The organism is Streptomyces thermoalcalitolerans (assembly GCF_039525155.1).
Classification (GTDB): Bacteria; Actinomycetota; Actinomycetes; order Streptomycetales; family Streptomycetaceae; genus Streptomyces; species Streptomyces thermovulgaris.
The window spans coordinates 113,893-159,398 of record NZ_BAAAHG010000009.1 but is presented as its reverse complement, the minus strand read 5'-3'; the positions used below and the strand labels follow the sequence as shown (position 1 = coordinate 159,398).

36 protein-coding genes are annotated in these 45,506 nt (G+C 71.3%); 25 read left to right on the top strand and 11 right to left on the bottom strand.

What is annotated here, in order from left to right; all coding sequences use genetic code 11:
* The 3 genes from ABD224_RS08485 to ABD224_RS08475 form a co-directional block, all read left to right on the top strand.
* A partial coding sequence (locus ABD224_RS08485; protein WP_344048581.1) for an SWIM zinc finger family protein occupies positions 1-1,595 on the top strand: 1,595 nt, incomplete at its 5' end.
* Between the two features lie 49 nt (positions 1,596-1,644).
* Entirely contained in the window at positions 1,645-2,082 is a 438-nt protein-coding gene (locus ABD224_RS08480; RefSeq protein WP_344048579.1) for a PqqD family peptide modification chaperone, read from the top strand.
* A gap of 334 nt (positions 2,083-2,416) precedes the next feature.
* Positions 2,417-4,276 (top strand): ABC transporter ATP-binding protein, encoded by a 1,860-nt coding sequence (locus ABD224_RS08475; RefSeq protein ID WP_344048577.1) that lies wholly within the window; start codon positions 2,417-2,419, stop codon positions 4,274-4,276.
* A 66-nt stretch (positions 4,277-4,342) separates the two neighbouring features.
* Here ABD224_RS08475 and ABD224_RS08470 read toward each other — a convergent pair whose 3' ends face one another.
* The 3 genes from ABD224_RS08470 to ABD224_RS08460 are packed head-to-tail and all read right to left on the bottom strand — an operon-like array spanning position 4,343 to position 7,972.
* Entirely contained in the window at positions 4,343-5,080 is a 738-nt protein-coding gene (locus tag ABD224_RS08470; protein ID WP_344048575.1) for a helix-turn-helix transcriptional regulator, read from the bottom strand.
* A gap of 37 nt (positions 5,081-5,117) precedes the next feature.
* The gene (locus ABD224_RS08465) at positions 5,118-5,528 is read right to left on the bottom strand and encodes a hypothetical protein (protein ID WP_344048573.1); all 411 of its coding nucleotides are present in this window, start codon (positions 5,526-5,528) and stop codon (positions 5,118-5,120) included.
* On the bottom strand, positions 5,525-7,972 hold the full coding sequence (locus ABD224_RS08460) for a nitric-oxide reductase large subunit (protein ID WP_344048571.1): 2,448 nt from the start codon (positions 7,970-7,972) through the stop codon (positions 5,525-5,527). Before ABD224_RS08460 ends, ABD224_RS08465 begins: the two co-directional genes overlap by 4 nt.
* Before the next feature lie 375 nt (positions 7,973-8,347).
* Here ABD224_RS08460 and ABD224_RS08455 point away from each other — a divergent pair, with 375 nt between their 5' ends.
* On the top strand, positions 8,348-8,818 hold the full coding sequence (locus ABD224_RS08455; protein WP_344048569.1) for a hemerythrin domain-containing protein: 471 nt from the start codon (positions 8,348-8,350) through the stop codon (positions 8,816-8,818).
* Positions 8,819-8,965: 147 nt separating this feature from the next.
* On the opposite strand, the gene ABD224_RS08450 is transcribed toward ABD224_RS08455, so the two are convergent.
* Positions 8,966-10,987, bottom strand: coding sequence for an FAD/NAD(P)-binding protein (locus ABD224_RS08450; RefSeq protein WP_344048567.1), 2,022 nt, complete (start codon positions 10,985-10,987; stop codon positions 8,966-8,968).
* On the bottom strand, positions 10,984-11,994 hold the full coding sequence (locus ABD224_RS08445) for an amino acid ABC transporter permease (protein WP_344048565.1): 1,011 nt from the start codon (positions 11,992-11,994) through the stop codon (positions 10,984-10,986). The genes ABD224_RS08450 and ABD224_RS08445 overlap by 4 nt, the downstream gene beginning before the upstream one ends.
* 812 nt (positions 11,995-12,806) lie before the next feature.
* Between ABD224_RS08445 and ABD224_RS08440 the strand changes: the two genes are divergently transcribed.
* The 14 genes from ABD224_RS08440 to ABD224_RS08375 all read left to right on the top strand — a co-directional run bounded on the left by ABD224_RS08440 (position 12,807) and on the right by ABD224_RS08375 (position 28,771).
* Positions 12,807-13,322 carry a GNAT family N-acetyltransferase gene (locus tag ABD224_RS08440; protein ID WP_344048563.1) on the top strand — a complete coding sequence of 172 codons (516 nt, stop codon included), beginning with the start codon at positions 12,807-12,809 and terminating at the stop codon, positions 13,320-13,322.
* A 14-nt stretch (positions 13,323-13,336) separates the two neighbouring features.
* Entirely contained in the window at positions 13,337-14,290 is a 954-nt protein-coding gene (locus ABD224_RS08435; protein ID WP_344048561.1) for an ABC transporter substrate-binding protein, read from the top strand.
* Positions 14,291-14,337: 47 nt separating this feature from the next.
* On the top strand, positions 14,338-15,360 hold the full coding sequence (locus ABD224_RS08430) for an amino acid ABC transporter permease (RefSeq protein ID WP_344048559.1): 1,023 nt from the start codon (positions 14,338-14,340) through the stop codon (positions 15,358-15,360).
* Positions 15,357-16,163, top strand: coding sequence for an amino acid ABC transporter ATP-binding protein (locus ABD224_RS08425; protein ID WP_344048557.1), 807 nt, complete (start codon positions 15,357-15,359; stop codon positions 16,161-16,163). The genes ABD224_RS08430 and ABD224_RS08425 overlap by 4 nt, the downstream gene beginning before the upstream one ends.
* Before the next feature lie 54 nt (positions 16,164-16,217).
* Entirely contained in the window at positions 16,218-17,201 is a 984-nt protein-coding gene (locus ABD224_RS08420) for an ABC transporter substrate-binding protein (protein ID WP_344048555.1), read from the top strand.
* 172 nt (positions 17,202-17,373) lie between these two features.
* Positions 17,374-18,639 (top strand): LLM class flavin-dependent oxidoreductase, encoded by a 1,266-nt coding sequence (locus tag ABD224_RS08415; RefSeq protein ID WP_344048553.1) that lies wholly within the window; start codon positions 17,374-17,376, stop codon positions 18,637-18,639.
* A 21-nt stretch (positions 18,640-18,660) separates the two neighbouring features.
* A complete protein-coding gene (locus ABD224_RS08410; protein WP_344048551.1) occupies positions 18,661-20,034 on the top strand; it encodes an NtaA/DmoA family FMN-dependent monooxygenase in 1,374 nt (457 codons plus the stop codon).
* Between the two features lie 326 nt (positions 20,035-20,360).
* A complete protein-coding gene (locus ABD224_RS08405; protein WP_344048549.1) occupies positions 20,361-21,278 on the top strand; it encodes a TIGR03564 family F420-dependent LLM class oxidoreductase in 918 nt (305 codons plus the stop codon).
* Positions 21,279-21,934: 656 nt separating this feature from the next.
* Entirely contained in the window at positions 21,935-23,395 is a 1,461-nt protein-coding gene (locus ABD224_RS08400; RefSeq protein WP_344048547.1) for an aminotransferase class I/II-fold pyridoxal phosphate-dependent enzyme, read from the top strand.
* 130 nt (positions 23,396-23,525) lie between these two features.
* On the top strand, positions 23,526-24,347 hold the full coding sequence (locus tag ABD224_RS08395) for a formate/nitrite transporter family protein (RefSeq protein ID WP_344048544.1): 822 nt from the start codon (positions 23,526-23,528) through the stop codon (positions 24,345-24,347).
* Between the two features lie 930 nt (positions 24,348-25,277).
* Complete coding sequence (pcaDC, locus tag ABD224_RS08390) at positions 25,278-26,585, top strand: bifunctional 3-oxoadipate enol-lactonase/4-carboxymuconolactone decarboxylase PcaDC (RefSeq protein ID WP_344048542.1); 1,308 nt, start codon at positions 25,278-25,280, stop codon at positions 26,583-26,585.
* A gap of 148 nt (positions 26,586-26,733) precedes the next feature.
* Positions 26,734-27,369, top strand: a complete 636-nt coding sequence (locus ABD224_RS08385; RefSeq protein WP_344048540.1) for an MBL fold metallo-hydrolase — start codon at positions 26,734-26,736, stop codon at positions 27,367-27,369.
* Between the two features lie 89 nt (positions 27,370-27,458).
* Positions 27,459-28,238, top strand: a complete 780-nt coding sequence (locus tag ABD224_RS08380) for an exodeoxyribonuclease III (RefSeq protein ID WP_344048538.1) — start codon at positions 27,459-27,461, stop codon at positions 28,236-28,238.
* A 92-nt stretch (positions 28,239-28,330) separates the two neighbouring features.
* Complete coding sequence (locus ABD224_RS08375; protein WP_344048536.1) at positions 28,331-28,771, top strand: DUF6278 family protein; 441 nt, start codon at positions 28,331-28,333, stop codon at positions 28,769-28,771.
* Between the two features lie 228 nt (positions 28,772-28,999).
* Here ABD224_RS08375 and ABD224_RS08370 read toward each other — a convergent pair whose 3' ends face one another.
* Both ABD224_RS08370 and ABD224_RS08365 read right to left on the bottom strand, forming a co-directional pair.
* A complete protein-coding gene (locus tag ABD224_RS08370) occupies positions 29,000-30,568 on the bottom strand; it encodes a CocE/NonD family hydrolase (protein WP_344048534.1) in 1,569 nt (522 codons plus the stop codon).
* Between the two features lie 77 nt (positions 30,569-30,645).
* On the bottom strand, positions 30,646-31,410 hold the full coding sequence (locus tag ABD224_RS08365; protein WP_344048532.1) for a hypothetical protein: 765 nt from the start codon (positions 31,408-31,410) through the stop codon (positions 30,646-30,648).
* Between the two features lie 136 nt (positions 31,411-31,546).
* Between ABD224_RS08365 and ggt the strand changes: the two genes are divergently transcribed.
* Positions 31,547-33,358, top strand: coding sequence for a gamma-glutamyltransferase (gene ggt / locus ABD224_RS08360; protein ID WP_344048530.1), 1,812 nt, complete (start codon positions 31,547-31,549; stop codon positions 33,356-33,358).
* Between the two features lie 169 nt (positions 33,359-33,527).
* On the opposite strand, the gene ABD224_RS08355 is transcribed toward ggt, so the two are convergent.
* Together ABD224_RS08355 and map are read right to left on the bottom strand one after the other, a co-directional pair.
* Entirely contained in the window at positions 33,528-36,074 is a 2,547-nt protein-coding gene (locus ABD224_RS08355; RefSeq protein ID WP_344048528.1) for an ATP-dependent Clp protease ATP-binding subunit, read from the bottom strand.
* Between the two features lie 234 nt (positions 36,075-36,308).
* Entirely contained in the window at positions 36,309-37,076 is a 768-nt protein-coding gene (gene map, locus ABD224_RS08350; protein WP_344048526.1) for a type I methionyl aminopeptidase, read from the bottom strand.
* A 52-nt stretch (positions 37,077-37,128) separates the two neighbouring features.
* On the opposite strand from map, the gene ABD224_RS08345 reads away from it, so the two are divergent.
* From ABD224_RS08345 to ABD224_RS08325, 5 genes are all read left to right on the top strand, one after another.
* Complete coding sequence (locus tag ABD224_RS08345; protein WP_344048524.1) at positions 37,129-37,380, top strand: helix-turn-helix domain-containing protein; 252 nt, start codon at positions 37,129-37,131, stop codon at positions 37,378-37,380.
* Between the two features lie 161 nt (positions 37,381-37,541).
* Positions 37,542-38,384, top strand: a complete 843-nt coding sequence (locus ABD224_RS08340) for a nitrilase-related carbon-nitrogen hydrolase (RefSeq protein ID WP_344048522.1) — start codon at positions 37,542-37,544, stop codon at positions 38,382-38,384.
* Positions 38,381-39,664, top strand: a complete 1,284-nt coding sequence (locus tag ABD224_RS08335) for an aspartate aminotransferase family protein (protein ID WP_344048520.1) — start codon at positions 38,381-38,383, stop codon at positions 39,662-39,664. The genes ABD224_RS08340 and ABD224_RS08335 overlap by 4 nt, the downstream gene beginning before the upstream one ends.
* 265 nt (positions 39,665-39,929) lie before the next feature.
* A complete protein-coding gene (gene hydA, locus ABD224_RS08330; protein ID WP_344048518.1) occupies positions 39,930-41,330 on the top strand; it encodes a dihydropyrimidinase in 1,401 nt (466 codons plus the stop codon).
* 13 nt (positions 41,331-41,343) lie between these two features.
* Entirely contained in the window at positions 41,344-42,366 is a 1,023-nt protein-coding gene (locus ABD224_RS08325; protein ID WP_344048516.1) for a TIGR03842 family LLM class F420-dependent oxidoreductase, read from the top strand.
* A 28-nt stretch (positions 42,367-42,394) separates the two neighbouring features.
* Here ABD224_RS08325 and ABD224_RS08320 read toward each other — a convergent pair whose 3' ends face one another.
* On the bottom strand, positions 42,395-43,093 hold the full coding sequence (locus ABD224_RS08320) for a hypothetical protein (RefSeq protein ID WP_344048514.1): 699 nt from the start codon (positions 43,091-43,093) through the stop codon (positions 42,395-42,397).
* Positions 43,094-43,352: 259 nt separating this feature from the next.
* Here ABD224_RS08320 and ABD224_RS08315 point away from each other — a divergent pair, with 259 nt between their 5' ends.
* The gene (locus ABD224_RS08315) at positions 43,353-44,066 is read left to right on the top strand and encodes a 4'-phosphopantetheinyl transferase family protein (protein ID WP_344048512.1); all 714 of its coding nucleotides are present in this window, start codon (positions 43,353-43,355) and stop codon (positions 44,064-44,066) included.
* A 167-nt stretch (positions 44,067-44,233) separates the two neighbouring features.
* On the opposite strand, the gene sbnA is transcribed toward ABD224_RS08315, so the two are convergent.
* Entirely contained in the window at positions 44,234-45,226 is a 993-nt protein-coding gene (sbnA, locus tag ABD224_RS08310) for a 2,3-diaminopropionate biosynthesis protein SbnA (RefSeq protein ID WP_344048510.1), read from the bottom strand.
* Between the last annotated feature and the right edge of the window lie 280 nt (positions 45,227-45,506).

Genomic DNA, 45,506 nt, shown 5'->3' with positions numbered 1-45,506 from the left:
CGGCACGCCCCGCCGACGCCGCACGCGAGGCACTGCGCGCGGCCCTGGCCCGCCGCGAGGAACGAACGGCCCCGCCCCGGAGGAACACCGCGACGCGGCACGGAAGCCGGGACGCACCGGCTGCCCTGCCGGGCCACCGCGCCCTGCCGGACCACAGCCGTCACAACACCCCGCCCGAGGGCCCCGCGCCCGACGACCATGCGCCCGACGACCGGGCACCCGGGAGCCGGCACCCGGAGACCGCCGCCCTCTCGCAGCCGCCGGCCGGCCCCGCCACCCCGGCCGCGCCCCGCGTCCCTCCCACCATGGCCTCCCCCCACCGGGACGGTGAACTCCGGCGCACCTTCCCGGCGTTCGAGGCCCGGACGGGCGGGGACTCGCGGTTCGCGGAGACATGGTGGGGCAACGCGTGGATCACCGCCCTGGAGGAGAGCGCGCTGGACGCGGCACGGCTCGCCCGCGGGCGGGCGTACGCGGAGGCGGGGCATGTGGACGCCATCACCGTGACACCGGGACTGGCCCTGGCGTACGTACGGGGCAGCCGCCCGCGCCCCTACCGGGTGCAGGTACGGCTGCGGACCCTGGACGACGCCGACTGGGACCGGTTCCTGGACGCCGTCGCCGAGCGCCCGGGGCACATCGCCGCGCTCCTCGACAAGGAGATGCCCCGGTCCCTCGCCGACTGCAAAGTCCCCCTGTTGCCCGGCCCCGGCGACCTGGCCCCCCACTGCAGCTGCCCCGACCGCGGCCACCCCTGCAAGCACGCCGCCGCCCTCTGCTACCAGACCGCACGCCTGCTGGATGCCGACCCCTTCGTCCTGCTGCTGCTCCGCGGACGCGGGGAGCGCCGGCTGCTCGACGCCCTGTCCCGGCTGAACGCCGCCCGAGCGGCCCGCGCCGCGCGGGAGAAGGAGCCGGAGCCCCTGCCGGGGGTCCGCGCGAGCGACGTACTGAACCGGCAGGCCCAGGGACACCTCCCGCCGCTGCCCGCCCCCTTGCCGCCGCCTCCGCACCCCGGACAGCCCCCGGCGTACCCGGCGACGCCCGGCGGCCCCGACCCCTTCGCGCTCGACCGGCTGGCCACCGACGCCGCCGCCCGCGCCCACGCCCTGCTCACCACCGGCCGCGACCCGGTCGGCGGGCTCACCCTGTGGCAGGACGCCGTACGCCTCGCCGCCGCCCGCCCCGGCTCCGGACTGACCGCCGCCACTCGCTCCCTGTACGCCGCCCTCGCCTCCGCCACCGGACGCACCCCGGCCGACCTGGCACGCGCGGTCGCGGCCTGGCGGCAGGGCGGTCCGGAAGGACTCTCCGTCCTGGAGGAGCCCTGGGATCCGCCGGCCGGCCGGTTCGACCGGGCCCGCCCGCTGCTCCTCGCCGCCGGTCTGCCCGCCTTCCGCCCCTGGCTCAACCGGCTCACCCACCCCTGCGGCCACCTTCAGCTCCGTCTGGGCCGCGACGGCCTGTGGTACGCGTACGAGTCCGAGCCCGGCCGCGACGACTGGTGGCCCCGCGGCACCCCCGACCCCGACCCGGTCGGCGCCCTGACCGGCCTCGGCCTGCCGGGCGACCTGTGCGACCTGGACGACCTGTGACGCCCCACCTGCGGCCGAAATCCGCTGACGGATCGTCACATGTCGTCCGGTGGTCACCGCGAGCGGCACCGCTTGTCCGCTCGGACATACCGCCGCGGCTGCCGGACTGACCGACGCCGAACGCCTCGTGGACATCACCCTCCAGCCCCGTCGCCCGAACTGCGGCACGGCTGCCTCAACACCACGTTCACCGGCGAGATCTGACTCCACATCAGCGGCAAGAAAAAAACCTCCGTGCGACTGTGCGAGGACGTGTACCCTGACCGGCGCGGACCACGGGAAGGTCCTGCTGAACGGCAGTGCGGGCACGTACCGGGAGCTCAACCCGGTCGGCGGTCTGGTTGTGGCAGCCCTGCTCGGGGGCGGCCCGGTCGAGGAGATCGCCGGCACCCTGTGCGCCGAGTCCGGGAGGGACGAGGACCAGCCGATGGCCGATGTGACCGCGCTGCTGTCCGCCCCGCGCGGCGCCCGCCTGCTGCGTTCATGAGCTTCCACCCGCTTTTCGAGGACCGCACCGGAACGTCGTGCGCACCGCGCGCCGGGGCCCAAGTTGACGTGGCGGCAGCGCAGTTGCGGCTGCTTTCGCCGCCGGCCCGGCTCGGTCGGCTTCTCGGCCGGGTGCCTGCCCCGCTCGGTCGTCACCGCCCTGCTGTGCCGGGCCAGGGGAGAGCCCCACCTGGTGCGTCAGGTCCGTGCCGCGCCGCCCCGCGCGCCCACGCCCGGATCGAGGCGGAGGACAGCCCGGTGAGCGAGGAACTACCCGAGGACCACGTCCGGGTGCTGGTCGGCGTCGGCGCCCGGAACAAGGAGAGGAACCTTTCATGACCGACCGCACCGGACCGCCCGCAGCCGCCGTCACCGCACCGGCCGAGGCCGGGGCGACGCCGGCCCGGGCCGCCGGTTCCGGCGCCCCGCGCATCGTTGATCTGCTGCGCCTGCTGCGCGGCAGCGGCCGTACCGTGGGCGCGGCGTTCGCGCTGATCGTCACGGGCACCGTCCTCGGCCTGATCCAGCCGCTGCTGACGATGCGTCTGATCGACCGGGTCTCAGCCGGCGAGGCCATTGCCTCGCTCGTCGTGATGCTGGCCGTCCTCTTCCTCGCCCAGGCGATGCTGGAGGCCGGCGGCCAGTACCTGCTGGACGTGACCGGTGAGAACGTGGTCCGGCGGCTGCGGCGGCGGCTTGTCGAGCGGCTGCTGTTCGTCCGGGTCCAGGAGCTCGACAGCCGGCGGATCGGCGATCTGCTGTCGCGTGTCGGCACCGACACCACCGTGCTGCGCGACATGGTGGCCGGCAGCTTCGTACAGCTCGTCACCGTCTGCCTCACCGGCGTCGGCGCCGCCGGGCTGATGCTCTGGATCGACCCGGTGATGTTCCTTGTGGTCGCCATGACGCTCGTGGTCGCCGCCGTCGCGGTCACCGGAGTGATGGTCGGCATTCGCAGCAGCACCGAGCAGGCCCTCGCCAGTGTCGGGACGATGACCGCCGACCTCGAGCGCGTCCTCGGCGGCATCAGAACGGTCCGGGCCGGCCGCGCCGAGCTCCGCGAGGCCGAGCGCATCGGAGCGGACGTCGATGCCGCTTACACCGCCGGGGTGCGCTCCGCACGGCTGGGCTCCGTCGTGGGACCGGCCATAGAGGTCGCGGTCAACGGTTCGTTCCTTTTCGTCCTGCTGATCGGCGCGGTCCGTGTGTCGAACGGCTCGATGGCCGTCAGCGAACTGGTGGCGTTCCTCCTGCTCGCCACCTACCTCGTCATGCCGCTCGCAGGACTTTTCAGCGCGTTCAGCCTCATCCAGCGCGGCCTCGCCTCGCTCGGCCGTGTCGAGGACGTCCTGCGGCTGCCCGTGGAAGAGACCGCGAACGCACCGGCGAACGCAACGGCGCTGCCACCCGTGACCGGCGCGCCCGTGCTGCTCGACCTGCAGGACGTGTCGTTCTCGTACGGCGAGCGGCCCGTGCTGCGCGGCGTCTCCTTCAGCGTCCCGCGGACCGGTCTCATCGCCCTCGTGGGACGGTCCGGCGCCGGCAAGACCACCATCGTGTCGCTCGTGGAGAAGTTCTACGAGCCCGACGGCGGACGCATCCTCTTCGACGGCACCGACATCCGCGGAATCGATCCGCGCGCACACCGCGCCCGTATGGGTCTCGTCGAGCAGCACGCGCCGCTGCTGCACGGAACGCTGCGTGACAACCTGGTGTACGCGGCCCCGGACGCGGGCGAGGAGAGAATCCGCGAAGCGCTGCGGATGGTCAATCTCGAGGAACTTGTCGAGCGCCTTCCGGACGGTCTTCGAACGGAGGTCGCCGACCGTGGTTTCAGCCTTTCCGGTGGCGAGCGCCAGCGCGTCGCCATCGCCCGTGCGCTGCTCGCCCGGCCGGAACTTCTGCTGCTGGACGAACCCACGTCGCAGCTCGACCCCATCAACGAACGGGAACTCACCGACGCGCTGCGGGAGATCTCCCGGGAACGCGCTCTGCTCGTGGTGGCGCACCGCATGTCGACGGTGCGTGCGGCCGATCGGATCGTCGTCCTGGACGACGGCCGGGTCAGCTCCGTGGGCACGCACGAACAGCTCCTCGAGAAGGACCCGTTCTACCGGCGGCTGACCACCGACCACCTCACCCGGTCCGCCACGGACAGGAGCGCCGCCGCGGACAGGAGCATCACGGCACCGTGAGCGGCACCGGCCCACTTCCTTGCCCGGGTCGCCGGCCGGCCGGGCGTACGTCCGCGGCGGCAGCGGCTACTCGGGCGTCGAGGGTGTGGCGGCCGTGGCCTGTGCGGCAGGAGGTGCCGGGGCGAGATGGGCCAGGCACAGGGAGGGCTCGACGAAGGGGTCCAGCCGCTCGGCACTGAGCGGGGCGCGCACTTCCGCGAGCACACCGCGCATCAGGCCCAGATGCAGTGAGCACACCACCTGACGGTGATGTTCGGCGATCTCCCGGAACGGACAGTGCCGGATGCGGATCGGTTCCGGTGACGCGTCGTCCGCGTCGGTGTCCGCCGGGGGCGCGGGATCGAATCCGATGTCCTTCAGCACCTTCAGCAGCCGGCGGACGGCCTCGGCGGCGTCGATCCGCTCCAGCGGGGCCGGCCGGTCGGCCAGATAGCGGCCCCAGGCCTCGCCGGCCGTGATCGCCGCCTGTTCCGGGTGCGGCACCGCGCTGATGACGAGGCCGGTCAGCATCTCGGACAGCAGGCGGTAGCTGCGCAGTCCGTCGGCCACGTCCGTGGCGGCGGCGCGGTAGACCACGCGCGGCCGGCCGGGCTGGTCGCGTTCCTCGGTGGCCCGGGTGGCCAACCGGGCCTCGACCAGCCCGTCGAGATGGAAGCGGGCGGTGTTGGGGTGCAGGTCGGCGCGCGCGGCGACGTCCCGCACCCCGAGAGGCCCTCTCGCGGCGCGCAGGATTTCCAGTACCCGGGTACGGCTCTCCCGCAAGGGCTGGGAAGGGGTCGGGTCTGTCAGTACCTGCTCGCTCATGGACACATTTTATTTGAATGTCCTCGTAAAAATGCCGTCAGTGGGTTCCCCCTTCGTCGCCGGGGCTGTGATCCGTGTCGTCCGGAGGGGTGGCCTCGCGACGCAGACGTCGCTGGAGCCGGTGGACGACCACGGCATGCGGGGCGCCGACGGCCACGAGGGCCAGCGCCTCCAGCGGCCGGTGGTGGCGCACCAGCTCCGCCGAGACCAGCAACACGGCGATCACCGCGACGAACAGGGACAGCGCTCGGTGGAAGCGGCCCACCTCCGAGTGCGGCCATTCGTCGGGGCCGGCCGGCTGGGGCGCGTCGGGCACGGCCCGCCGGTAGCCCGCGAACACCTGCGAGGCCCATGCGCTCGTCGGCTGGCGGGCGTAGAACTCCAGGAGGCCGACCACGCCGAGCAGGGCGACGGAGTACAGCACCACGAAGGTCACTTCACCGCTCACGGCTGCTCCTTGACCGTCGGCGGCTCGATGGCGGCCACGGCCCCGTCCTTCACCGTCGCGGCCCCGTTCTTCACCGCCGTGGTCCCGTCCTTCTCCGTGTCGTCGGGGACGATCTCGGTGAAGAGCAGGTCCTGCGTCGGGGCGTCGGGGCTCCGCGACCCCTTGACCCGGTGGCGGATGCCCAGCCAGGTCATCCACAGCAGCGGGAGCACACCGCCGACGAGGAACACCACGTCACCGGGCAGCCGCAGCCACTCCAGGATGACGTTGGCGCGGCCCTGCAGATAGCCGAGGCTGCGGGCGTCGGCGTAGCCGGCGTCGAGCACCTTGTAGAGCTGCAGTGCCCCACCGGGCAGCAGGGTGGCGAAACTCATCCACGCCAGGCCCAGGTTGAGCGACCAGAACGACAGCCGGGGCCACCGGTCGGACCAGCGGTCCTCGGGGATGAGGTAACGCAGCGCGAACATGGCGAAGCCGATGGCGAGCATGCCGTAGACCCCCATCATGGCCGCGTGCGCGTGGTTGGCCGTCAGGCCGGTGCCGATCTCGTAGTAGGAGACGATCGGCAGGTTGATCAGGAATCCGAACACACCCGCGCCCAGGAAGTTCCAGAAGCCCACGGCGGCCAGGAACATGACGGCCCAGCGGTGCGGGAACGGGGTCTGCGAGGGGCTGTGCCGGCGGGCACCGAGCTGCAGAAAACTCCATGCCTCGACGGTCAGGAACAGCAGCGGCACCACTTCCAGCGCGGAGAACGTCGCGCCCAGGGCGAGGTGTTCGGCCGGCTCGCCGGAGAAGTACAGGTGGTGCATGGTGCCGATCACGCCGCCGGCACTGTAGAGGACGATGTCGAGGTAGATCACCTGCAGGGCGACCCGCTCGCGAACCACACCGAGCAGGACGAACAGGTAGGCGACGGTGACGGTGGTGAACAGCTCGAGGAAGTCCTCGACCCACAGGTGCACCACGATGAACCGCCAGAAGTCCGCCTCGGTGAAGGACGAGTCGGGGGTGGCCACCAGGCCGACCGCGTAGAAGGCGGGCAGAGCCAGCGCGGCGAGGAAGAACAGCCAGGGCATGTTGGCCACGCTCTCGGCGACCAGCCGCCGGCGCAGCCCGCGGTACAGGATCGCCGTCCATATGGCCAGCCCGGCCACCAGCAGCACCTGCCACAGCCGTCCGAGGTCGAGGTACTCCCAGCCCTGGTTGCCGAGCCAGCTCCACAGACCGCCGAACCAGCCCCGCATGCCGGCCAGTTCACCGAGAAGCGAGCCGAAGACGACCACGGCGAGCGCCCCGAGCAGCAGCCGGGACAGCAGTGCCTGACGGACCGGCTCCCAGCCCCGGGCGATCAGCGGCGCCAGGAAGATGCCGATGGCCAGGAACGAGGTGACCACCCAGAAGATCGCCAGCTGGGTGTGCCAGGTCCGGGTGAGGTTGTACGGCAGCAGGCGGTCCAGCGGGATGCCGAAGAAGCTGCCCAGATCCGCCCGGTAGTGCTGGGTGGCCGCGCCGAGCAGTGCCTGCACCAGGAAGAGCGCGGCCATGACGAAGAAGAACCAGGCGGTGGTGCGCTGCGCCGGTGTCAGCGACACGTCCTTCGGCGCGTGGAAGCGCAGCATGCGCTGGTCACGGCCGTGCCAGCCGAGGAAGTTCCAGCGGCCGAACGCCGCGAACAGGGCACCCGCACCCACCAGCAGGAAGATGAGGGACAGCACGCTCCATGTCACCGTGTGGCCGGTCGGGGTGTTGTTCACGAGGGGCTCGGCCGGCCAGTTGTTGGTGTAGGAGTAGTTCTTGCCCGGTCGCTCGGCCGCGGCGGCCCACGCGGACCAGCCGAAGTACGCCGTCAGGTCGTGGACGGTGTCCGGGTCCGTCACCGCGTTCGGGCGCAGTCCCTGCTTGCCCTCGGGGCGGCCCAGCAGATCCGCGTAGTGCGCGGTCAGCTGCCGGAACGCCTTGGCCTGCGCCTCGGACCACACCAGCGTGCCGGTGCGGGAGTCGTAGCGGTTGGTGCGGAAGTCGGCGACGGTGCGGTCGTGCGCGTCGGCCGCGCCGCTGTTCGCGTACTGCTTCTGCACATAAGTGGCACTGCGATGCAGGTAGTCGGCCGTGAAGTCGGGGCCCAGATAGGCGCCGTGCCCGAAGATCGAGCCGTACTGCATCAGGCCGTTGCGGAGAAAGGCCCGCTGGCCGTCCCGGATGTCGTCACCGGTGAACAACTGCTCACCGGTGGTGCTGACCACACGGTCCGGGATGGGTGGTTCCGCCTGATAGGTGCGCCCGGCCAGCAATCCCATGACCAGGAAGCCGACGGCCGTCACCAGGATGGCCGCCTGCACCCAGCCGCGAGCGATCATGCGTGGCCGTCTGCCGCCCGTGCCGGTCGCGGGTTCGTCGGGATCACCGGTCGTTGCGAGAACCGCGGTGTCTGGCGTCCCCATGATGTCCTCCTCGGGACAGGTGATACGGGGAGATCGCGTGCGCGTCCCTCTCTGATATTGACGATCATCAGAGTAAAAACAACTTAGCACTGTGCAAAAAGCGGGGTGCAGGAGGCCCGCGGTTGGGCTCCGGATGCGGCGCGGGAATGGTTGGTTTTGTACCTTTATTCCGGTTGATTCCCGGCTGCTCGCCGGGAAAAGGCTGGTCATCGGGTGTCGTTCACCGGTGCCGGACGGCGCTGCAGGGGGTGCCTCGGCGCCCTCCCCCCCGGTGGAGCTTGATATAAACAAGAAAGTTGGTGTGAACGAGGGTGTGAGGCAGGTCGATCGCCCCGGGGGCACCGAGCAGGACGGCCGGACGGACAGGAGAGGCCGATGATTGCCGAGACAGTGGCCGAGGCGCTGGAGCGGGAGCACCGCGAGATCGACGAGGGCATCGAGGAGTTCGTCGCGGGGCTCGCCGCCGGCGAGCCCGACCCGCAGCCGCTCGCCCGCGCGGTGGCCGCGTTGCGCCGTCACATCTACCTGGAGGAGGAGTTCCTCTTCCCGCCGTTGCGGGAGGCGGGGCTGGTCATGCCCGTGTTCGTGATGGTGCGCGAGCACGGGCAGATATGGAAGATCCTGGACGCGCTGGACGCCGAGCTCCGTGACGGGGCCGTCGCGGCGTCCGCTGCCGGCCTCCTCCAGGAACTCCAGGACCAGTTGCAGGCCCACAACATGAAGGAGGAGCACGTCCTCTACCCGCGGTCCGAGCAGGTGCTGACCGAGGAGACCAAAGCCGGGCTGCAGGAGCTGATCGACACGGGCCGGACCCCCGAGGGATGGGTGTGCGAGGGAGCGCGGTAGCGGTTCTGACCGCAGCCGGGCCGAGCCGGTGAGGGCGCGGTGAGCGTCTTCCGGCGGCCCCCGGGAGCCCGATGCGGACACCAGGCCCGCCGGGCTCACCGGGGCCCACCGGGGTCACTGGGGCCCACCGGGGTCACCGGGACCCTCTCACCACCGGTTGCGTGCTTCCTCCGCCCAGCCGGTGAGTCCGCCGAGGTCCACCCAGGAACCGTCGTCGGCCCGCGCGCCCCGCGAAGTGGCCGCCCCGGTGGCGCTCAGGGTGCGCAGGACCGTGCGGGCGACCGCGTCGTTGCGGCGGAAGGCCGGTGCGTCGGTGCGGGGACGGGCGAAGGCGGCGACGGCCCGGTGGTTGGTGGGGACGCCGAGGGCGATGCGGCGGGGGTGCGGGCCGCCGAGGGACGGGTCGATGAGGCGGCCGTCCGTGGGGGAGACGGCGAGCAGGCCGGAGCGGTGGGTGTGCGTGGAGTCGGCGATGACCTCCTCGGCGGCCGCACCCTCGTGATACAGGCGCCGCAGGAGCGGGTCCTCGGTGCGGGCCAGGGAGGGGACCGGCAGATACGCCTCGATCAGGGCCGTGGCACGGGTGAGGTGCCCGGGGACGGTGGGGCTGGCCGCGGTGAAGGTGCCGGTGCTCTCGTCGGTGGCGATGCGGACGTCCGCCCCCAGGAAGCGGACGATGCCGGCCCGGGACAGCGCCAGGAGCTGGCGCAGGCGGAAGCCGGGCGGCCCGGAGGCGAGGAAGCTGAAGAAGCCGTGCCACCAGCCGTCGAGGTCGTCGGCGACCGAGCGGGCGGTGAGACGACCGGAGGCGACGAGGCGGGGCAGATGGCCGTAGACGGAGAGCAGGGCGAGGAACGCCCCGAGGTCGGCGCTGAATTCCGGGTTCTCGCGACGGGCGACGTCCCGGGCTATGTGGTCGCGCAGATGCTCCTGGAACGCGTCCGGCGTGGGGAAGGAGAGGCCGTCCAGGGGGCGGTCCAGTGCCTCGAGGTCGAGTCTGTCCGCCGGGTCGGGGACGGCGTCGGCGACGAGGGCGGTCATGTCGTCGCCGTACCAGTCGAGCCGGTCGTACGCGGCCAGGAACGCGGGCCAGGGCATCGTCGTGCGCTCGGGATGGGCGTGGAAGAGCTCGTGGTAGTGGCCGAAGCCGATCTCCTTGGCCATCAGCGGCCACACGTCGCGCCGCAGGTCCAGCGGACGGTCCTCGGCGAGCAGCCCGTCGACCGCCTCGGGGCCGAAGTGGCACGGCAGCGGGGGAGGAGGGCCCTGGAGGCGGTAGTGGGTCTTGGAGTGGTACGGCACCCCGCGCCGCGATCCGACGTGGAGGACGGGTTCGCGGCCGGACGGGAGGTAGGTGAGGGAGCCGTCGGCCTCGGTGCGGAAGGTGCCGCCGCGGCCCTCGGTGAGCAGGGACATCAGATCGATGAAGGCGAGCCCGAAGCCGCGCAGGATGACGTGTTCGCCGGGCCGCAGCCCGGAGAGGTCCGCGTCGGCGGAGAACTCCGGCGGGAGGTGGAAGAGGCCGTGGCGGCGGGCGAAGGCGGCGTGGTCGCGGTGCTCGGCGGTGGGCGTGGAACCGAGGTGCCCCTGGGCCAGGACCACCAGGTCGGCGGTGAGCGGTGCGGCGCGGCCGGCCAGGTGGACCTGCTGCGGACCGTCCGGGGGACCGGTGACGGCGGTCGCGGTGGTGCGGTGCCACTCGACGGTGACCGACGGCGGCATCTCGGCCAGCACCCTGCGGAACACCCAGTCCAGATAGGCGCTCTGGGCGCGGCGGGTGGGGAAGTCCGTCCCGGTGAGCGTGCGCAGTTCGTCGAGCACCTCCGGGTCGGCGGGCTCGGCGTACGGGGTGTGGCGCGGGCCCCGGCCGGAGAACTGGGCCGCCCACTCGGCCAGCGAGGGGCCGGGGCGTATCGGGCCGTCGAGGGTGGACGACTCGTCGGTGAACAGGGTGACGTCCTGGGCCATGGAGTTCATCCGGAGCAGCGCCGACTGCTCGTGCCGCCAGACGCGTCCCGGGCCGGGCGGGTACGGATCCACCAGATGAATGTGCAACTTCCTTGTTTCGGCCCAGAGTTCGGGGGCGTTGGCGGCGATGCGCTCCAGCAGGCCCGTGGCGCACGGGCCCGCGCCTACGACGGCCAGGACGGCCGTGGACCGTGCGCTCACCGGTCACCGCCGATCGCCGGGCGGGCGTCGGCGGTGGTCGCCGAGCCCAGCCGGTGGCGCACGGCGGCCAGTTGGCCGCGCAGCCGCTGCAGCGGAGTGGGCGGCAGGGCACGGGAGCTGCCGCGGGCGTAGTACCGCTCGACGTGGAACTGGCCCACGCCGAGCACCGTGGTGATCGCGACGTACCACAGGGTGGCGACCATCAGCAGCGGGATGACCTGGTAGGTCTGGTTGTAGATCAGCTGCACCGAGTACAGCAGGTCGTGCACGGCCAGCACACTGACGATGCTGGTGCCCTTGAGGGTGCCGATCAGCATGTTTCCGGCGGCCGGCACGATGGAGCGCATCGCCTGCGGCACGACGATCCGGCGCAGTGTGCGGAGTCTGCTCAGCCCGAGGGCCTGGGCGGCCTCGGTCTGCCCGGAGTCCACGGAGAGGATGCCGCCGCGCACCACCTCGGCCGCGTAGGCGCTCTCGTGCAGGGTCAGGCCGATCACGGCGGTCAGGGTGGGGCCGAGCAGGTTGACCGTCTTGACGGTGAGGAACTGCGGGCCGAACGGGATGCCGAGGCCGAGCGTCGGGTAGAGCGCGCCGATGTTGAACCAGAACAGCAGCTGGACCAGCAGCGGAGTGGACCGGAAGATCCACACATAGCCCCAACTCAGCGTGCGCAGAACCGGGTTGGCGGAGAGCCGCATCACCGCGAGCACGGTGCCGAACAGGAAGCCGAGCACCATCACCACAGCGGTCAGCCACAGGGAGAGCAGCAGTCCGTCGAGCACGGCGGCGGTGGTGAAGTACCGGACCACCACGTCCCACTGGAAAGCCCGGTTGCGGACGACGGAGTTGACCGCCATCGCGAAGAGCAGCAGGGCGACCGCGGCGGTCAGCCACCGGCCGACATGCCGGCGGGGCACGATCCGCGGCAGGCCGGTGCCGGGGGCGCTCGCGTGCTTCGGGGGCTTCTTCAGAGCAGGGGCTGACGTGACGTCGGAGGATGTGGCCATCGAGGGACTCTCCGGAGAGGGAATCGCAGACGTGGGTGACCACCCGGTGACAGCCGTGGGGCACAACGGCATCGGCGCTGTGCGGGTACGGTGCGGCCGGGGTTCGGCGTCGTCACATGCGCCGCGTCCCTCAACGCGGCCGGAGGGCTGCCGCACGGGGCGGAGCCGGTCCGCCGTCGATCGTACGCGCCCGTCGCGTCGCTGTGTCAACGGCACATGACGGGTGCTGTAACAGCACATGACGGACGCCGGTCAGGGCGGTCCTGTGTGCGGTAACCGCTTGACGGGCGTCCTGATGTGCTGTTCAAGTAGTCGCATGAACGCCCAGCAGCGCTTGGTCACGCGCGACCACATCGACTTCGGCCGGGTGTGGTCCGCCGTGTGTTGCGTCTGACACGGCAGCGGGCCGTCCGGCCGGCCCTTCCCTCCCTCGGTGATTCCGTCGTGGGCCGGGTTCTTCCTCCGCGCGCGCTGCCGCAGCTCTGCTTCTCCTGACGTTTTCTCCTGACGTTCGACGTCGTCACGACCGCACCGGCCTGTCCACCCGATGGCCCGGCCTGTCCACCCGATGTCCCGGCCCGTCCCCCTGACGGCCCCGTTCGCCCACGGTTCGCTCACGCCCGCGGGCAAGGCGATGCCGCCGTGCCCGCGTGCCGCTGTACTCCCCGAAAGGCCATGCTCATGCCAATGGTTCCTTGGTGTCGCCGCCACCGACGACGGCTCCGAGACCACCCCGCGCTCCGGCGCCGCTTCCGACAAGGAGGACACACTCCGGGCACTCCGGGCACCCAGAACCTCGCGGCGGTGAACGGATGACCTCCGTCGCACCCCCGCCGCCCTCGGCGGAGCTCACGGTCGTCGAGGTACCGGTGTCCGACCCCCGGGTGAAGCCGCTTCTGCGGGAACTCGCCGACGAGTACTCCAGGCGCTACGGCAAGGACGCCCGCGCCGAGATGGCCCGTTACCCCGACGAGGAGTTCACCGCGTCGTACGGCGGTGTCCTGCTGCTGCTCCTGGAGCACGGCGAGCCGGTCGCGGGCGGCGCCTTCCGCCGGTACGACGCGACCACCGCCGAACTGAAACGGATCTGGACCCATTCCGCCCACCGCCGGCGCGGCCTGGCCCGGCGCGTCATCGCCGAACTGGAACGCGAGGCGCGCACCCGCGGCTACCGGCGGATCTACCTGACCACCGGGCCACGCCAGCCCGAGGCCCGCGGCCTGTACCTGGCCACCGGCTACACACCGCTGTTCGACACGGAGGCCGACCCGGAAACCCTCGGGCTGCTGCCGTTCGAAAAACACCTCACCACCTCGTCGCGCACCTGAAAGGCCTTCGACCCGTGAACATTCCCGGGACCAGAACCCGCCTGCGCACCGCCGCCGCGCTGGCGCTGCTGCTCCTGGCGCCGACGGCCTGCGGCACCGGAGGCCCCGAGGGCACGGCAGCGGCGGACGCCCAGGTCTCTCCCGCGCCGGCCGACGACCCGGTCGCCGCCGTACGCACGGTGGAGTCGATCGCCGCCCTGCTTCCCGCCGACGTCCGCAAGGCGGGCACGCTGCGCGTCGGCAGTTCGATCGGGTCCCCGCCCGCCGCGTACTACCCCAATGGCGCGGACAAGGCCCCCGAAGGCCAGGACATCGACCTCGCCGACGCGGTCGCCAAGGTGCTCGGCGTCAGGCTGGAGCGGCAGGACGCCTCCTTCGAGACGATCCTGCCCGCTCTCGGCAGCGGCAAGTACGACTTCGGCACCGGCAACTTCGGCGTCACCAAGGAGCGCCTGAAGACCGTCGACTTCGTCACCTACATCAACGACGGCCAGGGCTTCGCGGTCAAGAAGGGCAGCACCGCACTCACGTCGAAGGTCACCGACCTCACCCAGCTGTGCGGGCTGACCATCGGCACCGGCGCCGGCACCACCTTCGAGAGGACCCTCATCGCCCGGAAGGGGGTGTGCGCCAAGGCGGGCAAGAAGCCGTACCAGGTGAAGGTCTACTCGGAGAACGGCGCGACCCTCACCGCGCTCCAGCAGGGCCGCATCGACGTGATCATGTCGACCATCAACGGGCTGCGCCACCAGGCCGCCCAGCCCGCCTCCCGGACCACCTTCCTGGGCGAGTACCACCGGCTCGACGTCGGCTTCGCCTTCAAGAAGGGCTCCCCGCTCACCAAGGCATTCCAGGCCGCCGTCAACGAGCTGATCAAAAACGGCACCTACGCCCGGATCCTCAAGAAGTGGGGCACCTCCCCCTCCGCGATCGAGGCATCGCGGATCAACCCGCCCGAGCACGCATAAGAGCCAAGAGCCAAGAGCCGAGCCAAGAGCCGAGCAGGAACACCACGATGGCACCGACAACCAGCACCGCGCCGCCCGGCGCGGCCACCCCGGACACCAGCCCTAAAGCCCCACCCGCCCCGGACGACTCGGCCTCGTTCAAGGTCGTACCCGTCCGCCACTACGCCCGCTGGGCGGCGGCCGCCGCCGTGACCGTACTGGTCGCCCAGTTCGTGCACGGACTGGCCACCAACCCCGTCTGGGAGTGGAACGTCTTCCGGGCCTACGTCTTCTCCGAGACGATCGTCCAGGCGGTGTGGGTGACCCTCCAGCTCACCGCCTACGTCACCGTCCTGAGCTTCCTTCTCGGCACGGTCCTGGCCTTCATGCGGCTGTCGCGCAGCCCGGTGCTGCAGACCGTCGCCTGGACCTACATCTGGATCTTCCGGTCCATCCCGATGATCGTCCAGCTGGTGTTCTGGTTCAACCTGAGTGCGTTGTACGAGGAGTTGGGCTTCGGCATCCCCTTCGGGCCGGTGTTCTGGTCCATCGACAGCAACAGCCTGATCGGCACCATCGGCGCCGCCGTCATCGGACTGACGCTGCATCAGGCCGCCTACACCGCCGAGATCGTCCGCGGCGGCGTCATCGCCGTCGACCACGGGCAGCTGGAGGCCGCCGCGGCGCTGGGCATCCCCCGGTTGCGGCAGATCCGCCGGATCGTGCTGCCGCAGGCCATGCGCGCCATTCTGCCCACCGCCGGCAACGAGATCATCGGCCTGCTCAAGGGCACCTCGGTGGTCTATGTGATGTCCATCGGCGAGCTGTTCTACCAAGTGCAGGTGATCTACGGCCGCAACGGCCGGGTGATCCCGCTCCTGCTGGTCGCCACCGCCTGGTACATGGCCCTCACCTCCCTGCTGTCGATCGCCCAGTACTACGTGGAGCGCCGCTACGCCCGCGGCGCCCACCGCACCCCGCCGCCCACCTCGCTCCAGCGCGCCCGCCGCTTCCTGCGCGACCTGCGCACGGCGGCAGCCCGGCGCGGCCAGCCCGTCGTACCCCTGAAGCCCCTGGGAGACAGCCGATGAGTGACGTGACGGTGGCCGTCGAGAACCCGAGGCCGCCGGTGGGCGGCGTGATGGTGGACATCCGCGGCGTCCACAAGAGCTTCGGCCCGCTGGAGGTGCTGCGCGGCGTCGACCTCCAGGTCCGCGCCGGCGAGGTCACCGTGATCCTCGGTCCGTCCGGCTCCGGCAAGTCCACGCTGCTGCGCACCATCAACCATCTGGAGAAGGTCAACCGCGGCTGGATCAGCATCGACGGCGAGCTCATCGGCTACCGCCGCTCGGGCGACAAGCTGTACGAGCTGAGGGAGAAGGAGGTCCTGAAGCAGCGCACCCACATCGGGTTCGTCTTCCAGAACTTCAACCTCTTCCCGCATCTGACCGTCCTGGAGAACCTCGTCGAGGCACCGGTCTCCGCACTGCGCCGCCCGCGCGGGGAGGCGGAGCGGACGGCACGCCGCCTGCTGGAGCGTGTCGGCCTCGCGGACAAGAGCGACGCCTACCCCCGGCAGCTCTCCGGCGGACAGCAGCAGCGCGTGGCCATCGCCCGCGCACTCGCCCTCGAACCGAAGGTGCTGCTCTTCGACGAGCCCACCTCGGCTCTCGACCCGGAGCTGGTCGGCGAAGTCCTCGACGTCATCAAGGACTTGGCCCGCACCGGAACCACCATGATCGTCGTCACCCACGAGATCGGCTTCGCCCGTGAGGTCGCCGACACCGTGGTGTTCATGGACGGCGGTGTCGTCGTGGAGCAGGGACCGCCCGAGGCCGTCCTGGACCACCCACGGCACGAACGCACCCGCGCCTTCCTCTCCAAGGTCCTCTGACCGCACTACGCACCCCCTTTTTTTTCGCACGTCTCACACGCAAGGAGCACGACCGTGTCCCCCTCGATCACCCGCCGCACCGCCGCAGCCGCGCTGGGACTGACCGCCGCCCTCGTCCTCGCCGCGTGCGGCAACCCCGACGACGGCGGCACGACCGAGGTCAGGACCGCGTCGGGCGGCAAGACGAAGATCAACACCAGTCCGGACCAGAAGCGGATCACCACCGGCAAGGTCGACTCCATAGCCGCCCAGGTCCCCGAGAGGATCCGCAGGAGAGGCACCCTGGAGGTCGTCAACTCCTCCGGTTCCGCCGCACCCCTGACCTTCTACGCCACCGACAACAAGACCGTCATCGGCGTCGAGCCCGACATCGCCTCCCTGGTCGCCGATGTGCTCGGCCTGAAGCTGCACATCAACACCGTCTCCTGGGAGAACATCTTCGTCGGCCTCGACAGCGCCAAGTACGACGTCGGCTTCAGCAACATCACCGTCACCGAGGAACGCAAGGAGAAGTACGACTTCGCCACCTACCGCGAGGACAACCTGGGCTTCGAGGCCAAGAAGGGCAGCGGCCTGAAGGTGGACGGGCCCGAGGACGTGGCGGGCAGGACGGTCGCCGTGGACAGCGGCACCAACCAGGAGAAGCTGCTGATCGACTGGAGCAAGGAGAACGAGAAGGCCGGGCGCGAGCCGGTGAACATCAAGTACTACCAGAACGACAGCGACACCTATCTCGCCCTCCAGTCCGGCCGCATCGACCTGTACCTCGGCCCCCACCCGACCGCCGCCTACCACGCGGCCGCCACCGGCAAGACCGAGGTCGTCGGCACGTACTCCGGCGCCGGCGCCACCCTCCAGGGCCTCATCGCGGCCACCACCAAGAAGGACAGCGGCCTGGTCAAGCCGCTCGCCGCCGCTCTCAACCACGTCATCGAGAACGGCACGTACGCGAAGGTGCTGGAGCGCTGGGGCCTGTCCGACGAGGCCGTGACCACGTCCCAGATCAACCCGCCGGGCCTGCCCAAGACCAGCGAGTAGCCGCCCCGGGCGCGCCGGCCGCGGGGACCCCGCGCATTCCTGCCGCCGGCGCGCTCAGTTGCTCCCGACTCCCTTCTTCTCCCTTCTTCCCGACCCTCTTCCCTCACCCCTGCCGCCTCCTGCTGCGCGAGAGGCCGGCGTTCTCGTCACGGACCTACAGGAAGGCACCCTCGTGTCCGCAGCCCCCTCACCCTCACCCTCTCCCTCTCCCTCCTCTTCCTCGTCCTCTCTGTCCTCTCTGCATCTCGCCGTCGCCCTGGACGGCACCGGCTGGCATCCCGCTTCCTGGCGCGAGCCGGTGGCCCGGCCCCGGGACCTGTTCACCGCCGGATACTGGGCCGACCTCGTCACCGAGGCCGAGCGAGGACTGCTCGACTTCGTGACCATCGAGGACGGCCTCGGCCTCCAGTCCTCCCACGTCCTGGACCCGGACGAGCGCACCGACCAGGTCCGCGGCCGGCTCGACGCCGTCCTCATCGCCTCCCGCGTCGCCCCGCTCACCCGGCACATAGGACTGGTTCCGACGGTGGTGGCCACGCACACCGAGCCGTTCCACATCTCCAAGGCGATCGCCACCCTCGACTACGTCAGCACCGGTCGCGCCGGCGTGCGCGTGCAGAGCTCCGCCCGCCCGAACGAGGCCGCCCACTTCGGCCGCCGCACCATCCCGCGCATCGAGGCGTACGACAGCCCGTCCGCCCATCAGGTGCTGACCGACCTCTTCGACGAGGCCGCCGACTACGTCGAGGTGGTGCGCCGTCTGTGGGACAGCTGGGAGGACGACGCGGAGATCCGGGACGTGGCCACCGGCCGCTTCATCGACCGCGACAAGCTGCACTACATCGACTTCAAGGGAAGGTTCTTCAGCGTCAAGGGCCCCTCCATCACACCCCGCCCGCCCCAGGGCCAGCCGCTCGTCAGCGCCCTCGCCCACCACACCGTCCCGTACCGGTTCGTGGCCCGGCAGGCGGACATCGGCTACATCACCCCGCACGACGCCGACGAGGCCCGCGCGATCGTCGCCGAGATCCGCGCCGAGCAGGAGACGGCCGGCCGTGCCGACGAGCCGCTGCACGTCTTCGCGGACCTGGTGGTCTTCCTGGACGACAACCCGGCCGAGGCCATCGCCCGCCGGGAGCGACTGGACGCCCTCGCGGGAGAGCCGTACACCGGCGACGCCCGCGTCTTCACCGGCACACCCGCCCAACTGGCCGATCTTTTGCAGGAGTTCCAGTCCGCCGGACTGACCGGCTTCCGGCTGCGCCCCGCCGTCCTCGGCCACGACCTCCCGGCGATCACCCGGGGCCTGGTCCCCGAACTCCAGCGCCGCGATGCCTTCCGCCGCGCCTACGAGGCCGACACCCTGCGCGGACTGCTGGGTCTGCCCAGACCGGCCAACCGCTACGCAGCCACATCCGCAGCCACCGCCACCGCCTGAGCCGGAGGGACGTCCACGACCATGAGCAAGCCACTGAAGCAGATCCATCTGGCCGCCCACTTCCCCGGCGTCAACAACACCACCGTGTGGAGCGACCCGAGGTCCGGCAGCCACATCGAGTTCAGCTCCTTCGTGCACTTCGCACAGACCGCCGAACGCGCCAAGTTCGACTTCCTGTTCCTCGCCGAAGGCCTGCGGCTGCGCGAACAGGGCGGAAAAATCTACGACTTGGACGTCGTCGGCCGCCCCGACACCTTCACCGTCCTCTCCGCGCTCGCCGCCGTCACCGAGCACCTCGGCCTGACCGGCACCATCAACTCCACCTTCAACGAGCCCTACGAGGTGGCCCGCCAGTTCGCCAGCCTCGACCATCTCTCCGGCGGACGCGCGGCCTGGAACGTCGTCACCTCCTGGGACGCCTTCACCGGCGAGAACTTCCGCCGCGGCGGTTTTCTGCCGGAGGAGGAACGCTACTCCCGCGCAAAGGAGTTCCTGGCCACGGCGAACGAACTGTTCGACTCCTGGCGCGGCGACGAGATCCTCGTCGACCAGGACACCGGCACCTTCCTGCGCGACGCCAAGGCCGGTGCCTTCGTCCACACCGGACGGCACTTCGACATCCACGGGCAGTTCAACGTCCCCCGCTCTCCGCAGGGCCGCCCCGTCATCTTCCAGGCCGGCGACTCCGACGAGGGCCGTGAGTTCGCCGCCGCCGACGCCGACGCGATCTTCAGCAGACACGCCACCCTGGAAGCCGGCCAGGCCTTCTACACCGACGTCAAGCGTCGCCTCGCCACATACGGCCGCCGCCCCGACCAGCTGCTCATCCTGCCCGCCGCCACCTTCGCGCTCGCCGACACCGACGCCGAGGCCGAGGAACTGGCGTACGAGGTGCGCCGTCAACAGGTCAGCGGCGCCACCGCCATCAAGCACCTGGAACTCGTCTGGAACCGGGACCTGTCCTCCTACGACCCGGACGGACCGCTCCCCGACATCGACCCGGACGTCGGCGACGACCACATCGCCAAGGGCCGCGCCCAGGTCCGCATGTACCGGGACCGCCTGGCCATCGCCCGCGAGTGGCGCGAGCGCGCCGCCGCGTACAACTGGTCGATCCGCGACCTGGTCATCGAGCTCGGCAACCGGCAGACCTTCATCGGTTCGGCGGAGACCATCGCCCGCACCATCAACGAGTTCGTGCAGTCCGACGCCAGTGACGGCTTCATCCTCGTGCCGCACCTCACCCCCACCGGCCTCGACGAGTTCGCCGACAAGGTCGTCCCGCTGCTCCAGGAGTGGGGCGTGTTCCGCACCGAGTACGAGGGCCCGACCCTCCGCGACCACCTCGGCCTGGCCCACCCGGACGACGCCCGCGACCGGGAGGCGGCGTCATGAAGCCCCTCGCCACCACCCTGGTCATGCACCGGCCGACCCCGGCCGGAGCAGCCGCAACGCCGCACCCACGGCTGCCCCTTCTCTGAAACCCACTCTTGGGACGGCCCCGGCGAAGACCGCACGGCACCCCTTTGCCGGACACCCGCGCCAAGAGCAGAGCCATGCCGCTCGAGGCCGTCCCGGCGATGTCACCGGCATCCACCAGCACTGTTCGCTGGACCCTTGCCGGGCGGAGCGAGAACCACCCGGGCCGGGCGACGGCCCGGCCCGGACCTCGTCATGCGCGAGCAGGAATGCCGGCCGTGAGCGTGCTGGTTATTCCGGATATGACCATTGGATTGGCACTTTCTCCCCAGGACCGGATCGACACCATGGTGCAGCTCGCGCGGGAAGCCCGCGAGGCCGGACTGCATTCCGTGTGGTTCGGGCAGACCTTCTCGTACGACTCTCCCTCGCTGGCCGCGATCGTCGGCCGCGAAGTGCCCGGGCTGCACGTCGGAACGGCTGCGGTTCCCATCTTCGGCCGTCATCCGCTTCTCCTCGCCAGTCAGGCCCAGACAGCCCAGGCGGCCACCGGCGGCCGCTACCACCTCGGGCTCGCGCTGGGCGTCAAGACGCTGACGGAGGCCGGTTTCGGCATCCCGTACGAGCGCCCCGTCCTCCTGCTCCGGGAATTCCTGACAGCCCTGCGCCAACTCGTCGAGACGGGCAGCGCCGACTTCCACGGAGAGCTGCTGACCGCCACCACACCCCTGCCGGCGGCGGTGCCGGGCGCCGAACCGCCGGTGCCCCTTCTGGTCGCCGCCATGGGGCCACAGGCGCTTCGCGTCGCCGGTGAACTCGCGGACGGCATCCTTCCGAACCTGGCCGGCCCGCGCGCGCTCGCCGAGCACATCGTCCCGGCCCTCACCGCCGCGGCCGAGGCGGCGGGCAGACCGGCGCCGCGTGTCGTGGCCGTGGTGCCCGGCGTGGTCACCGCGGACGTCGAGGCCATGCGGGAGAAGGCGACCGAGGCGCTCGCGATCTATGAACGGGTCCCCTCCTACCGGCGGGCCATCGAGCTCTCCGGGGCCACCCGGGCCGCCGACCTGGCCGTGATCGGGGACGAGGAGACCGTCGCCGCCGAGGTACGGCGGTACCGGGAGGCCGGGGCGACGGAGGTGCTGTTCACCTGGACGGACCTGGGCGGTGAGGCCGACCGGCGCCGCACCTGGAAGCTGCTCGGAGAGCTGGCCACCGACTGAAGCGTCGCACCCGGAAGGAGGAACCGGAGGCTTGTCCGGTTCCCCCGACTGTGTGAGACCTCGTGAGGCGTGAGAATGCCCTGACGGGTGAGCGAGACACCGTCGAACATCCTGCGGTACCGCTTGACGACCAGACCAGATCCTGGTCCTGATCCGGGCCCCTCGCCGGGGACCGCGTGACACAGGCTGCAGAAGGTGCCCAGGTGAGTCCGCACCGGTCCACAACGGGTGCATAAAGCCGGCTCGGCGCCGCCCCGCCTGGTGGAGTCCGCACAGTCGGTGACAGCGGCACAAGAGCGTGGTCAGGCGTGATCCCTTGTCAGTGAGCTCCTGACGGGGCCGTCGGCCGGGATCCGGAGAAGAAGGAGGACAACGTCCGGATCGGCACGATCGGCCTGATCAAGGCGATCGACTGCGTCGAACTCTCACGGGAGCTCACTTCTTCGCCGTCTCCTGCCTCGTCGGTGAGAACAAACGGTTCCTCGGCCTGCCCGGCCTGCCGCGCACCTGGACGGCGGACACCCCCGCGAACCGCGCATCAGGCACCGTCTCGCCGTTTTGGCCCTTGTATCCGTGCAACCCGGTCGTCCTGGGACCGGCGTGCGGCCGGGCCGGGACGGGGTCATGCCGCCATGACACCCACGAGGAGAGCAGCCATGGATCATTCCCGTGCCCCCGTGCTGGAGGCACTGCAGGAGTTCCGGCGCCGTGGCGACATGGTGTACGGACCTCCCGGCCACAAGCAGGGCCTCGGAGCCGATCCCCGCGTCCTCGACATCGTGGGGGAGGGCGTCTTTGCCTCGGATGTGCTGTCCCTGAACGGGCTCGACGACCGTCGCGAGTCCCAGGGGGTGCTCACCCGGGCGGAAGAGCTGATGGCCGACGCGGTCGGCGCGGAGCACGCCTTCTTCTCCACCTGCGGCAGCTCCCTGTCGGTCAAGACCGCGATGCTGGCGGTGGCCGGACCGGGCGAAAAGCTCCTCGTTTCGCGCAACGCTCACAAGTCCGTGGTCGCCGGCGTGGTCATCAACGGTGTGCACCCGGTATGGGTGCACCCGAAGTTCGACACCGAGCGGCACCTGGCACATCCGCCGGAGCCGGACGACGTACGCCGGCTGGTGCGGGAGCATCCGGACGTCAAGGGAATGCTGCTGATCACGCCCACGGACTGGGGCTCGTGCGCCGACATCCGCGGCGTCGCAGCCGTCTGCCACGACCACGGGATCCCCCTGATCGTCGACGAGGCCTGGGGAGCCCATCTGCCGTTCCACCCCGACCTGCCGGCCTGGGGCATGAATGCCGACGCGGACCTCGTCGTCACCAGCGTCCACAAGATGGGCGGTGCCGTGGAGCAGAGCTCCGTCTTCCACCTCCAGGGCACTCGAGTCTCACCCGAGGTGCTCAAGCAGCGCGAGGACCTCCTGGGCACCACCAGCTCGTCCTCCCTGGTGTACACCACTCTCGACGGATGGCGCCGCCACATGGTCCAGCACGGACATGACCTCCTGGACACGGCGCTGCACCGCGCGGCACGCATCCGCGAGGCCGTCACCGGGCTGGACGGCCTGCGTTTGATGGGCCCGGAAGTCGTCGAACAGGGACTCACGGCGGAGCTGGACCTGCTGAAGATCACCATCGATGTGCGGGAGCTCGGCATCAGCGGCATGCAGGCCACCGAGTGGCTGCGCGACCACTGCCATGTCGACATCGGTTCCTCCGACACCTGCCGCATCAGCGCACAGATCACCCACGCCGACAACGACCGGACCGAGAGCCTGCTCATCGACTCTCTGCATCGCCTCGTCGGACATGCCGGCACCATCGAGCAGCGGCCCCCGGTACACCTGCCCGAGCCCCGTGCGCTGCAGCTCGAACAGGCCATGCTTCCTCGGGACGCCTTCTTCGCGAGCGCCGAGCACGTCAGGGCCCAGGACGCCGTCGGACGGGTCGCGGCCGAGACGATCAGCCCCTACCCGCCCGGTGTCCCCGTCGTGGCACCCGGCGAGGTCATCACCCGGGAGGTCGTCGACTACCTGACCAGCGGTGTGGCCGCCGGCATGCTCGTCCCCGACGCTGCCGATCCCAGTGCCGAGACCCTGCGGGTGACGACCCGATAGGTGGTCATGAACGAACCATGCGACTCGGCACGAGGACGGCCCTGGCCTGCGCTCGACTTCCGCGCGGGGGCCCACCTCTCCTCGCGCGTGGTCGGCGCGTTCCCGTGGTGACACAAACCGGAGGACCGCCATGGAGTCGGATGACCAGATCATGCGGGGGCCCGGTGAGCGGAGAGTCGCCGAAGCGGCGGAACGGATCGTGGCCGAGGGCCGCCCACGGCTGCACCGCACCTGGACGTCCTTGGTGGCCACCTCACTGCTGGGCGGTCTCGACGTCGGTGTCGGTGTCCTGGCGCTGCTGGTCGTGCGGTACGAGACCGGCAGCGAGCTCCTGGCCGGACTGGCCTTCTCCGTGGGGCTCATCGCTTTGCTGCTCGGGCACAGCGAACTGTTCACGGAGGGATTCCTGGTGCCCGTCGCCACCGTCATCGCGGGCGCGGCCACCTGGCTGGACCTGGCACGGCTGTGGGGAACGGTCCTGGTGATGAACCTGATCGGCGGGTGGGCGTTCATGTGGGTGGTCATGCAGGCCCACCCGGACCTGCACCGCATCGCGGCTGCCTCGGGCGCGCAGTTCGTCGACGGAGGGTACACACTGGGTACCTTCTGCCTCGCTGTGCTGGGCGGCGGCGTCATCACGCTCATGACCCGCATGCACCATGGCAGTGAGTCCATGACCGGAAAGATCACCGCATCGGTCGCCACCGCGTTCGTCCTGGCCGGGCTCGGGCTGTGGCACTCGGTGCTGGACTCCCTCATCGCGTTCGCCGGCCTGCACACCGGCAGGACGTCCTACGGTTACCTCGACTGGCTGGAGTGGCTGGCCTGGGCGGTTCTCGGCAACGTCGTCGGCGGTCTTCTGCTGACCACGGCACTGCGCCTCATCCGCAGTGTCCCGGTGCTGAACGACGACAGCGCGCACACCGGTTCCTGGAGCCCGCGAAGCCGGTGACGATCAAGCGCGGCCATCAGCCGACCAGAACACCCCGGCGTTCCCGCGGTCGAAGTACGACCTGGCTTCGCGGCACCGACGCACCGCAGTCCTGCACGCCCCGCGGCGAGGAGGAACGAGGAGGAAACGGAGCACGAGCTGCACACCGCATGCGGCCAAGTGGAACCGAGCAGCGCAGGGGCATCCGAGCGATGCCGGCCCGTCCAGGTCGGAGCGTGACCCTCCTGTACCGCCGGGAACCACCCGTCGGTGCGCTTTCCTCGCGCCACGTCTGCCAATGGCATGGGTCGCCCGGGTTTCCCCGGGAACCCGGCAGCGGCCAGAAGCAAGCACCACTCGCAGGAAGAGGCCGGGCGTGCGGATCCGCAGCAGCCTGAACTACGGCGCAGCGACAAGGGTGCGGCCACTCCGGAGGACAGCCGCCAGTTGAAGGCGGGTCAGGCGAGCGGCGACGCGAGTGGGCGTCCGCACGGCACGGACAAGGGCGCCGAGGGCGGAGGAGAGGGCGGCGGAGTGCCTCCGGCACAGCATCCCGATCACCCTGAGCCTCCTGCGGCATCCCTGCTCAACGGCCTCCGAGGGGCCGTCGGGTGTGTCCGGAAGGCAGCGGACTGGCACGGTTCACCGGGGGAAGGGACGTGCCGGACCCGGCGCTCCGATCGGCGACGACCACGGCGTTCAGTGCCCGCAGGACGAGGTGCCTGCCACGTGCCGCACGTGGGCACAGGCCCTGGACCGGACGACCGCGCCCGGACGGGGAAGGGGTGCGATCGGGCAGAGCACGCGAGGCAGCCGTGAACATGCGCCGGATACTGTTTCCTCGGACCCACGAGGGCTCCGGAGGCACCGGACGCACCGCACCGGGAGGAACCGGAGCCGTCGGTTCCCCCAACTGTGTGAGAGCCCGTGAGACGTGAGAAGGTCTGACGGGTGAGCGAGACACCGTCGAACATCCTGCAGTACCGCTTTGACGGGCCGGACCAGGCCCCGGTCCTGATCCTGGGCCCCTCGCTGGGGACCACGTGGCACATGTGGGACCGGCAGGTCCCCGAACTGGCGAAGCAGTGGCGCGTCTTCCGGTTCGACCTGCCGGGACACGGCGGCGCGCCCGCGTATCCCGCCGCCTCGGTCTCCGACCTGGCCACCCGTCTGCTGGCCACCCTGGACAGTCTCGGCGTGCAGCGCTTCGGTTACGTCGGCTGCGCGCTCGGCGGCGCCATCGGCATCGAGCTGGCCCTGCGTCACCCCGAGCGGCTCGCCTCTCTGGCGCTGATCGCCGCCTCGCCCCGCTTCGGCACCGCCGACGAGTTCCGCCAGCGCGGGGTGGTCGTCCGCACCAACGGGCTCGACCCGATCGCCCGTACCTCCCCGGACCGCTGGTTCACCAGCGGTTTCGCCGCCGCGCAGCCCGCGATCACCGAGTGGGCCGTGCAGATGGTGCGCACCACCGATCCCGGCTGCTACATCGCTCTCTGCGAGGCCCTGGCCACCTTCGACGTCCGGGCCGAACTCGGCCGTATCGGTGTCCCCACACTGGTCCTGGTCGGCTCCGAGGACCAGGTCACCGGCCCCGCCGAGGCCCGCACCCTGGTCGCCGGCATCCGTGACGCCCGTCTGGCCGTCGTGCCCGGGGCCTCCCACCTGGTGCCGGTGGAGCAGCCCGCCGCCGTCACCGACCTGCTGGTCCGGCACTTCTCCACCACCTGGCAGCTGCCCTTCGAGTCGACCACCGGCCAGATGATGGTCGTCCCGCCGCAGGGCCAGCCGGTCATGGCCGCCATGGCCGCGCCTCCTCCGCAGGCCGCGCCCATCGCCGAGATCGCCCCGGTGGAGCAGCCGGAGCAGCTGGCGGGCGGACCGGACACCTACGAGATCGGTCTGAAGATCCGCCGCGAGGTGCTGGGCGACGCGCACGTCGACGGTGCGCTCGCCGAGGCCGAGGACTTCTCCGGCGACTTCCAGGACTTCCTGACCCGGTACGCCTGGGGCGAGATCTGGGACCGGCCCGGCCTGGACCGGCGCACCCGCAGCTGTGTCGCCCTCGCCGCCCTGGTCGCGGGCGGTCACTTCGAGGATCTCGCCGCCCACACCCGGGGCGCCCTGCGCAGCGGCCTCACCCCGGACGAGATCAAGGAGGTGCTGCTGCAGACGGCCGTCCACTGCGGCCTCCCCGCGGCGGGCAAGGCCTTCCGGGTCGCCCAGCAGGTCATCCGCGAGGAGACGACTCCCCCCGTGTGAGCGTCCGGCCGGGCACCGGGAGCACGGGCAACCGGGAGCACGGGCAACCGGGAGCACGGGCACGGGGAGTTCGGGCGCGGGGAGCACGGGCACCGGAAGCGACTGCGCCGTGCGACCCGCGCGCCCGGTGCGCGGCAGGATGGGACGCATGAAGCTCACGAAGAAGTCGCACGCCTGCGTCCGCCTGGAGAAGGACGGGCGGACGCTCGTCATCGATCCCGGTGGCTTCAGCGAGGAGGACGCCGCGGTCGGCGCGGAGGCGATCCTGGTCACCCATGAGCACCCCGACCACTTCGACGAGGGACGCCTGCGCGCCGCCCTGGAGGCCAACCCGGAGGCCCGGATCTGGACCCTGAGGTCGGTCGCGGAGCGGATCGCCCCCGCCTTCCCGGGCCGTGTCCACACCGTCGGCCACGGCGACACCTTCACCGCCGCCGGTTTCGACGTCCAGGTCCATGGGGAGCTGCACGCGGTGATCCACCCGGACATCCCGCGCATCACCAACGTCGGCTACCTCATCGACGGCGGCCGTGTCTTCCACCCGGGTGATGCGCTCACCGTGCCCGGCTGCCCGGTGGAGACGCTGATGCTCCCGGTGATGGCGCCCTGGAACAAGATCTCCGAGGTGATCGACTACCTCCGTGAGGTCAAGCCGCGGCGTGCCTACGACATCCACGACGCCCTCCTCACCGATCTGGCCCGTCCGATCTACGACCGCCAGATCGGCGCCCTGGGAGGCTCGGAGCACCTGCGGCTGACCCCGGGCGCGTCGGCGGAGATCTGAGCCCGACGCCGCGCACGCCGGCCCGAGCCCCCGCGGGCACGGGGCTCGGGCGGGAGGCGGTGTCGGCGGCGCCGGGTAGGTTGTGGGGCATGCGCATCGCGACCTGGAACGTGAACTCGATCACCGCCCGCCTGCCGAGGCTGCTGGCCTGGCTGGAGAGCAGCGGCACGGACGTGCTGTGCCTGCAGGAGGTCAAGGTCGCCGAGGACAAGTTCCCGTACGACCGGCTGCGGGAGCTGGGGTACGAGGCGGCGGTCCATGCCACCGGGCGGTGGAACGGCGTGGCGGTGCTCTCCCGTGTGGGCCTGGAGGACGTGGTCAGGGGTCTGCCCGGCGACCCCGGGTACGAGGGTGTCGAGGAGCCCCGTGCCGTCTCCGCGACCTGCGGCCCGGTCCGTGTCTGGTCGGTGTACGTGCCCAACGGCCGCGAGGTGGACCACCCCCACTACGCCTACAAGCTCCAGTGGTTCGAGGCGCTCAGGGCGGCCGTCGCGGGCGACGCGGCCGGCAGCCGTCCCTTCGCCGTCCTCGGCGACTACAACGTGGCGCCGACCGACGACGACGTCTACGACCGGGCGGCCTTCGAGGGCTCCACCCATGTCACCCCGGCCGAGCGGGCCGCCCTGGCCGCCCTGCGCGAGACCGGCCTGACGGACGTGGTCCCGCGGCCCCTGAAGTACGACCACCCCTTCACGTACTGGGACTACCGCCAGCTCTGCTTCCCGAAGAACCGCGGTATGCGCATCGACCTGGTGTACGCCAACGAGCCCTTCGCGAAGGCGGTCACGGACGCCTATGTCGACCGCGAGGAGCGCAAGGGCAAGGGTGCCTCCGACCACGCCCCGGTCGTGGTCGACCTCGACGTGTAGGTCCGGTGGCCCCGGCCGCGGCACGACGCCGACGGGGTGCGGGGTCCGCGTGCCCTGTGGTGTCCCGGCGGTTCGGGTGTCACCCTGGGGTCATGGGCATCCCTTTCCTGGGCAGATGGCGCAAAAGGCGGAACGTCTCCCGTGGCGTCGCCGTGCTCTCCGGGGAGGGCGACAGCGGCGCCGGGCTGGCGCAGCTCCTCTCCGAGTGCGAGCTGCTGCGCTCCCAGGTGGCCGAGGAGGGCCTGCGGCTCGACGACTCCGTGGCCTCCCTGGAGGCGCTGGACCAGTTGCTGCCGCGTTGGCGTGACGACGAGGAGACCCTGCCCTGGCTCGGCAATGACGCGGGGCTGTATCTGGGCACGGTCGTGGTGCGGACCGTGCCCGGCGCCGAGTGGGAGATCGGGGCGGAGGGCCGGCCGGTGGTCCGGCTGGCCTCCGGCCGTGAGATCGACGTGGTGACGGCCGGTCAGGAGTGGGCGGTCGGCGGGGTGCCCGGGCTCTCGCAGCTGTACGCGGAGATCGCGGAGGCCTGAGAAGCCCGCCTTTGGCCGGTGCCGTCGGCGGAACGGGCTTTCTGCCCACCGGCGGGTTCCGGTGCGCCGGGCCTCGACTACGATGGTGCGCTCGTCCCTGTGGTGACGGCGATCCGGCCCACCGCCACCGGGACGGGGACGCTGTCGCCGGGTCAGGTGCCCCCACGGCCCTTCGACCGCAGGGGGCAGCAGTCCATGGAGCCATACCCGGCCGGCGGCAGCCGGAGATCACTGCTCGCGCAGCGGAACGGACACATGGGACGGATCGTTCGCCGGTGAGGAGAAGGTCAGCTGCGCGCCGGGCGGGTTGTGCTCGAGGTAGAGCGGGTCGACGGTGTCGACGACCAGGGCGAGCCGGTGCCCGGCCGGGAGGTCGTAGGCGGTGGTGTACAGCGGCAGGTCCACGGTGAACGGCGTACCGGGCGTGCGGCCGTGCCAGGTGTACGGCGCATGGGTGATCAGCTTGCCGATGCCGAGCGGGCCGACGTCGTAGAGATGGGCGACGAAGGTGCCGCTCTCCTTGGCCGGGGTGAGCGTCGTGTGCAACGTCGCGGTGCCGCGCACTTGTTGGGGCGTGGCACAGGTCTCCGACTGCCACACCGCGGCCCAGCGCCGGGGGAGCAGCGGGATGTACGCCGTCGGAGGGATCCGGGCCGCCTGGTCGAGCAGGCCGGACAGGAAGGTGATCCCGCCGTTCGCACCGGAGTCGACCCCCGCGTGGATCGTGGCCGAGCCCGTGAGGGCGAACTTCCTGCGGTCGGCGCTCACCGACTTCCAGTCCGGGTGGCTTTCGTGACCGCCCGAGGAGCGGGGCTCGATCCGTACCGGCTGCTCGCGGTCGATGCCGTTGTCCCGGCCCTTGAGGTGGTGGTCGAACCAGCGCCGGGTGCTGGTCCACACGTCGTTGGGCAGCCCGAACAGGCCGGGGAACTCCGAGGTGGCGTGGTCCCCGGGACGGAGCTCCAGTCTCTTGGGGCCCGTCAGCCGGTTGTAGAAGTCGACGGTCTGGTTGGGCGGGAAGACGGTGTCGCCCCAGCCTCCGGCGAGGAACACCGCCGTGCCGTTGGCGTTGAGCGCGTCGGCGTAGGTCGTGGGTGAGCGTTTCCTTCCCCAGTCGAGCAGCTCCTGCTCCTTGGCGGGGTCGGCGGCGAAGAAGGCGTCGAACGCCCGGCGGGTCTCGGGGCTCTCGCGCCCGGTGAGGGCCGCCGCGCCGCGGAGCAGGGCCGCCGCCTGGATGTGCTGGGTGCGGCCCGAGTAGATCGAGCCGGTCAGGTCGCCCCAGCCGCTGAGCGAGGCCACCGCCTTGATCCGGGGGTCGTGCTGGGCGGCGAGCACGCTGATGCCCGCGCCGTAGGAGACGCCCGCCATGCCGATGCGGCCGGGGTCGGCCGGGGTGTGGGCGAGGGCCCAGTCGATCACCTTGGAGGCGTCCGCCCAGTCCTGCGGACCGGCGACGTCCACCTGTCCCCCCGACTGCCAGAATCCCCGCACGGTGTAGGTGACCACCACATAGCCGGAGTCGGCGAGCTTCTGGGCCGGGGCGAGGTACTGGATCCGGGGGAAGCCCCAGCTGGTGGGGAGCACGATGAGCGGATGGCCGCGGGAGCGGCCGGCGTCCGCCGGGGTGACGACGCCGGCCTTCAGGACGATGCCGCCGTGGCCGGGGATGTCGACGAAGCGGATGCCGCCCGAGGCGGCCTGTGCGGCGGGGGCGGCACCGAGGGCGCTGCCGGCGATCAGGGCGGCCGACACGGCACCCGCGGCGGTCGTGCGCAGGGCCTTGCGGTTGAGTCCCACGGGCACTCCTCACGCGTACCGGTGAAGGTGGCCCGACGGTAACCGCTCTCGCCGCCCCGAAGTAACCCGCCGGTAAGTTACGTGCTGGTAACGCTTGGTGAAGCCTCGGCCTCGGAGGCCGGCGGGGGAGTCTGGGCCGCACGGGTCACGTCCGCGACGAGTTCGACCACGTCCGGGCCGTACGCCTGGGAGTTGACCACCTTCAGCAGCAGGACGAAGGAGCCGTTCTTGTACTTGCGGGCCAGCCGCTCGTGGTTGCGGGCGAGGTAGCGGGTCGCGGCCTGGTTGTCGATCGCGAGCTGTCCGCAGAACAGGAAGACCGGCCGGGCCGGGAAGCGGCGCTCCCCGGCGGTGAGCCGGGCGAGCAGGACGTACTCGCTGCGGCCCGCGTCGAGCCGGTAGCACTTGTCGCCGATTTGGAACGCGCCCCGGTCCGGGCCGGGTTCGGTGTCGGTGTTCACCTGCACGCCGGGCAGCAGGGACGAAAGGTGCGCCGCCATGCGGCGGTTGGAGGCCGGCCCGCCGACGCAGAACTCGGTGCGCTCGCCGAACCCCTGCTGGGCAGCATCGTGCGCGACGACCTGGAAGCCCGCGTTGCAGTCCTTGACGAGCGCGGACAGCTCCAGCAGGGCGAAGACGTCGTGGCGCGTCACCGTGGGCTTCGCGCCGCCCGCCTCGCGGTTGACCACCAGCAGGCACTCGGAGTTGTCGGGCAGCCCGAAGAAGGCCTGCTTGCGGCGCAGTGTGCGTCGCCACAGGCAGGTGCGGGCCAGCCAGCCGAGTGCGGCGCTGATGCCCGCCGCCACCAGCCCCAGGACGATCTCACGCACGCCTTCGCTCATGGCCGGGGATGCTAGCGGCTTTGGGCGTACCGGTGTTCGACACCCGAATGGCCCTGTTGTTCTGACGGGGTCATGGCAGTGACACTAAGCTGCGCGAACGGCCAGGCAACCGAGCACAACCGGTGTGGAGGTGCGGATGCGTCGTCCTGTCGCACGGAAACTGACGGTCCTGGCGGTCTCGGCCGCCTTGGTGTCGGTGGGCGCGGCCGCCCCGCTCGACGCACAGCCCCGCACCGATCCCGGACCGGCCCGGAAGACCCCCGTCGCCGTCGGCCACGGAGGCGTGGTGGCCAGCGTCGACGCGGACGCCACCGCCGCCGGCATCGAGGTGCTGAGGAAGGGCGGCAACGCCGTCGACGCGGCCGTCGCCACCGCCGCCGCCCTCGGCGTCACCGAGCCCTACTCCGCCGGCATCGGCGGAGGCGGCTACTTCGTCTACTACGACGCCCGCACCCGCACCGTGCACACGATCGACGGCCGCGAGACCGCCCCGCTGAACGCCGACTCCCGGCTGTTCCTGGAGAACGGCAGGCCGATCCCCTTCGACGCCGCCGTCAGCAGCGGACTGAGCGTCGGCACCCCCGGCACGCCCGCCACCTGGCAGACGGCCCTGGACCGGTGGGGCACCAGAAGCCTCGCCACCCTCCTGGAACCGGCCGAGCGCCTGGCCCGCGACGGCTTCACCGTCGACGAGACCTTCCGCGAGCAGACCGCCGCCAACGAGGCCCGCTTCCGCTACTTCCCCGCCACCGCCGAACTGTTCCTGCCGAACGGCAGGCTCCCCGTCGTCGGCTCGACGTTCAAGAACCCCGACCTCGCCCGCACCTACCGGAAACTCGCCCGCGAGGGCATCGGCGCGCTCTACCACGGCGACCTCGGCAAGGACATCGTCAAGGCGGTCAACCACCCGCCGGTCGACCCCGCCTCGGGCTGGAACGCCCGCCCGGGCACGCTGTCCGTCAAGGACCTCGCGGCCTACCGCACCGTCCTCCGGGCCCCCACCAGGACCTCCTACCGCGGTCTGAACGTGTACTCGATGGCGCCCTCCTCCTCCGGCGGCACGACCGTCGGCGAGGCCCTCAACATCCTGGAGGGGACGGACCTTTCGAAGGCGAGCGAGACCCAGTACCTGCACCGCTTCATCGAGGCGAGCCGCATCGCCTTCGCCGACCGCGGACGCTGGGTCGGCGACCCCGCCTTCGAGAACGTCCCCACCAAGGAGCTGCTGTCGCAGAAGTACGCCGACTCACGGGCCTGCCTGATCAAGGACAACGCGGTCCTCACCAGCCCGCTCGCACCCGGCGATCCGCGCCGCCCCAAGGCCTGCGCCCGGGGCGGCACGGCGACACCGACGACGTACGAGGGCGAGAGCACCACGCATCTGACGGTCGCCGACCGCTGGGGCAACGTCGTCGCCTACACCCTCACCATCGAGCAGACCGGCGGCAGCGGCATCACCGTGCCCGGCCGGGGCTTTCTGCTGAACAACGAGCTCACGGACTTCTCCTTCGCCCCGGCCGACCCGGCCGTGCACGACCCGAACCTGCCCGGCCCGGGCAAGCGTCCGCGCTCGTCGATGGCGCCGACGATCGTGCTCGACCGGCACAACCGGCCGATGATGGCGCTCGGTTCACCCGGCGGCGCGACCATCATCACCACCGTGCTGCAGGTCCTGACCGGCGTCCTGGACCGGAACCTGCCGCTGGCCGACGCGATCGCCGCACCCCGCGCCAGCCAGCGCAACACGGTCCAGACCGACCTCGAACCCGGCCTCTACGACAGCCGGTTGAGGAAGCGGCTGGAGGAGATCGGCCACTCCTTCAAGCTCAACCCCGAGATCGGCGCCGTCACCGCCGTCCAGCATCTGCCGGACGGCAGATGGCGGGCCGCCGCGGAGAAGGTCCGCCGGGGAGGGGGCTCGGCGATGGTGGTGCACCCGGTGCCGTAGACCCGCAGGGCTCCCGGTGCCGTAGAGCCGCGGGACCGTGCGGCCGGTGACACGGCAAGGCCGTCTCCCCCTCGGGCAGAGTCCGCTCCCCCATCGGGCAGAGCTCGTTCTCCCCTCGGGCACGGCAGGGGCCCGTCTCCCCTCGGGCGGAGACGGGCCCCTGCCCCGCTCACTCGATGGGCGCCGGCGTGGGCTCCCGGTCCTGGACGTCGAACGTCAGCCGGTCGTCCGCCACGTCCACCGTGACCCGGCTGCCCTCCTGGACCCGGCCGTCCAGCAGCAGCCGGGACAGCTGGTTGTCGACCTCGCGCTGAATGGTGCGGCGCAGCGGGCGGGCGCCGTACTCGGGCTGGTAGCCGCGCCGGGCGAGCCAGTCGACGGCCGCGTCGGTGAACTCCACGGCCACGCCCTGCGCGTGCAGCAGCCGGCGGGTCCTCTCCAGCAGCAGGTCGGTGATCTGCCGCAACTGCTCGCCGGTGAGCCGGCGGAAGACGACGATCTCGTCGATCCGGTTGAGGAACTCCGGGCGGAAGTGCTCCCGCAGCGGACGCAGGATCTGCTCGCGCCGCGCCTCCTCGTCCGCCTCGGCGCCTCCCGCGCCGAAGCCGATCCCGGCACCGCGCCGGGTGATCAGCTCCGAGCCGAGGTTGCTGGTCATCACGATGACGGTGTTGGTGAAGTCCACCGTGCGGCCCTGGGCGTCGGTGAGCCGCCCGTCGTCGAGCACCTGCAGCAGGATGTTGAAGACGTCCGGGTGCGCCTTCTCGATCTCGTCGAGCAGCAGCAGGGAGTACGGGTGCCGGCGCACCACCTCGGTGAGCTGACCGGCCTCCTCATGGCCGACGTACCCGGGCGGGGCGCCCACCAGGCGGCTGACGGTGTGCCGCTCCTGGTACTCGCTCATGTCCAGCCGGACCATCCGGTCCTCGCTGCCGAACAGCGCCTCGGCCAGCGCCCGGGCCAGCTCGGTCTTGCCGACGCCGGTCGGGCCGAGGAACAGGAAGCTGCCGATGGGCCGGTCCGGGCTCGCCAGCCCCGCGCGGGAGCGCAGCACCGCCTCGGCGACCGCGCTCACGGCCTCGTCCTGGCCGACGACCCGCTGGTGCAGATGCTCCTCCAGACCGAGCAGACGCTCCTTCTCCTCCTGGGTCAGGCTGCTGACCGGGATGCCGGTCTGCCGGGACACCACCTCGGCAATGGCCTCGGCGGTGACCTTCAGATGCTGCCCCTCGTCGGCCTCCCCGCCCCCGGTGGCCTGCGCGATCTTCTGCTTCAGCTCGGCGATCCGGTCGCGCAGCCGGGTGGCCTGCTCGTACTGCTCGTCCGCGACCGCCTGGTCCTTGTCCAGGGTGAGCTGTTCGATCTCGCGCTCCATGGCCCGTATGTCGGCACCCTTGGTGCGGGCCCGCAGCCTGACCCGGGCGCCGGCCTGGTCGATCAGATCGATCGCCTTGTCCGGCAGACGCCGGTCGGTCAGATACCGGTCGGACATCTCCACGGCGGCCACCAGCGCCTCGTCGGTGTAGCGGACCTGGTGGTGGGCCTCGTAGCGGTCGCGCAGCCCGCGCAGGATCTCCAGGGCGTCCGGGACGGACGGTTCGGGCACCAGGATCGGCTGGAACCGGCGGGCCAGCGCCGCGTCCTTCTCGAGCCGCCGGTACTCCTCCAGCGTGGTCGCACCGACGATGTGCAGCTCGCCGCGGGCCAGGGCGGGCTTGAGGATGTTGCCCGCGTCCATCGCGCCGCCCTCGCCGCCCGCGCCGGCGCCGACGACGGTGTGCAGCTCGTCGATGAAGACGATCAGCTGGTCGGAGTGGGCGCGGATCTCGGAGACGATGGTGTTCAGACGCTCCTCGAAGTCGCCCCGGTAGCGGGTGCCCGCTACCACGGCCGTCATGTCCAGGGCCACCACCCGGCGGTCGAGCAGGATGTCGGGCACGTCCCCGTCGGAGATCCGCTGGGCGAGCCCTTCGACGATGGCGGTCTTGCCGACCCCGGCGTCCCCGATGAGCACCGGGTTGTTCTTGCCCCGCCGGGAGAGCACCTCGATGGTCTGCTCGATCTCCCGCTCCCGCCCGATCACGGGGTCGATGCGCCCCTGCCGGGCCAGGTCGGTCAGATCGCGCCCGTACTTGTCCAGGGTCGGCGTCGAGGAGGCCCGCTGCCGTTCCGTCCCCGGCGCCGTGGTGGTCTCCGGCGTCTCGGACTGCAGCCCGCGCGCCGCGAACCGGGCCGAGTGCAGGATGTGACCGGCCGCGGAGTCGGGGTTCGCGGCGAGCGCGCTGAGCAGGTGCTCCGGGCCGATGTACCCGGCACCGCCGGCCCGCGCCATGTCGTGCGCGTCGAGCAGGGCGCGCTTGACGGCCGGGGTGAGGGCGAGGGTGGTCGGCGGAGGCAGGTCGCCCGGCGGTTTCTGGACGGGACCGGCGCGCTCGTCGATCTGCGAGGCGAGCGAGTCCGGGTCCGCGCCCGCCCGGCTGAGCAGACTGCGGGTGGGCTCGGTCGCGAGCGCCGCCCGCAGCAGATGCTCGGTGTCCAGATCCCGGCTGCCGTGCTCGACGGCGTACTGCGCCGCGCCCTTGACGAGCTCCCGGGCGGGCTGGCTGAGCAGCCTGCCGATGTCGACGTGCCGGGGTCCCTGACGGGGGCCGCCGAAGAAGCGGGCGAGGAATTCGCCGAAGGGGTCGCCCTCCGGTCCGATGAAGCCGCTGGTCATCGTTTCGGTTCCTTCGCTGACGAGTGGCTCCCGCCGGGTATCCGGTCGAGCTGCGCTCATGCCACGATGACACGTCCGGTTTCACCGGGCATGCCGGGCACCTGCCGGCCCAGGGCGCGCTCCCGCCGCACGGCGCGGGTGCGGCGGGGCCCTCATGCCGCCCGGCGACCTGGTCCTGTGTCGACGCGGCGGGACCGCCCGGCGGCCCGGCTCGGCGCCCCTGCACAGGCCGCCCTACCGTTCCGTGAGGATGCGCGGGCCCGCTTGTGTGATCGCCACTGTGTGCTCCACATGCGCCGCCCGGGAGCCGTCGCGGGTGCGGAGGGTCCAGCCGTCGGGAGCCACGCGGTAGCCGTCCGTGCCGCCGGCCAGCAGCATGGGCTCGAGAGCGAGGACCATGCCGGGGCGCAGAGGAAAGCCGCGGCCGGGGCGGCCCTCGTTGGGGACGTCGGGGTCCTCGTGCATACGGCGGCCGATGCCGTGGCCGCCGAAGCCGTCCAGGATGCCGTAGCCCGCCGCCCGGCACACCGTGCCGATGGCATGGGCGATGTCGCCGATGCGGTTGCCGGCCACGGCGGCCTCGATGCCGGCGGCCAGTGCGCGCTCGGCGGTCTCGATCAGTCTCAGATCGGCGGGACGCGGCCGGCCCACGACGAAGCTGATGGCCGAGTCGCCGACCCAGCCGTCGAGTTCGGCGCCGAAGTCCACGGAGACGAGATCGCCGTCGCGCAGCCGGTAGCCGGTGGGGACGCCGTGCACGACCGCGTCGTTGACGGAGGTGCACAGGACCGCCGGGAACGGGGTCGGGGCGAAGGAGGGCCGGTAGCCGAGGAAGGGCGAGGAGGCACCCGCCTCGCGCAGGACCTCGCGGGCCACTGCGTCCAGCTCCAGCAGGGAGACCCCCACGCCGGCGGCTTCGCGCACGGCGGTCAGGGCCCGCGCCACCACCTGGCCGGCCCGGTGCATGGCGTCGATCGACGCGTCTGTCTTCAGTTCCACCATTCCAATTACTATACCGGTATTTGAATAACGGAAGCCGCGATAGGATGGCGGCATGGTGCGCACTCCTCTGACCCCGGAAGAGCGCGAGCGCGGTGAGCGGCTCGGGCGGTTGCTGCGCCAGGCGCGCGGCGACCGCAGCATGGCGGAGATCGCGGCGCGCGCGGGCATCTCGGCGGAGACCCTGCGCAAGATCGAGACCGGCCGGGCCCCGACTCCGGCCTTCTTCACGGTGGCGGCCCTGGCCCGTGCCCTCGGGCTGTCGCTGGACGAGCTGGCGGGATGGTGCACCCCGGTCGAGGTGTGACCCGGACGGCACTCGCCCAGTGGGGTGTGAAACCCGGCCGACTTCGCGGGTTGGCCATGACGTGCCTTGGCAAGGTGGTCCGAAAGGCGTACGTTCGTCCCTCTAGGCCTGTTCTACGGGCGTAGAGGCTCTGCCCCTGCCGTACGTCGAAGGAGCAGCTCATGGCCAACGTCGTCCGTGCGGCCCTGGTCCAGGCCACCTGGACCGGCGACACCGCGTCCATGATCGCCAAACATGAGGAGCACGCCCGCGAGGCGGCTCGTCAAGGCGCCCGGGTCATCGGATTCCAGGAAGTCTTCCACGCGCCGTACTTCTGCCAGGTGCAGGACGCGGAGCACTACCGCTGGGCCGAGCCCGTGCCGGACGGGCCCACCGTGCGGCGGATGCAGGACCTCGCCCGTGAGACCGGCATGGTCGTCGTCGCCCCCGTCTTCGAGGTCGAGCAGCCCGGCTTCTACTACAACACCGCCGCCGTGATCGACGCCGACGGCCGCTACCTCGGCAAGTACCGCAAGCACCACATCCCCCAGCTCAAGGGATTCTGGGAGAAGTTCTACTTCAGGCCCGGCAACCTCGGCTGGCCCGTCTTCGACACCGCCGCCGGCAGGATCGGCGTCTGCATCTGCTACGACCGCCACTTCCCGGAGGGCTGGCGGCAGCTCGGCCTGAACGGCGCCCAGCTCGTCTACAACCCCTCCGCCACCCACCGCGGCCTCTCCGCCCACCTGTGGCAGCTGGAGCAGCCGGCCGCCGCCGTCGCCAACGAGTACTTCGTCGCCGCGATCAACCGCGTCGGCCGGGAGGAGTACGGCGACAACGACTTCTACGGGACGAGCTACTTCGTCGACCCGCGAGGACAGTTCGTCGGGGACGTCGCCGGCGACGCCAAGGACGAACTCCTCGTCCGCGACCTCGACTTCGGCCTCATCGAAGAAGTGCGGCAGCAGTGGGCCTTCTACCGCGACCGCCGCCCCGACGCCTACGAAGGACTGGTGCGGCCATGAGCGACCTGTACGCCCGCCACCGGGCCGTCGCGCCCGACTGGCTCGCGCTCTACTACGAGGACCCCATCGAGATCACCCACGGCGAGGGCCGATACGTCTGGGACGCGAACGGCAAACGCTACCTCGACTTCTTCGGCGGGATCCTGACCACCATGACCGCCCACGCGCTGCCCGAGGTCACCAAGGCGGTGAGCGAGCAGGCCGGGCGGCTCCTCCACTCCTCCACCCTCTACCTCAACCGGCCGATGGTCGAACTGGCCGAACGCATCGCCCAGTTGAGCGAGATCCCGAACGCCCGGGTCTTCTTCACCACCTCCGGCACCGAGGCCAACGACACCGCGCTGCTGCTCGCCACGGCCTACCGGCGCAGCAACACCGTCCTGGCCATGCGCAACAGCTACCACGGCCGCTCCTTCAGCGCGATCGGCGTCACCGGCAACCGCGGCTGGTCCCCGACCTCCCTGTCCCCGCTGCAGACGCTGTACGTCCACGGCGGCGTACGCACCCGCGGCCCGTTCGCCCACCTGGACGACGCGGAGTTCATCGCCGCCTGTGTGGAGGACCTCAAGGACCTCCTCGGCCACACCCGCCCGCCCGCCGCGCTGATCGCCGAACCCGTCCAGGGCGTCGGCGGGTTCACCTCCCCGCCCGACGGCCTGTACGCCGCCTTCCGGGAGGTGCTCCAGGAGCACGGCATTCTCTGGATCTCCGACGAGGTGCAGACCGGCTGGGGCCGCACCGGCGACCACTTCTGGGGCTGGCAGGCGCACGGACGCAGCGGACCGCCGGACATCGTCACCTTCGCCAAGGGCCTCGGCAACGGCATGTCCATCGGCGGGGTCGTCGCCCGCGCCGAGATCATGAACTGCCTGGACGCCAACAGCATCTCCACCTTCGGCGGCACCCAGATCACCACGGCCGCGGCCCTCGCCAACCTCACCTACCTCCTCGAACACGACCTCCAGGGCAACGCCCGGCGCGTCGGCGGGCTGCTCATCGAGCGGCTGCGGGCCGCGACCGCCGACCTGCCCGGCGTACGGGAGGTACGCGGACGCGGACTGATGATCGGCATCGAACTGGTCCGGCCCGGCACGGACGAGGCCGACCCGCGGGCGGCCTCCGCCGTGCTGGAAGCGGCCCGCGAGGGCGGTCTGCTCATCGGCAAGGGCGGTGGCCACCACACCAGTGCCCTGCGCATCGCCCCGCCGCTGTCCCTGACCGTCGCGGAGGCCGAGGAGGGCGCCGCGATCCTGGAGCACGCCCTGCGCAGCGCCTGCTGAGGAGTCCCGTACCGGAACGAGGAGCCCCGCACCGCGACCGGGCCGAGCCGGGGCCGTGCGACCGGGCCGAGCCGAGGTCATGCGACCGGGCCGAGCCGGGCCATGGCCGCCACGGTCCGCCGTGGCCCCGGAACGCCCGTCGCCGACCGCGCGCCCCGGCCCGGGGCCCGCGGTCCCACCGCGCACGTCCGACCGGAAGCCGACCGAAATCCGACCGGAAACCGATCCGGAGCAGACCGGAATCCGACCGGAAGGAGCAGGGAGCATGAGCCGTACCGTCATCCGCGGCGGTCTTGTCATCACCGCCGCCGACGAGATCCACGCCGACGTCCTGATCGAGGACGGCCGCATCGCCGCCCTCGCCGCCTCCGGCACCCCGGCCGCCGAGGCGTTCACCGCCGAGCGCACCCTGGACGCCACCGGCAAGTACGTCATCCCGGGCGGGGTCGACGCACACACCCACATGGAGATGCCCTTCGGCGGCACCCGCGCCTCGGACACCTTCGAGACCGGCACCCGGGCCGCCGCCTGGGGCGGCACGACCACGATCGTCGACTTCGCCGTCCAGAGCGTCGGCTCCTCCCTGCGCGAGGGCCTGGACGCCTGGCACGCCAAGGCCGAGGGCACCTGCGCGATCGACTACGGCTTCCACATGATCGTCTCCGAGGTGAACCAGGAGACGCTGAAGGAAATGGATCTGCTGGTGGAGGAGGGCGTGACCTCCTTCAAGCAGTTCATGGCGTACCCGGGGGTGTTCTACTCCGACGACGGACAGATCCTGCGCGCCATGCAGCGCGCCGCCGGGAACGGCGGGCTGATCATGATGCACGCCGAGAACGGCATCGCGATCGACGTCCTGATCGAGCAGGCGCTGGAGCGCGGCGAGACCGCCCCGAGGCATCACGGCGAGGTCCGCAAGGCCCTGCTGGAGGCCGAGGCCACCCACCGCGCCATCCGGCTCGCCCAGGTCGCGGGCGCACCCCTGTACGTCGTGCACGTCTCGGCCCAGGAAGCGGTCGCCGAGCTGACCCGGGCCCGCGACGAGGGACTGCCCGTCTTCGGCGAGACCTGTCCGCAGTATCTGTTCCTGTCCGCCGACAACCTCGCCGAGCCCGGCTTCGAGGGCGCGAGGTACGTGTGCAGTACACCCCTGCGCCCCAAAGAGCACCAGGCGGCCCTGTGGAAGGGCCTGCGCACCGACGACCTCCAGGTGGTCTCCACCGACCACTGCCCCTTCTGCTTCACCGGCCAGAAGGAACTCGGCCGCGGCGACTTCTCCCGGATCCCCAACGGGATCCCGGGCGTCGAGAACCGGATGGACCTGCTGCACCAGGCCGTCGTCGACGGGCACATCTCACGCCGCCGCTGGATCGAGATCGCCTGCGCCGCTCCGGCCCGGATGTTCGGCCTGTACCCGAAGAAGGGCACCATCGCGCCGGGCTCCGACGCCGACATCGTTCTCTACGACCCGCACGCCGAGCAGGTCGTCTCCGCCGAGACCCACCACATGAACGTCGACTACTCGGCGTACGAGGGCAGGCGCCTCACCGGCCGGGTGGAGACCGTCCTCTCGCGCGGCGAACTCGTCATCACCGAGCGGGAGTACACCGGACGCGCCGGACACGGCGTCTACCTCCCGCGCTCCACCTGTCAGTACCTCGGCTAGGAGTGCCCCTCCCATGGACTTCGGACTCGTCCTGCAGACCGATCCGCCCGCCTCACGCGTCGTCAGCCTGATGCAGCGGGCCGAGCGCAACGGCTTCCGCTACGGCTGGACCTTCGACTCCGCCGTACTCTGGCAGGAGCCGTTCGTGATCTACAGTCAGATCCTGGCGCACACACGGAAGCTGACCGTCGGCCCGATGGTCACCAACCCGGGCACCCGCACCTGGGAGGTCACCGCCTCCGCCTTCGCCACCCTCAACGACATGTTCGGCAACCGCACGATCTGCGGCATCGGCCGCGGTGACTCCGCGATGCGCGTCGCCGGCCGCAAGCCCAACACCCTCGCCAGGGTCAGCGCGGCCATGAAGGTCATCCGGGCGCTGGCCGCCGGGGAGGAGGCCGACCTCGGCGGCGGCACGGTGGTCAGATTCCCGTGGGTCAAACCGGGCGCCCGGCTCCCCGTCTGGATGGCCGCGTACGGCCCCAAGGCGCTGAGGACGGCCGGCGAGGAGGCCGACGGGTTCATCCTCCAGCTCGCCGACCTCCAGCTGACCGAGTACATGGTGGGGGTGGTCAAGGACGCGGCGGCAGCGGCCGGACGCGACCCGTCCGAGGTGGCGGTCTGCGTCGCCGCGCCCGCGTACGTCACCGCGGACGACTCGCCCGCGGCCCTGGCCCACGCACGCGAACAGTGCCGGTGGTTCGGCGGGATGGTCGGCAACCATGTGGCCGACCTGGTCGCCCGCTACGGCGAGCACTCCGCCGCCGTTCCCCGCGCGCTCACCGACTACATCAAGGCCCGCGAGGGCTACGACTACGCCCACCACGGACGCAGCGGCAACCCCGACACCCGGTTCGTGCCGGACGAGATCGTCGACCGGTTCTGCGTCGTCGGGCCCGTCGAGAAGCACATCGAGAAACTGAACGCGCTGCGCGAGCTGGGCGTCGACCAGTTCGCCGTGTACGACATGCACGACGCACAGGAGGAGGTGATCGACGCGTACGGGCAGAAGGTGATCCCCGCCGTCGGCTCCTGACCCACCGCGCGGCCCGAAGGGGGCGCGGTCAGCTCTTCCGGCCGTTCGCCAGCGTGGCCACCGCCTCCTTGGCGGCCTTGATGGCACCCTTGTTGATCTCGTCCGTACTGGGCGCCTTCTTCGTCTCGAAGTCGCTGCCGTTGTACGTGACGGACACGATCGCGTTGGCGGTCCGGACCAGCACGGAGCCCTCGCGGGTCTCCTGCTTGTCCTCCGTGGTCAGGTTCACGACGGAGTAGGCCTCGTCGCCGAGGCCGGGCACCGCGCCGCCGCCGCTCTTGTCAGCGGTCCGCTGCTGGTACGACTTTCGCGCGGCCTCGTCCGAGTCCATGATCTCGAAGGACACGTCCAGCCAGCGGTAGTCGAAGCCCTTGAGCGCGTTCCAGGAGCAGGTGCGGCGGACGGTCGAGTCCGTCGACGGGATCTCCTTGCCCGCCGTCTTCGCACCCGGCACCAGGGACGTGATCGTCTTCTCGGTGAGGCTGGTGCACGGCACCGGCGCGGACGTGTACGTCTTCGGCGCCTCGGTCTCCGAGGACGCGGAGGATCCGGAGGACTCGGAGGAGGACGAGCTGCCGGTCTCGCGTGTCTGCTGCTGGGCCGCCTTGGGCTCGGCGGCGGACTCGCTGGCGAACGGACCGGATGTCAACGCCCAGCCCGCACAGGCGAGTATGACGACCGGACTCAGACGCGCGGTGAGCGCGAGAGGCAGAGGAAGTTCACGCACGGCGCACTTCTCGTAGTGGGGGGACGGACGCGGTGTGGAACGAGTCCGCATCACGGACGGGCCCTTAGTTTCACACGACTGCGGGCGGGACGGAAGTGAGACTTCGCTGCGTGCCCGCCCGCTCACGACAGCTCGTTCCCGGTGCGCTGTTTGCCGCTTATGCTCCGGCGGAGGCGGACGGGCGGCCGAGTGGCGGGCGGCCGAGTGGTGGACGGGCGGCCGAGTGGCGGACGGCGCCGGCACCCGTAGGGTGCGGTGTGTGAGGGCTGGTGCGGTGCTGCTGCCCGTGGAGCTGCGGGACGGGGGAGGGGAGCAGCCGCTGAGGACGCCGGGGACAGAGGGAGGGCCCGGTGTGTGGCTGGTGCGGGCGGAGACGTTCAGGACGGTCGTGGCCCGCCTGGCCCCCGTGGTGCTCGACAGCTCCGAGAAGGAGCGCGCGGCAGCCTTCAGAAGGGCGCGGGACAGGGACACCTACCTGGCCGGACATGTGGGGCTGCGGCTGCTGCTGGGCGCACATCTCGGCGTACCGCCCGCCGATGTCCCCCTGGAGCGGCTGCCGTGCCCGATGTGCGGGGGGCCGCACGGGCGCCCCGTGGTGCGCGGCGATGCCGTGCACTTCTCGCTGTCGCACAGCGAGGGGGTGTGCCTGCTGGCATGCGCGGCGGCCCCGGTGGGCGCGGACATCGAGGCGGTCCCCGGGCTCGCGGTCGCCGAGGAGGTCGGAGCCTGTCTGCATCCGCGGGAGAGCGCCGAGTTGAGCGGACTGCGGCCGGTGGACAGGCCGGCGGCGTTCGCCCGGGCCTGGGCCCGTAAGGAGGCCTATCTGAAGGGTCTGGGCGTCGGGCTGGGACGCGCCATGTCACTGGACTACGTGGGAACGGCGAGCGGAGCGGTGGCCACGGTGCGGGGCTGGACGATCGTGGACGTGGCGGTGGACGACGGATACGCCGCCGCGGTCGCCGTCCGCTGCTGAGGGTCCGGCTGCGGTCTGCCGCCCGTGCGTTCGGTGAGGCGGCCCTGGCCGGGCCGGTCGCCGGCGGCCTCGTACCCGCCCCGGCCCGTCGGCCGTGACCTTCGGCCGTGCCGGCCCGTCGGTCGTGCCGGCCGGTCCGGAGGGGCGCGGGCCGCGAAGGCCCGGGGTCAGGCCGCGGGGGAGGGGGCGGCGACCGTCTGCGGGTCGAGCGCGTCGTCGCCGTAGAGGTCCCGTACCCAGTTGCTCTGGTAGACGGTTTCGAGGTAGCGCTCGCCGAGGTCGGGGGAGATGGCCACCGCGGTCGGCCGCCGGTGGTGCCCCGCGTGCCGGGCGAGCCACCGGGAGGCGCCGCTGACGACGGTGCCGGTGGAGCCGCCGAAGACGAACCCGCGCCGCGCCATCTGGTGACAGGTGCGGATGGTGTCGGCCTCGCTGACCAGGATCACCTCGTCCACGTACGACTCGTCCAGCAGCGGCGGGCGGACGTTGGCGCCGAGACCGGGGATCATGCGTCGGCCCGGGGTGTCCCCGAAGGTGACGGAGCCCTCGCTGTCGATGGCGACGATGTGCACCGGCCTGTGCCAGCCGCGGAAGTAGCGGGCGCAGCCCATCAGCGTGCCGGTGGTGCCCGCCCCGACGAAGAGGACGTCGAGATCGGGGAAGTGGCGGGCGATGGCGGGGGCGGTGGTGCGGAAGTGCGCCATCTGGTTCTTGGGGTTGGTGTACTGGTTGAGCCATACGTAGCGGTCGTCCGAGGCGCACAGCGCGCGGACGTGGTTGAGGCGCGCGGCGAGCAGTCCCCCCTCGGGGGCGGGCTCGGTGACGATGTGGATCCGGCTGCCGAGGGCCTCCATGAGCAGCCGGGTGGGCAGATTGCACCGGGAGTCGGTCACGCAGACGAACGAGTAGCCCTTGCTGGCCGCGATCATGCTCAGGGCCACGCCCAGATTGCCGGAGGAGGATTCGACGAGGATCGAGTCGCTGCGGAGACGGCCCTCGCGTTCGGCGGCCTCGACCATCTCGGCCGCGGCCTTGAGTTTGATGGACCCGGCGAAATTGAATCCCTCGCACTTGAGGAAGATCCGGTGGCCGATGATCGCCTCCAGGTCGACATAGAGGTCGTCCTGATTGAAGGCCTGGGGGGTGGATATCACTGGCACGACTGCCTCCTGCTCTGTGGTGACCCGTCCTGTGCCGCTTGTCCGCGATGCGGGCGGCTGACGGAGGACGTCGCCTGCCGGGCGACTCCCTTGAGACCCCTCCAGTACGCGCGGCCGGCGCGGTCGTGTCATGCCACCGGAATTCGGGACTTGACCGGCTGTGTCATGTGGTATAAGCACACGCTTTCCGCTGGGTGGGGAGGGCGAGAAGGGCGAGAAGAGGGGAGTCGCGCGGGCTCGGTGCACGCGGTGCTGCGGTTTCCGGTCGAGCCCGGTCGCG

Bases quoted from the DNA above. Each gene is read 5' to 3' on its own strand.
- ABD224_RS08355 (WP_344048528.1), bottom strand. From the start codon at position 36,074: ATGACCAGCGGCTTCATCGGACCGGAGGGCGACCCCTTCGGCGAATTC.
- ABD224_RS08445 (WP_344048565.1), bottom strand. From the start codon at position 11,994: ATGGCCACATCCTCCGACGTCACGTCAGCCCCTGCTCTGAAGAAGCCC.
- hydA (WP_344048518.1), top strand. From the start codon at position 39,930: ATGAGCCGTACCGTCATCCGCGGCGGTCTTGTCATCACCGCCGCCGAC.
- map (WP_344048526.1), bottom strand. From the start codon at position 37,076: ATGGTGGAACTGAAGACAGACGCGTCGATCGACGCCATGCACCGGGCC.
- ABD224_RS08425 (WP_344048557.1), top strand. From the start codon at position 15,357: ATGAGTGACGTGACGGTGGCCGTCGAGAACCCGAGGCCGCCGGTGGGC.
- ABD224_RS08440 (WP_344048563.1), top strand. From the start codon at position 12,807: ATGACCTCCGTCGCACCCCCGCCGCCCTCGGCGGAGCTCACGGTCGTC.
- ABD224_RS08335 (WP_344048520.1), top strand. From the start codon at position 38,381: ATGAGCGACCTGTACGCCCGCCACCGGGCCGTCGCGCCCGACTGGCTC.
- ABD224_RS08325 (WP_344048516.1), top strand. From the start codon at position 41,344: ATGGACTTCGGACTCGTCCTGCAGACCGATCCGCCCGCCTCACGCGTC.
- ABD224_RS08455 (WP_344048569.1), top strand. From the start codon at position 8,348: ATGATTGCCGAGACAGTGGCCGAGGCGCTGGAGCGGGAGCACCGCGAG.
- ABD224_RS08475 (WP_344048577.1), top strand. From the start codon at position 2,417: ATGACCGACCGCACCGGACCGCCCGCAGCCGCCGTCACCGCACCGGCC.
- ABD224_RS08380 (WP_344048538.1), top strand. From the start codon at position 27,459: ATGCGCATCGCGACCTGGAACGTGAACTCGATCACCGCCCGCCTGCCG.
- ABD224_RS08430 (WP_344048559.1), top strand. From the start codon at position 14,338: ATGGCACCGACAACCAGCACCGCGCCGCCCGGCGCGGCCACCCCGGAC.
- ABD224_RS08405 (WP_344048549.1), top strand. From the start codon at position 20,361: ATGACCATTGGATTGGCACTTTCTCCCCAGGACCGGATCGACACCATG.
- ggt (WP_344048530.1), top strand. From the start codon at position 31,547: ATGCGTCGTCCTGTCGCACGGAAACTGACGGTCCTGGCGGTCTCGGCC.
- ABD224_RS08340 (WP_344048522.1), top strand. From the start codon at position 37,542: ATGGCCAACGTCGTCCGTGCGGCCCTGGTCCAGGCCACCTGGACCGGC.
- ABD224_RS08365 (WP_344048532.1), bottom strand. From the start codon at position 31,410: ATGAGCGAAGGCGTGCGTGAGATCGTCCTGGGGCTGGTGGCGGCGGGC.
- ABD224_RS08385 (WP_344048540.1), top strand. From the start codon at position 26,734: ATGAAGCTCACGAAGAAGTCGCACGCCTGCGTCCGCCTGGAGAAGGAC.
- ABD224_RS08375 (WP_344048536.1), top strand. From the start codon at position 28,331: ATGGGCATCCCTTTCCTGGGCAGATGGCGCAAAAGGCGGAACGTCTCC.
- ABD224_RS08470 (WP_344048575.1), bottom strand. From the start codon at position 5,080: ATGAGCGAGCAGGTACTGACAGACCCGACCCCTTCCCAGCCCTTGCGG.
- ABD224_RS08410 (WP_344048551.1), top strand. From the start codon at position 18,661: ATGAGCAAGCCACTGAAGCAGATCCATCTGGCCGCCCACTTCCCCGGC.
- ABD224_RS08395 (WP_344048544.1), top strand. From the start codon at position 23,526: ATGGAGTCGGATGACCAGATCATGCGGGGGCCCGGTGAGCGGAGAGTC.
- ABD224_RS08460 (WP_344048571.1), bottom strand. From the start codon at position 7,972: ATGGGGACGCCAGACACCGCGGTTCTCGCAACGACCGGTGATCCCGAC.
- ABD224_RS08400 (WP_344048547.1), top strand. From the start codon at position 21,935: ATGGATCATTCCCGTGCCCCCGTGCTGGAGGCACTGCAGGAGTTCCGG.
- ABD224_RS08345 (WP_344048524.1), top strand. From the start codon at position 37,129: ATGGTGCGCACTCCTCTGACCCCGGAAGAGCGCGAGCGCGGTGAGCGG.